Raw genomic sequence first — 53,010 nt, 5'->3', positions numbered from 1 at the left:
CCCTTGTTAAAGCCTTAAAGGAAGGAAAACTCAAGGGATTTGCTACTGACGTTTATGAAAAGGAGCCACTCCAGGAGAGTGAGCTCTTTGAAATGGAATGGGAGACCGTGCTTACTCCACACCACGCAGGACTGGCAAAGGAAGCTATGAGAGACATGGGTTTTCAAGCAGTAAATAACCTGCTATCGATTTTTAAGGGGGAGATTCCAGAAAACCTCGTAAATAAGGAAGTTCTTAAAGTAAGGCCAATAGAGGAGGTTAAGCTTCTCTAATCCTTACCTTTTAACTTTTAAGTTATAAGTTCTCATCAAAATGCAAAAAATAGATTAAAGGGCTACTCGCCCTTCAGAATATTAACGACTTTCTCAGCGACCTCTATGCCAGCTCTTTCTTGGGCTTCAACCGTAGATGCTCCTATGTGAGGAGTTAAAACTACATTGTCAAGCTTTGTCAAGGGGTGGTCCTTGGGAAGGGGCTCTTCCTCAAATACATCCAGTCCAGCTCCAGCGATCCATCCCTCTTGAAGCGCCTTTACTAAAGCGTTCGTATCCACAATTGGCCCTCTTGACGTGTTGATCAAGATTGCACTCGGCTTCATGAGCTTCAGTCTCTCCTCGTTAATGAGGTGGTAAGTGCTGTCCAAGAGGGGAACGTGAATGGTAACCACATCGCTGTTTTTCAACAGTTCCTCAAGCTCTACAAACTTTCCACCAACTTCTCTTGCTCTTTCCTCATTTTTGATAACGTCATATAGAAGGATTTCCATCCCAATGGCCTTTGCTATCTTTGCTACGGTATATCCTATCCTTCCAAATCCTATAACACCAAGGGTTTTTCCTTCAAGCTCAAAACCCATGCACTGCTTCTTAGCCCATACTCCTTCCCTCATCTTCCTGTCAGCGAAGGCTACTTTTCTGGCCACATTAAACATCAATGCGATAGCCAACTCGGCAACGCTTCTACTTGATGCAGCAGGAGCGTTAACGATCCTAATCCCTTTGCTCTTTGCGTATTCAACATCTATGTTGTCCAGACCAACGCCGGCTCTGGCTATGACCTTGAGATTAGGCGAAGCATCTATAATTTCTTTTGTTACCTTTGGCTTGCTTCTGACTATTATAGCACTGACATCTTTAACAAGTTCCTTGAGCTTTTCTTGATCAGGGTATTCCTCATAGACTACCTCTAACCCGGCGTTTTTCAAAATCTCAATTGCCTTTTCATGAAGAGGTGCGGCAACCAACACTTTCATTTTCAACCCCTCCTTTTTAGTGCCATAAGCAAAACCTGATCGGAGGCATCCTCCGCTCTATCGGCTATATCCCCAATCTTTGTTATAACCTTATCCCATATGATTTTTGCAAATGTTGTTATTTTTTCACTTTCAAAAACTTTTCTCAAAAGAGAATACTCGATTTTATCAGCCTCTTCCTCTGCTATTTCAGTCTTTTTTGCATATTCAATTGCCTCATCAACATCTGTGTTGAGCGCTTTAACGGCCTTTTCAAGGAGCTGATACGTTCTTAAAGAATAATCAAGAAGTTCCAAGATCTCTCCCTTTAGTTCTGAGGGGACTTTAGGTTTTGCCAGGATTAAAGAGTGGGCAGCACTTTCTGCTGCATCCGCAACACTATCCACGAGTTCAGATAACCGAGCGTAGTCACCCCTGTTAACGGGCAAAAAGGCACCTTGATAAAGCATCGTCTCTATTTCTCTCCTTAAATTGTCCGCTCCCCTCTCTAGCTCTTCAACTTCCTTCATTAGAACCTCTGCTCTCTCAACTTCTCCATTAAGATAAGCTTCCACGAGTTCTTTGAGCTTTACTATGGTGGAATTTACCGCTTCAAGATGCTTGTCAATCGTTGCAAAAACATTATTTTCCTTCCCTCCAAATATGGGCATAGTGTACCCCCCCACTATACTATCAATGGGACTCTTTATTTAGTTTGTGACTCCTTGGCCTTTACCAAACTCCAGAGTGCAAAGTTTAAGGGGGTTTTTAGTCCTATTTTCTCGCCGTATTCAATAATTTTACCGTTTATAAAGTCTATCTCCGTCATTTTGCCCCTTCTTATGTCCTGGAGCATGGAGTTGTAGTTTTCCCTTGTTCTTTTAAGAGTCTCGAGGAGAAGTTCCATTGGATGCATGTCAAACTCGATTCCCCATTGAATTGCCACCTGACAGCCTTCTTTCACGACTTCCATTGCCAAGGTTAAAAGATGATCATTCTCTAAAATATCTCCATTTTTGGCTTCCATAATTGCTCCTATAGGGTTTATCGCAGAGTTGACTATAGCCTTTGCCCATTTCCATCCCACTATGTTATCACTAATCTCCGCCTCTAACCCAGCTTTCTTAAAGAGGGCAACAAGCCTCTCTGCAAATTCTCCCCTCCCCTTGGGGTAATTTCCAATTATTGTTATCCCTCGCCCAGTCCACCTAACAACTCCCCACCTTTCAAGGGTCGCCCCATTGGTGGTTATTCCACCCAGAACATTTTTGGTATATCTTAACGCTTCATCCTCGTTTCCGAGCCCGTTTTGAATGCTTAATATCCACGTGCTTTTCCCTATGCTTTTATTGGCGCATTTTAAGGCATAAGCAGAGGAGTAGGATTTTGTCGCTAGGATTATCAAGTCCGGCGGCTCTGGAGGTACTTCGGTAACTGCCCTTGGATGCACTGTGAATTCCTCAATCCCAACCACCATAAGACCATTGTTGTTTATTGCCTCTACATGCTCTTTCCGACCTATCAGCGTTACATCTTCCCCTATTCTCGATAAGAGTGCACCAAAAAGGGAACCTATGGATCCTGCACCGAGAACATAAATTTTCATCCCCTCATCACCTTCCTCAAGGGAAATAATGAGTAAACGGGCAATGCGAGGGAAATCGCAAAGGATATCCACCAGTATTCTCGAATGAAGTAATTAAAGGTGTAAATCGTATAAGACAACGTGCCGTAAAACAAAGCCAAGAGAGGAATTCCAGCTATTGAAAGTTTTCTGTTTCTCGAAGAGAGCAACAAGATCCCAACAATTGCTAAAGAAAATATATAGAGCTTTATTTCATCTGGCCACACGATGTTTAAAACCTCCAGCAGAGTAATTAGGGAAACAAGCCCAATGCTGATGTTGATAGCTCTTTCAACCAGGCTAACCGGTTGGCCCGCTTTGGGGAGAGCAAGAACTGTGGCAATGAGTGAGAGCAAAAGACCTATGGCAAAGACTACCGGAATTTTCACGTCTGCCCAATAGAATATGGCGATCATAAAACCCGAGAACAGGGAAAGTCCTCCAAAAAATCTTGGTTTTTCGTTCAAATAGGTGAGTGAAAAAAGTGCCAGCAGAAGAGGGGAAAGATAAAACCATCCCGGTTTATCACTCAACTTATCCAGAAGTTCCGTCTTTATGCCATAAACAAAAACTGCAAGGGATAAGAGGTATACGCCTATTGGCAGAGCCTTTTTCACAATCTTCACCGTAACCATTTTAATACATTCCCTTAAATATCTTGCAGTCATGGAGCCCATGATAATACTTGTCGAGGTTGAATATCCCATAAATCTGGGGGCTATTGCAAGGGTGATGAAAAACTTTGGAGTAAAGAAGCTTATCCTAGTTAATCCCAGGGTTAGTCCTAACGACAAAACGGCCAGAAAATTTGCCGTCCATGCCGTAGATGTATTGGAAAATGCAAAAGTTGTTGAGACTCTTGAGGAAGCTCTTGAAATGGTAGATTTGGCTTTAGGGACTACTGGAGTGCCCGGAGGGGATTATATTCCAGAGAGAACTCCCATAACGCCGGAAGAATTCGCAAAAAGGATCTTTCTTTACGACGGAAGGATTGGACTTGTTTTTGGAAGAGAAAGTAGAGGATTGGACAATGATGAGCTCAAGAAGCTCGACTTTACGATTACAATTCCTACCAGCGAGGAATATCCCGTAATGAACCTAAGTCATGCAGTTGGTATTATTCTTTATGAGATTTACAAGCAGAAGACAAAGGCTGAAATTGTTGAAGTCAAAAAGAAACTTAGAAAATCGACAAAGGCAGAGAGAGCCAGATTGGTTGAGCTTTGGGAAAAGCTTTTGGATGTTCTGGAGTATCCGAAAGATTTAGAAAGGAGAAAGCTCTCCGTGTTGATGTTTCAACGTTTTCTGGGAAGGGGGTTTATATATGCAAAGGAAATACACTCCATGTATGGACCTTTGAGGAAAGCCATCGAAAGATTGGAGAGATGTAAAGATGATAGCCGTTGATTCCTTCAAAATAAACGGACAAGAAATACAAATAGCCGTGATTCATGAAGAGAAGATTCACGGCATAGTCTTTTCCCTTGATGGAGAAGAGTTTCTTCGAGAAAGAATTAGGGCTTTGGTAGGACATTTGCAAAAGCGAGGAGTGGAGATTGATCTAAAGGAAAAAGAAAGCAACTTCCCTCGATTGGTCTACAAGGTCCTCATGGGAGAAATTAAAAATGAGGAGATGTTGAAGCACCTCAGCTTTAAGGGAACTACTTCCTTTGAGAAGAAAGTTTACGAGACACTTACAAAAAAGGTTAAAAGAGGGGAAGTCATAACATACGGTGAGCTTGCTAAGATGCTCAAAAGCTCGCCAAGAGCCGTCGGTGGGGCAATGAGAAGAAACCCCTACCCCATAATAGTCCCCTGCCATAGAGTCGTTGCGTCAAATGGGTTAGGGAGATACACTCCAAAAATAGAGTACAAGAAGTTTTTACTCATGTTGGAGGGGGTGAAAAAATGGACAAGCTAAAACTCTATCTCATAGGATTCCTTGTGGCGATTATCGCGATAGCGGCAGGCATAATATACAAATGGGGCTTTTGGATGCTGGTCAGGATCGTGTTGAGCTTAGGATTTTTGGGATTAACCCTAATGCTTGGATTCTTCTTGGCATTGACGCTTTACGCAGAAAGCTGGAAGTACGCCGGACTTTTGATAATCCCAACGGCCCTAAGTGCTTACGCAACGTATCTAAGCATTACATGGCAGAAACTCAAGGTAGTTGGTGGAATAATACTTCTCTTTGTCCTAGGGCTTGCGTTTGGTATATGGTACATAAGTGAACCCGATTTGAGCTTAACTGACCGCTTTAGAAGTGCCGAGAGTCTTGAAAGGGCTGGTAAATATAAAGCCGCTGCAAGAAAATACGAAAAGAGGGGGAACTACTTAAAAGCCGCTGAAATGTATGAAAAGCTCGGCTGGATGGAAAGCGCAGCATGGGCGTATGAAAAGGCCGAAAAATACGAGAGAGCTGCAGAAATTTATGAACAACTTTACGAGAAAGAAAAAGATACCTACTACCTCAAAGAGGCCCATGAATACTGGAAAAAGGCCGGTAACATGGAGAGGGCTGCAAAGGCTTTGGAGAAGTATGCCGAGGAAGAGCCATGGTTCTGGGAGGATGTGGCAAAGCTTTATGAAGAGCTAGGCAATAAAGAAAAGGCCAAGGAAGCTTGGGAAAAGGCCTTAGAGTACTACAAAGGTGAGGCACAGGAGGAAGGGGTTTTCTGGGAGGATGTAGGCAATATAGCAAGGAAACTAGGAAATGAAGAGCTTGCAAAAGAGGCTTATCAAAAATTCCTTGAATACTGTCTAAAAGAGGCTGAAGAAGACCCTATGTGGTGGAAGCATGTTGCAGAGGCTTATGAATATTTGGGAGAAAAAGAGAAAGCTGAGGAGGCAAGGAAAAAATACGAAGAGTACAGGGAAAAGATAATGAAAAGTAATGAAGAGACTTCAAACTTCCCAGAAGAGGAGAAGAAATCTTGATGACATTTTCATTTTTTGGGAAACCGTTATATATTCTTTTCTTGATTCCTTTCTGGTGGTAAGTATGATGCCAATGAAGGGTATGAACCCCAAACAGATGCAGAAGCTCATGAAACAGCTCGGAATTAAAATGGAAGAGCTTGAGGGAGTTAAGGAAGTTATAATAAGGCTTGAAAACAAGGAAATTGTGATTAAAGACGCTGCAGTAACTGTGATAACAGCTATGGGAGAGAAGAGCTATCAAATAGTGGGCAAAGAGGAAGTCAGAGAAGTTCTCAATATTCCCGAAGAGGATATAAAACTTGTTATGGAGCAAGCAGGCGTTGACTACGAGACTGCCAAAAAGGCATTGGAAGAAACAAAAGGAGATTTAGCAGAGGCAATACTAAAACTCCAAGAATCTTAGTCCTATCCCTCATGTCCCTTTTCAAATGCCTCAATTGCTTTCATTAAGGGGATCAAATGCATTAAGGCCGGTCCTCCAGCCATTAAAACTGCTACCAGCCCTGCCTCTATAAGCTCTTCCTTTTTTGCTCCCGCTTCCAAAGCTTTTTGGGTATGCAAATAGATGCACCACTCACAACCGGCAGCTATCCCCAAGGCCAAAGCTATAAGCTCTTTTTCTCTTGTTGTTAGAGCTTTCGTCTCGGCAACTTCCCTTAAAAACCTTGAAAAGGCCGATATTTCCTTGGGGTGTTGTTTTCCAAGTGTTTGCAGAAGTTCCTCTATTTCCTTAAGTTTTGTCTGGACGTCTTCACACTCCATAATACCACCGTATAAGATTAGTTTCCTAGGTATAAATACCTATCCAAAAGAATATAAACCCCTTTGCTTAGCTCCAATCGATGAGAGCTATTGGAGTAATAAGACACTCACCGAATAGGAGAGTCAATAAAGAAGAATTCGAGGAGCTTTTGAGAAGTGCCGGTTATGAGATTCTCGCAATAGTTGAACAAACCAGAGAAGAACACCCAAAATATAATATAGGGCCAGGAAAGCTCCAAGAAGTGAAGGTACTCATAAAAGAGCTCAATCCCGATAGGGTAATATTCGCAAATCCGCTCACGCCCTCTCAGTCCTTTAACATAACTAAAGAGCTCAGGATTGATGTCATTGATAAGTGGCAACTTGTTCTTGAGATATTTGAGAAGAGGGCACACTCAAAGGAAGCCAAGCTTCAAGTTGAACTGGCAAACCTTCAATACGAGCTACCTCTTGTAAAAGAAGCCATCCGGAGAATTAAGCTTGGAGATAGAGCAGGTTTCAAGGGTATGGGTGAATATCAGACACAGCAGTACCTGAAGCACATCCGCTATAGAATGGGGAAAATAAGGAAAGAGCTTGAAAAGGTCAAGGCTGACAGAGAAGTAAAAAGAAAGAGAAGGGAAGAAGTAGGATTCATATTGGTCGCTTTAGCAGGCTATACAAACGCTGGAAAGTCAACTCTCTTAAATGCACTAGCCGATGAGAGCATAGAGGCAAAGACGCAGATGTTCACAACTCTCGACACAACCACTAGAAGGTTTACAATAAACGGAAAAAGGGCACTGATAACTGACACCGTTGGATTTATAGACGACCTTCCGCCGTTTATAGTTGAAGCCTTCCATTCAACCCTTGAGGAGATAGTGAGGGCAGATATTGTTCTCCTTGTTTTGGACTCAAGTGAACCTTGGAGAGAGATAAAGAGGAAGTTTTTGGCATCAATAGAAGTGCTGAAAGAACTTAAAGCATTGGATAAGCCCATCATAGTCGTTTTGAACAAGAAAGACCTTACAAGTGAGGAAGATCTTTCAGACAAAAAGAAGGCAATTGAGGAATTAATCAGCAGGAAAGGGATCACCATAAGTGAAATTGCCTCAATATCTGCAAAGGAGAAGGATTTGGAAGAACTCTACAATGCCCTTGAGGAGGTAATGTTTACCCTTCCAAAATACAGGCTCTTTGAGATTCTGGTCAAGGAAAAAGAGAAAGTACCTAAGGTGATAGCCTTAATAAACTCCATAGGGGAAATCCTCGACGTAAAATACGGCGAAACAACGAGGATTTCAGCATACATCCAAGTGGGCATGATAAAGAGCCTTACAAAAATGGGAGTAGAGCTAAAGCATCCAAGCTAACTATTCTATTGGCACTCCATCCTTTGTTCTAGGGGCTAACCACTTCATTAGCCTTTGCGGGTCTTTTGTCCTTATTATTATCGTTATTGGACCTAGGGGGGATTCCTCGTTAAAATTGACCTTGCCCACATATGCGACCTGCTTGTGCACCTTGATTATTATCTCCTCCCCAAAGTACCCTTCTTCTAACATTGCCCTCGCCGTATCTAGGATTTGCTGTCCCCTAAAAAGCTCATAAAGTCTCTGAAGTGCTTTTTTATCCCTTGTTCTTCCCACCAAAAGGATGTAATCTCCTTTGTCAAAGGCCTCAAACTCGAGGGGTGAAACCAAATTGAGCATAGCCCTTTTAACCTTTTCAAGATCCTCTGTAGGGTAAACATAAGCTTCAACTTCAACCTCTTCAAACATCTCGCTCACCAGAGATAATTAGGAAGACGGTTTTTGAACTTTTCCACAACATCTACCGAAAGCATTTTATTACGGCAAAACTCATCTAAATTGGTGAAAAGCATGGGAAGGATCGAGAGCATCAAAAAATATTTAGAGGAGAATGAAATCGAAGCTGCTTTAATAACAAGCGCTCCAAACCTTTTCTACTTCACAAACGCCGCCCCCCTAGTGGGTGGTTATCTGGTAGTAACCTTGGAGGAAGAAACCCTACTCGTCCCTGAACTCGAGTACGAGCAGGCAAAAGAGGAAGCCAATGTTGCTGTTGAGAATTTCAAGAAAATGGATGAGCTCTACGAGTATCTAAAGCGCTTTAAGTCACTTGCGGTCGAAGGCAACATGAGCATTTCCTTCCACAACACCTTAAAGGAGAAAGCGAGTATTAAGGAATTCAAGCTTCTAGATGACGTAATAAAAGACCTCAGAATGATAAAGAGCGAAGAGGAAATAAAGCTTATTGAAGATGCATGCAGATTGGCAGATATAGGTGTAATGACAGCCATAGAAGAGATAAGTGAAGGAAAGCGCGAGAAAGAGATTGCCGCTAGGGTTGAATACGTCATGAAAATTGAAGGGGCTGAAAAGCCTGCCTTTGATACAATAATTGCAAGTGGTTACCGCTCTGCCCTGCCTCATGGGGTTGCAAGCGATAAGAGGATTGAGAGAGGAGACCTCGTTGTCGTAGACCTTGGGGCGTTATACAAACACTACAACTCCGACATAACGAGGACAATAGTTGTGGGCACTCCAAATGAAAAGCAGAAGGAGATTTATGAGATAGTTCTTGAGGCTCAGAAAAAAGCTGTCAAAGAGGCAAGACCTGGAATGACTGCAAAGGAGCTTGATAGTGTTGCGAGAAAGGTAATAGAGGAGTATGGCTATGGCGATAAGTTTATTCACTCCCTCGGGCATGGGATAGGACTTCAGGTTCACGAATGGCCAAGGGTTTCTCAACAAGATGAGACCGTGCTAAAAGAGGGAATGGTAATCACGATAGAGCCAGGGATATACATTCCAAAGTTCGGCGGCGTTAGGATCGAAGATACCGTCGTTATAACAAAGAACGGTGCAAAAAGGCTAACAAAAACAGATAGAGAGCTTATTTAAGGTTTGCTAGAGCTTGAAAATTTTGATTTTCTTTTATTCCAATTCACCAGATCTCGACAAAAGCATCTCTCTTCTTGTGCCACTAGCAACTGGTTTTAGGCTTATTCTACAACTTCACCTAGAAGATACGTTGAAGTTGCCTTGGTGACTTTAGCTTTCACAAATTCTCCTGTCGGTGCCTCGGGAAGTATTATGTCTTTATAGTTCATGGTTCTTCCTTCTATTCCTCCCCTCTTGCCCTCGCTATGCGTCAAAACATCCACTTCTCTTCCCACATATCCCTTATTTATCTCGTAGCTTATTGAAAGTCTAAGCCTGTGTAGGTAGCGGGAGCGCTCCTTTACCTTCCACCCTACTATTTGCCCTTTCATCTTTGCCGCTAATGTCCCAGGTCTTGGCGAAAAGCGCGAAACATTTATCTTGTCGGGTTTTATCCTTTTAATTAGCTCCACCGTATTCTGGAAGGCTTCTTCGCTTTCCCCTGGAAAGCCAACTATTATATCGGTGTTCAGGTTAAGATCTTTAATATGTCTTCTAAATTCCCTGACTATTTCTTCGAACTCTTCAACTGTATAAGTTCTCCCCATTTTCCTCAAAATTTCATTGTCACCGCTCTGCACTGGCAAATGCAGGAACTTATAGACTTTTTCATCTTTGTAAACCTCTACAAGCTCGTCGAGTATTTTGATTGCATTGTTGGGGTTCATCATGCCGATCCTTATCCTAAACTCCCCCTCTATTGTTGTGATTTCATCCAAAAGCCTTGCTAAGTTCGTGCCTATATCAAACCCATAACAGCCCGTATCTTCGCTTGAGAGCTGAATCTCTTTGTATCCCTTAGCTACGGCTTCTTTTACCCATTTAACAATAAGCTCGGGTTTATAGCTCTTTAAAACTCCCCTAGCAAATCTTGTTGCACAGTATGTGCACGCATTCAAACATCCTTCGCTTATCGGGACTACAAAAACAACACCTTTTTTCCAAACTCTGGGGAGTTCAAGCTTATCTATGCTTCTCTCTTTCCATCCTTCAACGCTGATTAATTTTTCTCCCCTCTCGGCCAGGTGTAGCGCTTCAACAATTCTGTCTATGCTTTTAACCCCAAGAATTCCGGAGACCCTTTCATCTATTGCGTTTGGATTAACGTGAGGTAGGCAGCCTGTTACTATTACTTTTTTTCCACTGTCAAGGAGTTCTCTAATCCTTTTGCTCATATGCTTTTCTGTTGGATCCTTAACGGCACAAGTGTTTACAACAACATACTCCGCACTATCTAATTCCACTATTTCGCATCCTGCTTTGAGAAGTAAAGCTTCCATCATCTCTGCATCTGCTCTGTTCCTTGTACATCCATAAGTCTCTATGTGAACCCTCATCGCAATCCAATCCCTCAGAGCATTTAAAAAGATATGGTAGCAAAGATGGGTATTTAAACTTTCAAGAGAACAAAAAAATGATGGACGATGAAGGTGTGCATAGTCTATGACTCTAAGCACAAAACAACGGAAAAGGCTGCAAAGGCAATAAAAGAAGCCATTGAGAAGTACCTGACCTCCTCCCCGCCGTGAACGGCGAGGGTTCCAACCAAGAACCCCCTAACCCAAGTGCGGGAAGGTTTACGGGCCCATCACCTACTCCCGTCACCGGTTTCGGTTCAGCCCGAAGGCCGGGTCTTCGGCCCATTACCCCTACCGGCCAAAGCCGGATTGGGGTTATCGCTTACTCACGGTTTCCAACCGCTCAAGGGTGGTTTTGAAAGGACACTTAACAGCGTCAACCACTCTAAAGCAGAGTGGTAACGTGAGACCCCTCGTCTCATCGGGTTGTTTTGACTGGCCCCTCTGGGGCCTTATTACTCTCTAAAGTTTAAAAAGGTTTCGCTCGTCAAAAGTTAAACTTCCAATTATCGCATCTCACTCTAAAGGGCGAAGCTTTCAAAAGAAAAAAGTAAGTGTAGAGGTAAAAATGGTACAGGAAATCACAACCCTCGAAGACTGTGAGCTCGTTATTGTTGGGGCCCCAATTTACTACGAGCGACCTATGAAGAGTGTTCTTGAGTTTTTGGAAAAGCATTCCAATGAGCTCGAGAAGAAAAAGGTGGCAATTTTTATTGTGTGCTTTGCGGTTGCGTTTGGGAGTCTTGTTAGGTGGCATATTCAGAACCACTATATAAAACCCTTAAGGGAGAAAATTCGCGGAGAAATCGTGGATACCCTCGTGCTAAGAGGCGGCATTGGAAATATGCCGGAGAAAGAAATAGAAAAAGCAAGGAGATGGGCTTTCAGGCTTTTAGATCTTTGACCTCTTATCTAGAAGCCACAGGATGAGCCCTATTAGGCCTACAAAGACCACCATCCCAATCATTGTTATCAATATGTTGGTATATGTTGCGAGGACTCTCGTGAGGATTATTAGGAATGCCATTGCAATGGCAAGACCCACTATCAGAAAAAGAGTCCCAAACTCTTCCAGTATCTTCATGGCCATCACCCAATGTTAAAAGGTATCTCGACATCTTCTCCTTTCTCAATTTTGTGCAGCTCTTTCCTGTAGGCTTCCAGAGGGCTATCCTCTTTTTTTAAGAAGCGAGCAAATGTCAGGGGCTCTTTCTCGAGCTGAGCAAAAAATTCAGGGTACCTCTTATCTCTAATCAGGTGGTGATCTAAGATAATTTCTGCGTTCGTCTCTTTTATTATCTCGTTGAGGTTTTTAAGTCCAGTATTCCATGCTTCCTTAACCCTGTAGCCCTCCAAGTATGTTGGGGGGCCTCCGGTAATTAGGATATCGGGCATCTGCCTAATTATCCATTTCTTAGAAGCTTCATTTAAAAGCTGGATGTCGCTTGCATGAATTACTCTTCTCCTTCCATCATCTACCATAACCATTACAACAAATCCAAGCCTTGAACCTTCACTTCCATGGGGGACGGCTGGGGAGAACTCGATTATGAAATCCCCAAAGTCAAAGAACTTTCCATCAGCATACTCAATTTTTCTCGCTATCTTTTCAGCCTCCTTAAGGAAAGCCCATGCCCTTTTTCGCTGGCTGAAGTTTATGTTCTCCGTAGGGTGCTTTATGAGAAGGGTTTTTTCGCTGTAGAGTTCCTTTGCTTTTTCAGGAGAAGAGCTTTCGTAAATTCCCTCAAAGAAAGGAGTGTGGTGGTCATAATGGTAGTGAGAGATTGTTATTATCTGAGCTTTTTTTGAATAACGCTGTATTCTTTCTCTTGCCTTTTGCAGAGCTTCAAGCTCTGCTTTGGCTGGAGGGAGGGAATAACGCTTTGGGCCTAACGCCGCCCCAGGATCGATAAGAATGCCAACTTCTCCAATCACTAAGAACGTTGCGAGGCTTCTAACACCCAGGCTTTCAGAGGCAAGTGGGATAATCTTCATAGGGCCACCCTAAGTTTTAGGCTTCCGGATTTCTTAAACTTAACTTTGAAGTTATAACTTAAAAGTTTTAACTGAAAATGCGTCTTAGGATTGCAAGCTGACGTTTGTTCCAAGCATCTTCCTCAATAACTACAAGGAGCACTCCTTCGTTTATCAGTGCAAAGTCCTTTAATGCAGCTAAAAATTTCGCAATAGACTCAAAGCCATTGTACATGGACAGATACTCCAAGCAGTCTATTACCACTACTCCTTCGAGGCCTTTTTTCTTTGCCTCCCTAAAGTACTCACTTATCATTTGAGCCATGTAAGCAAGGTTTGTAGGGGAAAGCCTACCCTCTCGCTCCTCGGTGCTTAGATAGTAGGCATTCCATTTTTTCGGGATGTTTAAGCTTCTAACAAATGCCAGCACGGGGTAATCCCTAAGGTTCTCCTTTATTTGTTCGTACTCTTTTGGGCTTATCAGTTTGGCACCAGGTTCCAAAACAACCTTTAGCTCCACAGGCTCCTCAAAGAACAAAAATTCTCTGGAGGTTACAAGGTTTATCATAAGGAGTGCCATGCATACAGATAGTGCAGTGCCAAGAAATATCCATACAAAACTAAGGTGTGGGAAACTCAGCCTTACTGGATAGAGAAGAACAAAGACACTAAAAGCAATTGTCAGAATGCCTAGATGAAGACTGCTCTTTTTCTTTTTACCTATTGCCAAGAAGACAAAGCCAGAAAATAGGAAAAATATCCCTGAAAGAACAACAAATGGCACCTCAATAGAGAAAAAGTTATAAGAGAGCCCTAAATGAACTAAGAACATTCCATAGATGGCAAATACTGGCGGGATAATCCCTATTAACTCAGGTTTTATTGAGGTTTTAATATCTCCGTATTCCTTGAGATAGACTAGGGCTCCATATATCAGAGTCCCTGAGAAGAAAGAGTAAAAGAGTGCAACTCCTTCTTTATTCCCGGTATAAAACGCCACCTGCATCAGTATGAAAAACACCCATGCAGCTGACCAAAAAAGGAGGGCTTTTATCTTGTGCTTCAGATATGAGTAAATAAGCACTCCCAGGGTTCCAGTGGCTATGAATACACTTAAGACATAAACAAAGAGAGTTAGGTATCCCTCGTTCATATGACCACACCATATTTGAAGTAATTCACACTGAAGTGTGGAAAAGAGTTAAAAAGGTTTTGGTCAGAAGGGAAAAAGATTTTTAATTCAATTTTCTCTGGATATTATCGAGGGCCCGTAGCTTAGTCTGGATAGAGCGTCGCCCTCCGGAGGCGAAGGTCGCGGGTTCAAATCCCGCCGGGCCCGCCAATTTACAATTTCAAGAAGCTCTTGAAAGTCTTTCTCTTCTTCTATGTCCTTTTAGGTACTCCATCTCTCTGATCTTTACCTTTGCCACTCTTTCAATGTCCCTCAATTTTGGAGATTCCCAAGGAGCAACAAATGTTATGGCTTTCCCTTCTTTACCTTCCCTTCCAGTTCTGCCAATCCTGTGAACATAAGCTTCTGGATTTTGAGGGAGTGAATAATTTATCACATGCGTCAGATTTTTAACGTCTATCCCTCTTGCTGCAACGTCAGTTGCTACAAGAACTCTAGTTTTTCCATTTCTAAAGCGATTCAGAACTCTTTCTCTTCCCTTTTGAGGAATGTCCCCATTCAAAGCCTCTGCGCTATATCCCTTAGCCTTAAGCTTAGCTGCCAGTTCCCTTGTCTCTTTTTTCGTTTGACAGAACACTATTCCATAAAAGTTCTCATCATCAAGGATCCTGCACAGAAGCTTAAACTTATTACTTGGGCGCACTTCGAAGTAGCACTGCTCGACCTGCTCTGGAGCAAGACTTTTCTCCTGAATCCTTATGAGCTCATACTCTTTCAAATATCTCCTTGCTAAGCGAAGTATCTCCCTTGGGATAGTCGCAGAAAACATCAAAACTCTTTTCTCTTCATTTGTGTACCTTAAAATTTTCTCGATATCTTCTATAAAGCCCATATCCAGCATTCTGTCTGCCTCATCTAGTATAAAGTAGCTCACACCATTAAGTGAAAGGGTGCCTCTCTTTATGTGGTCTATTATCCTTCCAGGGGTGCCAATAACTATGTGGGTCCCTTTCCTTAGATTTTTGATTTGAGGTCCTATCGGCTGGCCTCCATAGAGTGGGAGAACGTAGACTCTCTTCTTTCCTCTAAGCGACCTTATTTCATCTGCAACTTGAAGTGCGAGCTCTCTTGTTGGGGTTATTACTATTGCCTGCACATCCTTTATCTCTTCATCTATAAGTTCTATCAATGGAAGGGCAAACGCGGCGGTTTTACCTGTTCCAGTTTGTGATTGTCCAATTAGGTCTTTATCACCATTTAGAAGTCTTGGAATAACTTCTCGCTGAATATCGGTTGGCTTTTTGAATCCTTTTCTCCGTATAGCATCTAAGCTGCTTTCTGATAGTCCTAACTTTTCAAAACTCATACTTACATCTCCTCAAATTTGCGTCCATTAGAGAACAGAACAGCGTATTATTGGATGATTTTAATGTTCCGCGCTCTAACTGGATTTTTCTTTGCATTCTTCTTAATCCCCACCTCCTTATAAACGTTTGCAAAAGACAAAGTTCTTAACTCTCAAAGTGTTGAACAATAAAGGTGCTGAATGTGAGTAAGGGGTGGAAAGTTTTCGTACTTCCATTTATATTTGGAGGGCTATTAATAGCTATAGGCATGAACTTTGGAGAAACTTATGGGTTATACAACCAGTGGGAGGATGAAATAGCGATAAAGCCCGGCCATGTGTTTATGGAAGAGTGGAAACTTGCAAAGGGCGTTCTTTTTGAAGTAAACGCTACTGTGGAATGTGGCAACGAGAGCGTTGTCCTTTACGCTGTAGAAAAAGATTCTGGGAAAGAGATTAATGGGGAAGGCTTATATCTGCACTTTAAGACCCCTAAAGAAGGAGTGTATCAAATATACTACGATAATTCCCAAAGCTATCTTTTGCCAGCTAAACTCCTCGTTGTTAGAAGGGTTTATTTAATCAAGCGTTCTCAATTTTCAGCCTTGTTGATCGGCACTGGCAGTGCGTTCTTAATTGTCATTGGTCCGTTTTTTGTTCTTAAGAATCTTCAAAAGAGATTTAAGAAAAAAGGTGGATTAGATGAATTATAGGTGGTGACCGAAATGAGAAAGATGTTGCCTATCTTATTCATAGGACTATTAGTCTTTGCAGTCGGATGTACTCAGACTCCCACCACAACTTCAACCACAGCTACTCAAGAAGGAATCGACTTCAGCTCCTACAACAGGGGAGAGATAATCCAAAAATGGGCGGAGATATTCAATACCGAAACAGTGTATGTAAGCGAAGGGTATGAAGAGCTTGCGAAGCATTACTTCCCAAATGCCCAGATAAAAGTTAAAGACGAGTTTGAAAGCGGTATAGCGATCTTATCCCCAGAAGATGCAAGGGAGCTCCTTAGAGGAAAACCCATCGTCACAACTCCAAGGGAGTATTTTGGATATGTGGTCTACAAGTCTGGAATTAAATTCGTTGGTGAGGAGATAGGAACGATAATAGCGTATAAAGAAAACGGTAAGGACAGACTTATTTTTACAGGAAATGGAAAGTCTGGAGTAGGAGCAGCTTTAAAATTTGCAAAAGAACTAAAAGAGGGGAGAAAATTAAATCCCTCCGTTGTTCTGAGGAGAGGAGACTTCGAAGGAGTAGTCGTCAAAGTAATAGGGGATAACGACTGGGACGGGATAAAAGATAAGGACGAATACTGGCTCCTAAAAGAGATATACGTGGAAGAGCCATTCATTTACAGCTGGAGAATCGTTAAAGGGGAAAACATAACTGTAAGCGGAGGCTTTATAAGACTTGTAAATGGTTCAAAAGTTCACATAAAAGCCCTTGGATTCAACGTAAGCGTTAAAGTCAAGGACCCAAAGGGTGTCCAGATAACCTACATAATTGAGAACATAAATCCTCAGTTTGTTGAGTATCCAAGCGGTGCTAAGATAGGGGAGACTTGGATAGAAGTTACTACTAGTAAAGACTTTTCTATAACTCCCAGAGAAGTAGAGAATTTCACGTTCTTGGCATTTGGAGACCACAGACCTGGAAGCGGGACAAAGCAACCGGAGGTATTCTTCAAGATAAGAGATCTCATGAACAAGGATAAAGGTGCGTTTATAATCGACAGCGGAGATTTGGTCTACTCGGGAAAAGTTGAAGAATGGGCAGAGCTGTTGAAAGAATGGAAGTTCAACAAGCCCGTGTTTGTCGCTCCAGGAAATCATGAATACCAAGGAGAAGGCAAGAACATCTACCACAAGTTCTTTGGACCAACGGATTACTCCTTTGTCTTAGGCAGTTACTACTTTATCTTTGCCAACAACGTTGAGAACAACTACAAGCTTACCTCCGCTCAATGGACGTGGCTTGAGAAAGAGCTTAAAAAAGCCAAAGCCTTAGGTAAAAGGCCCGTTATAGTTATGCATACTCCCCCAATAGACCCCAGACCTGAGGGAGACCATGCAATGAATCCAGCAGACGCAAAAAAACTCCTAGAGCTCATGAAGGAATACAACGCCTTTGGAGTATTTGGGCACATCCACATATACTGGTACGGTGAAAAAGATGGTGTGGAGATGGTAATAACAGGTGGCGGAGGAGCACCACCATACGCAAAGCCCGACGAGGGAGGTTTTTACCACTATGTAAGGATAAAGGCTGGAGACACCATAACTGTAGAGCCTGTGAAAGTTGAATAACCTTTTTCTTTTTTATATATAGTCTATATAGTTCAATGTATTCAGCTATATTCTATTGCGGCAAAGTATTTATATGGATCATATGTTAGCCTGCTCTGGTGATGAAAATGATCGAGCTGCTTAGTGATCCATGGCTGTTCATCACAATTGCTGTTGGACTTTTCATGGCTTGGGCGATAGGTGCAAACGATGCCGCAAACTCGATGAGTACTGCCGTTGGAGCTGGGGCAATAACTCCAAAGCAGGCTGTTGTAATAGCAGGTGTGCTTGAATTCACAGGTGCTTACCTCTTCGGAAAAAGCGTTACCGAAACTGTAAGGAAGGGGATAATAGATGCATCTCAAATAAGCGATCCCAATGTTATTGTTTATGGATCCATTGCCGCCCTTCTTGCTGCTTCATTGTGGTTGCTGTTTGCATCAAAGTTTGGATTGCCAGTATCAACGACCCACTCCATCATAGGCGGTATAGTCGGCTATGGGATGGTATATGCGGGCTCATCTATAGTGAATTGGGGCAAGATGGCACAAGTAATTGCCAGCTGGATACTCTCCCCAATATTCGGTGCAATAGTTGCATTCGTCGTCATAAAACTCGTCTCTAAAACCATACTTCAGCAAAAAGACCCAATAGAAAGCGCCAAAAAATGGGCACCTGTGTGGATAGGGCTTGCATTTGTCGTCATAGGTTCAATGTTTTATATCAAAGTTATGCATGGAAAGTCCCTCTTCATTGCGGTAAGTAGATACGGACTGGCAGCTGGGATTGGAGCGTTTTTAGTCAGCTTTGCACTTTTGAGAAGGAACTTCAAAGCAACCGATCCATATTGGGGGGCTGAGGCAATATTTAGAAGGGTTCAAGTGCTAACCTCTGCCTACGTTGCCCTCTCCCACGGTGCAAACGATGTTGCAAATGCAGTCGGGCCAGTTGCAGCAGTTTATGCAGTAGCAACAATGGGGCTAGCTGGAATGAAGGTTCCTGTGCCGAGATGGATTTTAGCGATGGGCGGTTTGGGAATAGCTATCGGAGTAGCAACTTACGGATACAAAGTTATGGAAACGGTTGGAAAGAAAATCACCGAGCTAACAAACACAAGAGGGTTTAGCATAGACTTCTCCGCTGCAACAGTAGTCCTGATAGCCTCTTGGTTGGGACTGCCAATCTCCACAACACACACCGTTGTTGGGGCTGTGATAGGTGTAGGACTGGCAAGAGGGGTAAAAGCAATAAACAAAGAAATCGTTAAGGATATAGTCATATCCTGGTTTGTTACAGTTCCTGTAGCAGCTATAATTGCGGGTGTTGTGTTTAAGATACTCATGATTGTGGGGTGAAAATGATGCAAGTCTGGACAAAATTATTCGCTAAAAGTCCGTTTAAGCCCTTAATAAAGCACGCTGAAGTTGTTTTAGAGACTGTGGAGACTCTTGAAAAGGCCCTTGAGGCATGGGAGAGAGGAGAATATGAGACAATGAGAGAATACGCTAGGAAAGTGGACGACCTCGAGGACTTCGCCGACAAAATCAAAGAGGAAATAAGGGATAGCCTAAGTTCAAAATTGTTTATGCCCGTTAACAGAGGAGATATCTTGAGATATCTTCAGATGCAGGATAAAATAGCGGATGCAGCTGAAAACACCGCAAAATGGCTTCTAGTTAGAGATCCAAACGATACTCCTGAAGACCTCAAAGACGAAGTGAGAAGCTTAATAATGAAGATGAGTCAGGAAAGCATTAAAGCGGCAAAACTTGTCTATGAAGCGATAGTCCAAATGGACAGGGTTATAGAAAGTGGATTCGGTGAGAGAGAAATCCAGAGGGAGTACGAAATAATCAAGGAAATAGAGAGCGTTGAGCACAAGATAGATGAACTAGATACCAAATTCATGGAGATAATTTTCAAGAACTCTGCCAGATTAGAATGGGGACTTGGAATGTACCTTCTCAACATTGCAAAAACACTAAGCAACATATCGGATAGGGCAAAAGACGCAGCAGAGAGAATAAGATTGATGATGAATAAATGAACTTCCCCATTTTCTGTTTTTTAAGTTTTTGTTCAGTTCTCAAGGAAAAGTAAGAAGAGAAAGACCTCAGATAGCTATCATGGTTGAGGTCATTTGTATTTCGGGCATCTTCCTTATTCTTTCTGTTATAAAGTGGTCAAGATCTTTGAGCGTATCGGTTTCAACCTTAACTATAAGGTCGTATTCTCCATAAACCACATACGCCTCTTTTACCTCTGGATAGGTAAGAAGTTTCTCCATAACTTCCCTTTCCTTTCCAGCGGCCGTCACCATCAAAATAAACGCCGTCACCATAGCTTACCACCAATAATATTTGGTTTTTTGAGTATTTAAGGTTATCGTCACCAATAAGGAAAAAATGACAAATTAGGGGGAGCTAATTATTCTAAAGATAAAGCCCTTAAAGCCTCTTTCGCCGACATGTATCTCTTTGGAATTCTAATTCTCACGGTCTTTTTTGGATCTACCAGCTGACTTATCTCAACATCCAAAATGAGACTTCCAAGCATATAAGCTTCCTCCCAGCTTAAACCTAAGGTCTTTTGGAGAACCTTAACCCCAAGATTCGTTGCTTCCTTTGCAGCTTCCCATAAGTCTTCACGAGAGACCAGAATATACAGTGAGTCTTCGGTTTCAAGCACTGGATATTGAGGGGCCATTCCTTTTACGAGGCTAACTCTTACCGTCACTTTTCCGGAGACTTCACAGGCAGAGACGCAAACTTCCCCATCTCCCATCACCGCATGTAGATCTCCAATAGCCAACAATCCTCCTTCGACGAAGACAGGCAGATAAAGAGTAGTGCCCTTTCTTATGAGCTTTGTGTCCATGTTCCCACCATGTTTGTCGGGCTCTCCACAAGGAATTTCTTCTGGAGATGCAACACCGATAACTCCTATCATTGGTTTTGCAGGTATTTTAAGATCTCCAAAATAAACATGGCCATCTTTGATTTTGCAGACCTTAGTTTTTGGCTCTTTGACCTCGTCCCCTAAAACTCCCGCTTTTGGTGCAATGACAACTACTCCCCTGTCTGCCACTTCTATATCCAAAATATCAACTTTCAATGCATCTCCGGGTTTAGCACCTTTTATGTAGAGCGGTCCCGTTGCAGGATTCACTTTTGAGAAGTCAATGCTTTCAAGAGTCTGCTCCTCCGAGGTTATCTGATTGGAGAGGGCATCCAAAGTTTCAAAAACAACTATTTCTCCATCTTCTGCTTCCGCAACTGGCCTGAGATTTGGTCCAAAGGCAAATATATGCTTGGACTTGTCTATGAAGAGCATGCACACCACCAGCTTTAAAATACCCCGACAGAGTTAATTAAACTATCGGGGAAGAAAAATGGAGCACCTTATAAGTCAGGAAGAACTCGAGAAGTTCAAAGAGTTTCTCAAGAAAAGAGGGATTAAGCTCGAAAAGTTCTACTCCAAAGGAACGACCAGCATAGTGTTTACTGGAAAGGCAGAGAAAAGGAAGGTCATTATAAAGCTTGAAAGACCCGATTCACCGAGAAAGAACTTTAAGAGAGAAGCGGAGATCTTGAGGTTTCTTGAAGGAGAAGGAATAACACCGCGCTTAATTGATTACGGGATTTTTGGGAAGAGGGAATTTCTCGTTAGAGAATTTGCTGAAGGTGAGCCGTTGCTATACTCAACTCCTCAAAAAAAGCACATACTTCAGATACTTGAAAAAACGCATCGGCTCGATATTCTAGGCATTGACCATGGACAAATACAGGGGGGAAAGCACATCATAATCAACGATACCGTCTGGATAATCGACTTTGAAAAAGCTGGCTTTAGAAAGCCAAAAAACGTAACTTCTGCTATGGCGATGATGTTTCTCAACGATAACGTTGTTGCAAAGAGGGTTCGAGAGAAATTTCACTTAGATCAACACTTCTTAAACTCTTTACGAGAAGCACTGAGAGAGTATAAGAAGACGAAAAACATTGAAAAGATCAAAGAGTTACTTTCTAGTCTTTAATTTGTCCCATCCCCATATTGAGAGGGGAATCAAAAACGCCGCGATGATGAGACCTATTCTTGGATCAATAAGATACTCAAAGAGAAGGATTATGAAAATCGTTATACCGATCATCACAAACAAATCTCGATCAAAAATTCTAGATCTTGCAAGAATGTTCATCTCTCTAGAGCTGTAAGCAAGATACAGTGGTATCCCCAAGGCAGCAATTGCCACACCAACATAGCTTTTTGTGATGATTGAAACAATGAGGCCGATTAGAAGTATCCCCAAGACAGCATATTCACTCCTCATGAAGTATAGGTCATCAAATAACTTTAAATAATTTAGGGGTTACTTATATTTAGGTGATAGCGTTATGAATAAGATCGAATGGAATGAAAACACATTTTCTAGGTTTGCTTATCTGAGCGACCCAAGGATATCAAGAGATGGAAAGAAAATTGCATATGTATTAACAAAGGCAAACTTAAAAGACAACAAGTATGAGAACACCATAGTTGTTGAAGAACTCGAAAAGGGCGGGAAAAGATTTATTGAAAACGCATCAATGCCCCGCTTTTCTCCGAGTGGAAAGAAAATAACCTTTGTAAGACCAAACGAAGAAAAGAAAACTGCAGAAGTGTGGCTTTATGATCTAAGCTCAATGAGTGGAAAGAAAGTTCTTGAGGCAAAGAATATCCTCGATGTAAGCTGGAATAAAGATGATAGGAGAATTTTGATAACTGGCTTCAAAAGAAGAGATGATGAGGATTTTGTCTTTGAAGACGATGTCCCTGTGTGGTTCGATGCTAGAGGCTTTTTTGACGGTGAAAAGACAACATTTTGGATAGTGGACACTGAGAGTGAAGAAGTTCTTGAAGAGTTTGAGGCAGAGAGGTTCTCTTCCGCAGTATGGCACGGAGATAAAGTAATCTACAACGTCCCCCACAGAATGGACGGGAAGCTTCAGTTCTTCAAGTTCTACGACATCTATATTTACAAGGATGGAGAGAGCGAAAAACTCTTTGAGGGGGTTTCATATGCTGCCGTTGACTCTAATGGAGCGTTAGTTTTACTCTATGGAAAGCCAAAGAAGGAGAAGAGAAGCGAACATGACTTCTTCTACCTCTGGGATGGAAAAGAAGTCAAACCTCTAACGGAGCGCTTTGTTTACAACAACGGACAGGGGAGACTCGATGAGGAAGGGAATCTCTACTTCACCATGGCCAGAGAAGGTAAAATAAGCCTTTACAAGCTCGAAGGAGGGGATTTAGCCCCAATAGTTGAGGACAACTCTTGGGTAATGGGATTTGATGTAAGTGCTGATGGAACGGTAGTCCTCCTCAAGGAGACTGACACAAGGCTTAGAGAGGTCTACCTGTGGGATGGGGAGTTAAAGCAGATAACAGATTACAACGGGCCGATATTTGCGAAGCTTAAGACAAGGCCAATAAAGCACTTCCGTTTCAAGAGCCTCGATTTAGAGCTTGACGGTTGGTATATTAAGCCTGACATCAAAGAAGGAGAAAAAGCTCCCGTTATAGTGTTCGTCCACGGCGGCCCTAAGGGGATGTACGGCTATTACTTTAAATACGAGATGCAGTTAATGGCTGATAAGGGCTATTACGTGGTCTTCGTTAACCCAAGAGGGAGCAACGGCTATGATGAGGACTTTGCTCTAAGGGTTCTTGAGAGGACAGGGTTAGAGGATTTCCAAGACATTCTCAATGGGGTGGAGGAGTTCTTTAAACTTGAGCCCCAAGCAGATAAGGATAGGGTTGGAATAACTGGCATAAGCTACGGTGGCTTCATGACAAACTGGGCTGTAACGCAGAGCGATCTCTTTAAAGCCGGGATAAGTGAGAACGGCATAAGCTATTGGCTCACAAGCTATGCTTTTTCTGATATAGGCTTATGGTTTGACAAGGAGGTTATAGGTGATAACCCCCTTGAAAACGAGAACTACAAAAAGTTGAGCCCATTATTCTACGCCGAAAACGTTAAAGCTCCGCTCTTACTGATTCACTCCCTTGAAGACTACAGATGCCCACTCGATCAGAGCGTGATGTTCTACCACGTGCTTAAGGATCTAGGTAAGGAGGCTTACATTGCAATCTTCAAACGCGGTGCCCACGGCCACAGTTTGAGAGGCTCTCCAAGACACAGAGCAAAGAGATACAAGCTCTTTATGGAGTTCTTTGAAAGAAAGCTAAAGAAGTACGAAGAGGGCTTTGATGTGGAGAAGATTCTGAAGGGATGTGGAGACAAAAAGAAAGAATGAGTTTTCTTTTCCTTATTTTTTGACAAGCATGTCCAGCCCTTGTTGAGTTAACGTTGATAAAACTTAAATCTTTTGAAGAGGTAACATTTTTAGACAATGATGAGGTTTTGACCATCTGATTCGTGATGAATACGGGAGTGGCCGAGCTTAAAGCTCTATTATCCTCGCTCTCCCATTCTTTTTGAGCCAATCCAGAAGCATTTGTGCTATTTCGAACTTTTTCTTTTTACTTTCCCACACCGGGCTGTGTTCCTCCAAATACGGCTTGCTCCATTTTCCGACGATTTCCCCAAAATCAAAACCAACGAGGGTTATCTCCTTTGCTCCAAGTTCTTCTGCTAAAAAAACAGCTCTGTCCCCATCGGTAAAGCCGCCAAAGTTATAAACAATATCCAGAGGCTCTGTTTGACAAGTCCCCAAGACATTCTTAAGTTGTGGTACATAGGCTTTAAGTTTGTCCATGTTGTCTCCATGAGCATGAACAACAACGTAAGCCCCAAGTGCGTTTGATCTCTTTATGTCTTCGAACCTCCCGTCCAAATCCGTGACAATGATATCTGGAGTAATACCATATTTCAGAAGAGCTGAAGTTGCACCATCGGAGGCTATTAACGTCCCGCTAAAGTTTCTATTCTCGAGAGCTTTCTCCAAGCTCGGTCCAGCTCCAAAAACGTGGACCTTTTCCTTAATTCTATCTTTAATGTCCTTAACCAAAATGTAGTTTTTGTTCTCTAACAAAAGTTTCCTCAATAGAAATGCAGCCTCTCTGTCTTTTTCCCTATCGTAGCCCATTTTACTGACGATTTGAGTGTAAAATGGTTCCCAATCTGTCCATTTCATATGCTTATCTATGGCATTCTACTTTATAGAAGTTTTGTCGTAAAAGAAAATTAAAGGGTGCAAAAAAGAATACTTTTAGAGTAATTTTTCGCCTGTATCTGTTTGAACATCAGACGACTTTTACAAAAAAGTAAAAATTTCTCCAATTTAGCGATTTTGCCATCTAAATGACTACAAAAATTTTAAATACATAGCTCCTCTTAAATACACTTTGGTGAATCTCTATGAAGAGTAAAGTACTATCTTTAGCATTGTTGGTTATTTTTGTTTTTAGTGTAGTGGCTAGTGGATGTATAGGAGGAGAAAAAACGACAACCCAAACGAGTGGAGCAGGATATGCAGAGCAGATAGTAATAGGAGTAACAGATAAAGTGACAGACTTAGATCCAGCAAATGCATACGATTTCTACACATGGGAAGTCCTTAACAACATAATGGAGGGGCTTGTTAAGTACAAACCTGGGACTCTAGAGATAGAACCCGCTCTTGCCGAAAGCTGGGAAGTAAATGAAGATTCTACCATTTGGACATTCCACCTTAGAAAAGACCTTAAATTTGCGGATGGAACACCTCTAAAAGCTCAAGACGTTGTAAGAAGCATAGAGAGAGTAATGACAATCCAAGGAGATCCCTCATGGCTTGTTACCGACTTTGTGAAAAAAGTTGAGGCAAAGGATGATTACACAGTTGTGTTTTACCTGAAACAGCCGACATCCTACTTCCTAGCACTTTTAACAACACCACCTTATTTCCCAGTTCATCCAAGCTATTCTCCAAATGAAATTCAGAGTGATCAGACTGCAGGTGGAGCTGGACCGTATAAAATAGTCAAGTGGGTTAGAGATGAAGAGCTTGTCCTCGAGGCCAATCCAAACTACTACGGAGAGCCTCCCAAGACCAAGAGAATAATAATCAAGTTCTATAGAGACGCTTCAACCATGAGGCTGGCACTACAAAACGGCGAAATAGACATTGCATGGAGAACTCTAAGGCCAACGGATATTGAGAGTTTGAAGAGTGAGGGCAAATACTCGGTTATTGAGGTACCTGGAGGATTTATACGATACGTATGTCTTAACACAAAGTCTGAGCCAACAAACAACGTGAAAGTAAGGCAAGCTCTGGCAGCAGCAATCGATAGACAGGAAATTTCAAATAAAGTCTTCAAAGGGACAGTTGAGCCACTATACAGTCTGATTCCAAATGGAATGTGGTCTCACATAGACGCATTCAAAGAGAAATACGGTGATGGCAACATTGATCTCGCTAAGAAGTTGCTCAAGGAGGTAGGTTATGACGAAAGTAATCCGCTAATGATACAGCTCTGGTACACTCCAACTCACTATGGTGACACCGAAGCAGACCTTGCTCAAGTGCTTAAGGAGCAGTGGGAGAGAACCGGGGTAATAAAAGTAGATATTAAGAGTGCCGAGTGGGGAACGTACGTAGATTATGCAAGAAAAGGACAGATGCAAGTATACCTCCTTGGATGGTACCCAGACTATTTGGATCCAGACGATTACACAACTCCATTCTTAAAGAGCACTGCAAACAGCTGGGCTGGAACAGGATATGCAAATCCAACCGTTGATGAGTTGTTGACAAAAGCCCAATCGCTCACAGACCAAAATGAAAGGACTAAGCTCTACGAACAGGTACAAAAGATACTTGCCGAGGAAGTTCCCTACATACCTTTGATACAAGGAAAGCTCTTTGTTGTGACCAGTCCAAATGTCAAGGGCGTAACAATAGGGCCAGACATGATATTCAAATACTCCACCATTTATAAGGAGAAGAGCTGACTTTCTTCTCTTCCCTTTTTTTTTGAATTTGAATTTTTGGATTGCAATAAATCAAGGTGGTGGTCAAATGACTCGTGGGATCGGTCAATACATAGTGATAAGGGGCCTCATGATAATCCCAACAATTTTGATCCTGTATACAATTGTTTTTATATTCCTTAGAATTTTACCTGGAAATCCTGTTTTAGCTGTTGTTGGAACCAAGAATATTTCTCCTGAACAGCTCCAGCATTTGATGGAAATGGCCGGGCTTGATAAACCCTTGTATGTTCAATACTTTGATTATCTCTGGAAGATGCTTCATGGGGATTTTGGAGTAACTTTAGCATTCCCTATGGGAAAGCCTGTTGTTGAATATCTAAAATTGAGATTCCCGGCCACGCTGGAATTGACTATTTTTGGATTCACTGTAAGCGTTCTCCTTGGACTTTTGACTGGAACTATAGCAGCGACAAAGAAAGGTACAAAAATTGACACTACAATGAGGCTCTACAGTATAATAGCTTATACTCTCTTCATCCCGTGGTTCGGAATGATGCTTCAGTACGTTTTTGGTATACACTTTCATGTACTTCCAACTTCTGGGAGAATAGATCCCGGGATAGAGTTGCAAAGAATAACCGGCCTTTATGTATTGGACAGCATATTAACTGGAAACTGGGAAGCATTTACTAGTGCAATAAGGCACCTTATACTTCCAGCAACAACATTAGGCATAGTACTTAGTGGGGCATACACAAGGCTTGTTAGAAACAACATGGTTGATGTCCTTAGCCAAGATTTTATCCGATCCTATTATGCTAGGGGAGTTAGGGATTGGAAGGTTACTTGGTACGCTTTGAAAAATGCGTTTATTCCAGTTGTGACCTTAATGGGACTTCAATTTGCAATTTTACTTGGCGGTGCAGTTTTGACTGAAACAACCTTTAACTGGCCAGGAATGGGGACTTTCATAGTAGATAGGATTGATTACAGAGATTACAACGCTATCCAAGGTGCAGTAGTATTCTTTGCGTTCTTTGTGGGACTTATCAGCTTGATAGTAGATATTGTATACGCACTCTTGGATCCAAGGGTTAAATACTGAGGTGATTTAAATGGAACTAATAACCAAAATTACAGGATTCATCTTTGATAAAAAGCCTGGGAGAGGACTCTTATTGTTTGGACTTATAATAGTGCTGATAGTTATCCTAATGGCGATTTTTGCACCGTTTATAGCTCCATATGATCCTACAAAGACAACGGAGGATAGCTTCGCGCCACCAAGCAAGGAGCACCCAATGGGAACAAACAGATTAGGGCAAGATGTCTTCTCAAGAATAGTCTGGGGGTCAAGAGTAGTTCTTTATGTTGTGTTTATAGCCACTATGCTTTCTATGAGTATAGGTGTTCCTCTGGGCCTCATCTCTGGATACCACGGAGGAAAGATAGACAGAGTACTGAGCGTAATCATGGATAGCATCTATGCATTTCCGGCACTTATACTTGCAATAGTTATTGCCGTAGTCCTAGGTCCAAGTCCTGTAAACACTGCTGTTGCAATATCATTTGTATATGTCCCAACGTATTTCAGAATGGTTAGGGGACAAACACTAAGCTTAAAGGGGCAACTGTTTGTCGAGGCTGCTAAGGCTTTGGGAGCAAAGAACAGGGAAATAATGTTTAAGTATATCCTCCCTAACTTGGCACCTACTGTATTAGTCGTCTTCACTTTAAGCGTTGCAGATGCTATTCTAACAGAGGCAGGATTAAGTTTCTTAGGATTATCTGTGACACCTCCGACTCCAGATTGGGGATATGATTTAAGAGTAGGACAACCGTTCCTCTTGGACGGCTACTGGTGGCTTGTGTTCTTCCCGGGAATCATGATAATGCTCTTGGCAATGGCATTTGCATTAATTGGAGAAGCCTTAAGTGAAAGAATTTCTCTTGGGACGAGGTGATCAAAATGTTGCTAGAGGTAAAAAACTTAAGCATTTATTATTACACCCTTGCCGGCACTGTAAGAGCAGTTGAAAATGTCTCTTTCACAATAGACAAAAAAGAATGGGTAAGCTTTGTTGGGGAAAGTGGAAGTGGAAAATCTACAGTAGCTTACGCCCTCTTGAACCTCGTCCCCTCTCCTGGTAAAATTGTTAATGGGGAAATTATCTTTGAAGGAAAAAACTTGCTTGGATTGACGAAAGATGAGCTGAGAGAAATAAGAGGAAAAGAAATTAGTATGGTGTTCCAAGATCCTATGACGAGTTTAGACCCTCTGAGAAAAATCGGCGACCAAATAGTGGAGGTTATGACAGAACATGGCATGGAAAAAGATGAAGCATATAATAAAGCCAAGGAACTGCTTAAGAAGGTAAACCTTCCGGAAGATAGAATGGGGTATTATCCCCATCAGCTCAGCGGAGGTCAAAGACAGAGAATTGCCATAGCTATTGCCATGGCTTTCAATCCAAAGCTCCTTATAGCAGATGAACCTACAACTGCTCTGGATGTTATAGTGCAGGATGCAATTATGGATCTTATTGAAAATCTCAAGAAAGAGGGGACAAGCATATTTTTTGTGACACACGATATATCCCTTGCGGCAGAGAGAAGCGATAAAATAGCTGTGATGTATGCAGGAAAACTAGTGGAGTTTGGGAAAGTGGAACAAATTCTTGAAAATCCCCTTCATCCCTACACCCAATCACTGCTTGCAAGTGTTCCTGATTTATGGAGTGAAAGAGAGATAAAAGCAATACCTGGCTATCCCCCCGATCTCAGAAATCCTCCAAGTGGATGTAGATTTCATCCAAGATGTCCGGTGTTTAGGGAAAAAGTTGACTTAAAGGGGGTTTGTGACTCTATGGAACCTGAAACTATTGAAATTGAAAAGGGACACTTCGTAAGTTGTCACTTGTACAGGTGATAAAAATGGAGAGCATACTCAAAGTTGAAAACCTCAAAAAATATTTCCCAGTCAAAAGGACTATTCTGGAGACCCTTAGAAAAGAGCCTCAAAAATACGTCAAGGCCGTTGATGGAATAAGTTTTGAGGTAAGAAAAGGTGAAACCCTTGCGTTAATTGGAGAAAGTGGGTGTGGGAAGACTACTACGGGCAGGGTTATTCTAAGACTTATTGAACCCACTGATGGAAAGATAATCTTTGATGGAGTGGACATTACCCACCTCGACTACGAGGCCTTGAGACCTTACAGGAGAAGAATGCAAATGGTTTTTCAGGACCCGTATGCAAGCCTGAGTCCGAGAATGAAAATTGGAGATGCAATTGCCCATCCCCTTTTGGTTCACAACCTCGCAACAAAAGAAGAAGCGAAAGAAATGGCTCTAAAAATGCTTCGCAGAGTGGGCTTAACCCCCGAAGAAGAGTTTTACGAAAGATATCCTCACCATTTGAGTGGTGGACAAAGGCAAAGGGTCGTCATAGCCAGAGCCATGATACTGAAACCAGAGTTTGTAGTGGCAGACGAAGCAGTCTCCATGATTGATGTCTCAATGAGAGCATCCATCCTAGAACTTCTTGAGAGCTTTAAGCAAGAATATCACTTAAGCATGCTTTTTATAACCCATGATATAGCTGTTGCAAAGCTCATAGCTGATAGAATAGCTGTTATGTATCTAGGGAAAATTGTAGAAGTGGGGCCAACAGAAGAAGTTCTCAAAAATCCAGCCCATCCATATACAATGGCACTAATTCAAGCTGTTCCTTCAATCGTTAGGAGGGAAAAGAAAAAGAAGATAGAAATAACAGGTGAAGTCCCTAATGCGGTTAATCCTCCAAGTGGGTGTAGATTTCACCCAAGGTGTCCACTTATGACAGAAGAGTGCAGAACAAAAGAGCCAGAACTTATAGAAATAAGCAGAGAACACTTTGTTGCCTGTTATCACCCTCTCATTTGACCTACTTTTTTTCCGTTAAGTTTCTCAGCTTTCTATCGATTTTTACCATCTCTTTCCATTGCCTTCCGGGCCAATAGATTTGACCACATTGGGTGCAGATGTAGAATTCATTATAATCCTCATAAACGCCCTCCGGCACTTTTCCCTTGATCTCTTCTTTTTTGGCCCTCCTTATTAACCCATTGCACTTTGGGCATCGCGCATTTTCTGGAAATAGCTCGTTAAACTCAAACCCCAATTCCATAAGCTGTTTTACCTGCTCTTCAAACTTATTGGATTTTATAAGAATGGAATTTTCAAACCTTTTTGCAAGATCTTCATCCCTCGTTAAAATTACTCTACCCTCCTCCTTGGCCACCTTCAGAATTTCCTCGTCATCTTCTATCCCATAGAGCGTGTCGTAACCGTATAACCTAAGCCATCTCGCCAGTCTTCCGAGCATCATGTCGGCAATAAACTTTGTGTTTTTCCCTTTCATCAACGCTACTTTAGAGTGAAACAATAAATTTCTTTTGGAAGAAACCTTATAACCTCTTCAGCACTTCTAAATCTGGTGACTCAAATGATAGTGTACTTCATCGGCACTGGAGGCAGCGAAGGAATTCCGGCACACCTCTGCACATGCCAAACATGCGAAGAAGCCCGTAAATTGGGCTTTGCCCAAAGAAAACCATCAACTCTGGCTATAATCACCAAAAACAAAAAAGCTGTTCTTATAGACGTCGGGACAGATATTAGAGATCTGCTCCATGTTCCTCTCGAAGCAATACTCTTAACTCACTGGCACCATGATCACATTTATGGCTTATACAAGCTCCGGTGGATAGCCAAGAGAACAACACTTTATGCCCCAAAAGGAGATGCGGACTGGCTCATGGTTAACGATCCCAAGAATATCGATGTAAAGTTTATCAAAGCCGGCGATGTCTTGAAAATTGATTCTCTTAGAATAACTGGCCTAAAACTCAACCACCAAGTGGAGACCCTCGGCTACCTAATAGAGGAGGACAACAAAAGTGTAGCTGTCCTTTATGATACCAAGGGACTTCCTAAAGAGACACTTGAATTATTAGAGAAGAAAAACCTTCGCTTAGCTATTGTGGATGCCACCTATTCACCGGGCATAGATGATCCTTATCACAACAACGTTGATGAAGGGGCTCAAATTGGTCTTAAACTGGCAGAAAGAACACTTTTAAGCCACATATCTCACAAGAACCTCCCGTTTCTAATGCTGGATGAGTATGTAAGAAATAAATACGGCGGAAGAGTCCTTGTTGCCTACGATGGGATGCTCTTTTATGTGTGAGGTGAGACGATGATACTTGAGCTTGCTAAAAGAAGGAAAACTGTAAGGAAATTCAGAAAAGAGAGGCCTCCTATAGAAAAGCTCCTAAGAGCTCTGGAAGCAGCAAAAGAGGCTCCCTCTGGGATGAATGCCCAGCCATGGTACTTCATCATTGTTGAGAGCAGTGAAATGAAGAAGAGGATTCGAGAGATCTGTGAGGGAGGAGAGAGAAAGTTCTACGAAAAGATGAGAGGAAAACTTGGAGACTGGCTACAAGAGAAAGGCTTTACATGGAAAAAGCCCTTTTTGAGTGAGGCTCCTTACCTTGTTCTCGTGTTTGCTGATGTTAGAGCGCCTTTTGCAGTTCAATCTACCTGGCTTGCTGTTGGATATCTTTTGCTTGCTCTTGAGGAAGAAGAACTCGGCACTGTAACTTATACTCCTCCCAACCCCAAGGAGATTGAAGAGTTCGTAAATTGTCCTAAACACTACAAACTCCAGACGATACTCCCAATAGGTTATCCCACCGACGAAAAGCCGAAATATGAAAGAAAGTCTCTCGAAGAGATTGTCAGCTTTGAAAAATTTGAAGAAAAGGATTAGCTTACCTGCTCTACTCCAAGGTCTTCGAGCTTTAGGTATGCATATATGTAGAATTCCTCACTGGTCTTTGGATCTTTATACCCATAAGTTCCTTCACCCTCTACCACGAGGGGCAGGTAAGGAGAGATCTTTCCTTTCCCACTTAATGAAACTCCTTCTGCTCCAGCATAGCTCCATTGTGCCTCTACAATCTTGAATGAAAGACCACCAAGGGTAATGATTCCATCGGGTTTTGTTTCCCAAGTCCATGTGTGCAGTCCATCGCTCCAGGTTCCGCTTTGGGGAACGAGTAAGTTGTAGTCCTCCCATGCATACCAGATTCCAAAGTGAATTGTCGCAAACCACCCCATGTAAAGGTAACTCAAATCATTGTCAACCTCAGACAGAATGTCGTTGTCACCCTCAAAGTAGGGGAACAAACCGCTCTGGAAGGGTGTTGGGTTATAGAATGCGAATGTTTTTCCATTGTATTCAATTTTCATTCCTACAAACTGGGCATCCCCTCCATAGGGAGATATGGCGGCAAACCATGCGATATCCCATGGATAAATAGCGGCAGTGCTCTGGCTGCTCTTGTACCATATTGTTATCGTTAGCTTTTTCTCCAGGCTTTCAGCCTTTATTGGGGTAACCACAGTCTGGTAAGCCCAAACCTCAAATTCACCTAAATCTTTTTTGTTCATTTGCATATCTTGTCCATACACATGAATAGTTTCCTTTCCAATCTTCTTTTCAATTTCATATTCATACGTAGGGGCTGTTTGATTTGGTTTAACCTTGTAGTAGTATTTGTAATAGGTTATGACGTACTTTTTTCCATTAAGCTCAAAGGGAGCATACTCCCATGGTCTCCAATAAGCCTCCTCTGTGGGAGTTTGAGTAGTTGTGGTTTGTGTAGGAGCCTCAGTTGTGGTGGTTGTAGTGTAAGTTGTGGTAGTTTGGGTTTGGGAAGAAGTCGTTGTAGTTTGAGTCGGAGAAGAAGTTGTAGTTTGGGTGGAGGTTTCGCTTTGCGTGGTGGTTTGTGTTTGTGTTGGGGTAGAAGTTTCTTGGGTTTTTGTTCCTCCTCCAATACAGCCAGCTGTAAAAACTAGACCAACCAAAAAGAAAGCCAACAAGACGTTGAATTTCCTCATCTTTCTTTACCTCCATTAAGGGCCCGAGTGAGCCGATTTTGGAGACTTACATTACTATTTTGGACGTTCATCCTTAAATATTTTTCCTTTGTTCAAAATAAAACGAAAATTTGGCGAAAATAGTTCTAAGATTGAACCTCAAATTTTGACATTGGTATAATATACTCAGCCTTTTAGATGCTCCTCAAGCTCTTTCAGCACTTCCATTTGTTCTTGAGTCTCCACGGCGGAAGGTTTAAGAGAGCGCACCTTTGCAAGGGCTTCTCTTAAAGAGAGCCCATAAGCATACATTAAATAAGCCACTGCAACAGTTCCACTCCTCCCACTTCCACCGAGGCAATGGATTAAAACTTTTTTTCCTTGTTTAACCCTTTCATGAATCCATCTAACTATCTCAAGGAGCTTTTCTAGCGTAGGTGCTGTAAAGTCCTCTATTGGTGTGTAAAGAACTTCAACACCTTCTCTGATAAGTTCTCCTAAGTCATAATACAGCTCGTATTCATAAGTAAGAACAACCACTGCGTCAAATTTTTCAGCAAGCTCTGGAATGTCTTCCGGATAAGGCATAGGTGAAAAAGCCACTTTATCGTCAATGAACTTTGGATATACCATTTTAACCCCGCTCTAAAATTCGCTGGATAGTATTATAAACTCTTACGCTGATCTCTAGTTAGGGTGAGGGAAATGAAAAAAGAAGAGCTCAGGCTCTTTCTGCCAGTTTTGATTTTTATAGGAATCTTTTGGTTCTTTAGGCCATGGTTCCATGGAATTATCATGGGCTTTTACAGAAATCCAACGATAATATACCTCTTTATCATGTTAGCGGGCATTTCGATATATGGCTCCAAGAAAAAGTTTGTTGGAGAGCCCACAAGAAGGAACGCCTCATTAGGAGGTATCTTTGCTGTAGTGATTTTTTTATTGATTGTTGTTTCAGTGTTCACCGGAGCTCTTTCAAACACTGCCCTTTACAAAGAATACCACCCCACACAAGTTTCAAACGAGCTCGAACTTTCGAGCAGCAAAATAAGGATTCTCCCCAAGTTAACCGCTTATCGTTATGCTGTAGACACCATAGAATACGCTAGATACACCTTGGGTTGGGCACATCTAACTATCAGAGACAGCACCCCAGTTTGGGGCTTTTTCATAGTTCCAGACGGAGCATGGAACGCAATACGGCTTAAGGACAAGGGAATTCTTTTCGTTGATATGAACACCACACAGGCCAAGATGGAAAGAGTGGAGAATGAACTTCAAGTAGGGCCAGGAATGCAAATATTTGACAACCTTGAGTGGAATCTCTACAAAAAGCACTATCTAATAGACCTTGACATCCCTAGGGCACTTTACTATAAAGGCAAAATCTACATTGTGGTCCCCTACATTTCATACAGCTTCCGTGTTTTTTACACAGTGCCTACATGGGGTGGGGTTTTAATAGTGGATGAAGAAGGTAACATTGAGGATTTAACCCCAGAAGAGGCCATTAAAGATGAACGCTTCAGAGATTTCCCAATTTTCCCAGAACTTTTGACAAGAAAAATCGTCAATGCACAAAACTACTGGAAAGAAAATGTATTTTCCAATATAAAAAACCTATGGCTCCACCACGAGAACCAAATAGAGCTTATAGATGTAAGCGGTCAAGGGAACAGGCAACCCTTCTTAGTGATTGCCAATGATGGAAAGGAATACTGGATGATTGCTGTGGAACCATATGGTAGGGCCCATGGATTAGCAGCTATATACCTAATTAATGCTCAAACTGGAGAAATGAGCCAAGTAAAGTTTGAAACTCCTCTTACCGGCCCTGTAAAGGCCATAGATTACGTGAAAAAAGCCCTTCCAACTTTTGACTGGAGCCAGTTTATGGCCGTAGAGCCGATCCCAATTTTCCTAAATGGAGAACTCTGGTGGAGAGTTGCAATAATTCCAGGAACTGGCTCTGGTGTGGCAAAAATAGCCTTTGTAAATGCAGAGACCAAAGAAGTGAAAATCTTTGAAAATGAAGACGAAGTTAGAGCATTTCTCCTGTATGGTCAAGTGGGGGCCAAAGTCGAGGAAATCAGTGGGATTATTGGAGGAATTTACTCATACATTAAGAACGGAAACACTCATTGGGTACTGATAATTGGAAACGAAACCCTCTATTTAAGTGCTGATCAGCTGAATGATGAACTTATCCTCAAAGTTCTCAACTTAAAAGAAGGGGATAACGTAACTGTAAAAATGAGCGAAGGACGGGTCGTAGAGATTGAGAAAAGTTAGAGATGAGAAACATGAGAAAGATCCTCTTCGTCTTTCCCCTCTTTTTGATTGTCATGCTTTCCCCATGCATAACTCAACCTTCAGCACAACACACTTCTTCGGCAAATCAAATTTCGGAGGTTGTTTCTTTTTTAAATGAAGCCAAAGAGAACCTCAATAAATGCAACACTACCTTAAAATCACCTTTAAGCCCTCAGAGTGACCCGGCATACTTTGACATGAAAATTCTAAATGAAACAATGCTTAGAATAAATGAAGAATTGTATGAATATGTAGTTTTAGGCGTGCCAGATATCAGCTTCTCAGGTAAAACATCATTTAAAGGATATGAAATAACGTGGAGCACCCCAAAGAATCTTACAACTACAGGAGGGCAGAGAATTGATTTTAGAATTCACAGAGGAGGCTCAGTCATTGGTTCATTTGTCTACTGGTACATACCATTTCAGCTTGATTCCTACTGTGTCTCAATTTACACCAAAACCATAGAAGTTTCCGATGGAGAGATTATATTCGTTTTCATTCACACAGAGGAGAAAGATCTGTGGATGATCCTACGCAAAGAATAAATACTGATGTCACCATAATAACTTTTAGGGAACCCGAGATGAAAGAGACCACCAAAGCTTTCCTCTTTCTTATTCTCGCAACTCCATTATGGACGCTAACAGCTTTCGGGATGGAAAAATTTGAAGGCTTTTATGGGAAAATTTCTCCTGAACTTCTTTTCTTTATTTTTCCAACCTTAATTGTAGCTTTTATAACAACACTTTTTCTATGGAGCTCAAGGATCCCTCTCCCAGAGTTTGTTATAATGGCAAGTATAGCTCCTCTTATAGTAACAATGGCAATTTCTATGGTGAGTATGCTTGAGGATCTCCGTCAAAATTCTTATCACAGTGATGACCCAGGATTTTTCATTTTCTTCCTCTTTTATCTCTTTCCTGTGGTTTCTTTCCTCCTAGGAACAATCATACACTATGGGATAACCAACTTAAGGAGGAAATCACGATGAAACGCCAAACTTTTGTTCTAATTTTGACTTTTCTAGGGCTTTTACTTCTCTTAATTCCTATACAACTAACCATAATGATTTTGCTGGATATAAGTGATGTTTCTAAGCTCTTTCCCCGTAGCATTTCCTCTTCGTTAGTACTTGGAATTGGTGTGGCCTCCTCTGCGCTTATTGTAGGATTTTTGACCGGAATTATTGCATCAAAGCTCTACAAAGATAACAAGATGGCCAGAATAGCATTCTTAGGAACCTTCGTTATTGCTCTCCTACTCTCCCTGTATACCACTCGCCTCTTCATTATTGGGCCTTCTCCACAGAAAGTTATCCACTACACTCTCTCTGCGAACGAAGTGTATGTAAATCCATATTTCGGAGAGATTTCTCTCCCCTTTAAAGAAAAAGAGTGGACAAAAGAATACCATCTAAGGCCCAGTGGATACTTAAAAAGGGAAGAAGGGATAGTAAATGGGACTAGTGGCTTTGTGTTCCAGAATATAACCAGCGTCCACATGGGGATTTTTGTCTATCCCAATCCAAACAAAAGCTCTAAGTGTGAAAACGCCCATAAAGAACTGGAGAAAAGGCTCGAAAGTGAGGGATGGCAGAGTATAGAAGTCCCTCTCGAAGCTATAGAAAAGAGGAGTTTTATTGGAAGGCTTATTACAGCCTCAATGCTTCAACATGACAACAAAGCTGTCTATCTAGAATGCTCAAGTGTATTGAACTATGGAAGGTTAATAGTTCTCTATGGGGAAAAAGAAGAAGTTATTGAACTCGCTTCAATCTTGAGTTAATTCTATTCCCTCATGAACAAAGCCGCTCCCATGCCGAAGTATGAGGGGCATGCATAAGCAGTAAGTTTAAGCTTCATAGGAACTCTCTTGAGCACACCATAAAGGACGAGCAACTGCCAGTAGCTGTCAGGTAAAGCTTTGTTTATTAAGCTCTCTGGGATCTCAAGGAGCTTTTCGAGTCTGTTCTCTTCAATTATCCTCATGATGAGCTCGTCGTATTCTTTAGCCTCTGGTGCATAGCCATACGGGCCGTTGCCATGTGCATGTGCATGATCTGCACTCGCTATGAAAGCTACTCTCTTTTCATAATTCTCGAGAACTTCGCCAATAACTTCCCCAAACTTAACAAGCGTCTCCCTTGGAACTTTTCTTGCGGGAGTCAAAAGCACTAGTGGTCTCTTTTTCAAGAAATGAAGTGGAATAAGCTCTCCCCAAGTTAGAGGAAAGCGGGAGTATTCTCCGCTCAGTGATGCAAAGTTTATATCGACCACTGGAAGCCCACTGGCTTTTGCATTCAGGTATATCTCTTTAGCGAGCTCTCTTTCGGTTTTGTATTCTCCTGGAAGCTGGATTCCATCAAAACCTAGCCATGAAATTAGATTTTCGGCCATTATAACTCCAAGAGCTTCGCTCATGCGGACGTTGTGAGGGCTTATGAGAACGTAAACCTCAGCTTTTGAGAGTTCTTTGCCAATCTCTCTAAGAGTCTCTGCAAGGTTTTTCGTTTCTTCATCCTCAGGCTTGAGAACAGGATTTCCATGGGGCATCATAGCACTACCAATTAACATCTTCTCACCTCTTAATTGAAACACTTTTCAAGGGAATCAAGAGCGCATTCATTAACCCTCGGAGCTTCAATCTGGCTTAAGACCTTCAATCCCGCCCCAGTAAGGATGCTAACAATCTTTGCACCTTCTTCAAGCATTTCATTTTCCCTGAGCTTTCTTATTGCAGCGATCCCTGTTGCAGAAGCTGGCTGGACGAAGAGCCCCTCTTCACCAAGAGCCCTTTGAGCTTTCAGAATCTCTTCATCGCTAACACTAACACACAATCCCTTAAGCTCTCTCAAAAGCTTCAATACTGCATTCCCACTTGGCGGATAGGGATTTTCTATGGCGTGAGCTATCGTATGCGGACTTTCAAACCGCTCTATTTTATCTTTTCCATCGTTAAACGCTTTGCATATTGGGGAACAGCCTTCAGCCTGAACTGCCACGAAATGAGGAAGGTTCTCGATTAAACCACTCTCCTTAAGCTCCAGAAAACCTTTCACAATTCCCCTGAAAAACCCTCCTGAAGATGTAGGTACAACAACGTAGTCCGGAGTTATTTCTTCAGCTATCTCGAAGCTTATGCTCTTGTACCCCTCAACTCGGAAGGGGTCATCCGAGTTTATGAAGTATATTCCCTTTCTCTGACCTATCTCGAGACTTTTATAATAGAGCTCTCCATAATCCCCATGAACCTTGATAATCTTTACTCCATAGGGAGCTAAGGCTTTAATTTTCTCCTCTGCTATTGTTGATGACACGAGAATGTAAGTTTTAAGTCCTGCATGAGCACCATAAGCGGCTACACTCGCAGCCATGTTGCCCGTTGAAACGGTGCCAATCTTTTCAAATCCCAGTTGAAGGGCCCTGTGTATGCCAAGGTAAGTCCCCCTATCCTTAAAACTCCATGTGGGGTTAAGGGTCTCGTTTTTAAGGTAAAGTTTAATCCCAAGTTCTCTTGAGAGCTTCTTTGCTTTGGTTAGTGGCGTATCCCCTTCACCAAGACTAAGTTCACTCCTGAGTTCAAAAGGAAAGAATCCGGAGAATCTCTCCCAAACTCTTCTCCCTATTCCGGGAACGCTTTTGAATAGTTCAAGCTCTAAAGGCTCCCCGCATTCACACCTTTGATATGGCTTTCTTAGGGAGTATTCCTTCCCACAGGCAGTACACTTTAACATGAGATTCCCTCCATTTGTGGATCTCTACTCTACAATTTGGATAGTTTTTGTGGAACTTCACTCCACAAATGCAGCCTTTCCCAACACTTCTCTTATTATCTTCGCAGCTGCAAAAGCAGTTATTCCCTTGTAATCATACCTTGGATTGAGCTCCACAATGTCAAAGGCAACTATCTCCAAGTTCAAGCTTTTTATCACCTCAACAAGCTCCCTAGTGCTCAGACCACCGGGTTCCGGATTTCCAACCCCTGGAGCAAAAGCCGGATCGAGAACGTCCATGTCAAATGAAAGATAGGCCTGTTCAAAGGGAATTTCCACCTTTGTGGAATGATACACTTCGGATGCCGAAATGATTTTTATCCCATGTTCATTTGCGAATTCTACTTGCTCCTTAGTTGGCGCCCTGATGCCAATTTGGACGACATTCTCCCCTTTTACAAGGCCCTCCTCTACTAATCGCCTCACAGTGCAGGCGTGGGAGTATTTATTGCCATCATACTCCGGATACATGTCCGGATGGGCATCAAAGTAAACCAGTCCAAAATCTTCCCCTGAAGCTTCTTTAATGGCTTTGAATGTGGCATATGTGATGGAATGATCTCCACCTAAAAAGAGAAAAAGCTCCCTGTTGTAATGCTCTTTAACAATTTTATCAACATTTTGAATGAGCTCCTCAAAACTCTTTGCTGATAAATCGCCCAAATCCTTATAGCGCCAATACTCGACAAGGTTTACAATGCTTTCATTGAAGCTGTTGTAGAGCTCTTCAGATGTGGCTTCTCTTACTGCCTTTGGCCCTTCATCACAGCCTTTTCTAAAGGATGAAGAACCATCCCATGGGATTCCTAAGATGTAGAGATTAGGTTTCTCCGACTGTGGAATACCAAAGAGCATTTTACCACACCTTTGTTCCTACTGGGACTTCATCTGGAACTGGGAGGAGGTAAACTTTGCCGTCCTCGCTCTCGGCAACTATTAGCATTCCCTGACTTTCAATTCCTGAGAGCTTTTTAGGCTTTAGGTTTAGAACAAAGACAAATTTCTTCCCCTTGAGGTCCTCTGGGGCGTATTGGTCTGCAAGACCTGTTATTATTGTCCTCTGCTCACTCCCAAAGTCCACTTCAAGTTTTATGAGCTTTTTAGTTCTCTTAATCCTCTCAGCCTCTTTCACTAATCCAACCCTAAGGTCAAACTTCCAGAACTCATTGACATCATAGAGCTCCATTGGATTTCACCAAATAATGATACCAAGGAAGAAGTATTTTAGGCTTTTGGAGTTGTGTTCGGATTAAACTTCATAACAACGAAGATACTGAGAAGTATCAACAGAGAGGCAAGAAGAAAATTCACGAAAAATCCACCTGACTTCACTATAAAGCCGCTTAAAGCACTTCCAATAATAGCACCCAAAGAACTTATTAGATTATAAAAGCCCATCATTGCTCCTTTTTCTTTCTCCTTTGCAAGTTTGGAGATTATCGAAGTCGTTGATATGCTTATGTATGCCCAAGAATAGCCTGCCAGTGTATAGGATATGAAGGCACAGATTTTGAAGAATATTCCCGTTTGAAATAAGCCGAGCAGAATCAGAGAAAATCCAAAGCTCCTTATACTTAATCCCCTAATAAGAGAAGCTTTTCCACCCCTTCTCTCAGTATGTGTTCCCGCCCTCATATACATATATGCGGCTATTGATGAGTTCAAAACACTCGCAAGGTATATTTCAGAAGTACTAACATTATGAACTTTTAACAGAACTGGGAATTGTGAAAAATATAACATCGCTCCAATCCAGAACAGGATTGTAGCCAGATAAAGCTCCTTAAACTCTAAAAATTTGAGGAAGGCACGCTTATTGTACTCGGGCAGGTGAATCATAATATTTGGCAGATATCTAAATTTTTCAACAACATAGTTTGCATAAACTCCAAGATTCTTTCTCTCAATCCTAAATGGTGCCTCTTGAATCCACTTAACTCCCAAAACGATTGAGGGGATATTAACAAGGGCAAAAATCACGAGAAGCTGTCTGATAGTCAAAAAATAAGCTAGAAAAAATCCCAGAATAAGTCCAACAACCCATGCCCAGCCGCCTATCTCGTTAAACTTCGCAATCCCATAGTCGAGTTGTTTTTTCTTTAGAACTCTTACAATAAGTATGACTGGAATTGGGATTGTGGCTGCAACAAAGAAGGAGTATAAAAAATTAAGAATCATTAACTGGGTAATGTTCCTTGAAAATGCCATTAAAAAGGAGAATAAAGACGTCCCAATAAAACCTAATATCAAAAAGGGTTTTCTCTTGAGCATCCTATCTGAGAGCTTTCCCCAGAATATGCCTCCTATCATCGAAGCAATGCTTCCTATAGCATTGATTAAACCTACTTCCCGGGGAGATCCGCCAACCTCTAATGTTAAGAGGGGTATCAGAGTAGAAGTGCCTCCATTTGAGATCTTAAACGGGATGAATGCATAAAACCATTTAGTCTTGGACTTTTTTGAGTGGGCAAACAAGACGGAATCTTCTACACTTCTTAGAAATGCACTTTCTCTCTTCCGAGAAGCCTTCATAACGTACCCCCGGAATTAATAAGAAGAAAAGAGGAAAATTCACCAGTCTTCATCTTCGTCCCAGTCTTCCTCCTCCCACTCCTCTTCATCCCAATCTTCTTCGAAGTCTTCATCAAATTCCTCATCAAACTCTTCTTCCTCTTCTACCAGTGGCTCCTCCTCATAGGCCTCTACCTTTTTCTTTTTCTTAGGGGGTTGCATATCTGGCACCTCCAACCCCATCAGGGGCGGTTATATGGAGAAAACAAGGATTTATAAACTTTTCGTTGTGACTTCTTGGCTCTCGTTCGAGATCTAAAAATATTAGGGTCATATAACAATGTTAAGTGGATATAAAAGCCATACCTAGGAGAAAGGTTTATATACCCATACCCAACTTTAGAATGTCCAATATCCATAATACAGGGTTTGAATAATTGTAGGACATAATAAATCTGATGTCAGCCTTTAAATCCAAAAATAAAGGGATCTGGTGTGAGAAATGGAAACAGAATTGAGCTCCGATGAATCCTTCCTATTAAGGGCAACAAGCCTAGAGAAGAAATTAGGGATCTCCAAAATATATCTAAAGCTCGAAACGATGAATCCTACAAAAACACACAAAGATAGAATTGCAAAAGCCCATGTCAAACATGCAAAGGAGCTCGGCTTTTCTGGAGTTACTGTAGGAACCTGTGGCAATTATGGAGTCTCTATAGCGTATTTCGCAGAAAAAGAGGGATTAAAAGCGGTGATCTTCGTCCCAAAGCACTATGAAAACTCAAGAGTATGGGAAATGAAAAAGTATGGGGCAGAGGTTGTATTTGTAGATGGACCATACGAGTCAGCCGTCTTTATGAGCAAAACTTTTGCAGCAATGATGAATTACTATGATGCAAATCCAGGTTCAAACCCACAAATAGACTACGAGGCCTATTCCTCAATCTCCAAAGAGATTCTCAGCGAAGTTGAACCGTATGCAGTGTTCATTCCTGTGGGCAATGGGACTACGTTAGCGGGACTCTATTATGGTTTCATGAAAAATGGTGTACTTCCAAAAATTATTGGGGTGACCACAAGTTATGGAAATCAGGTTTTGAATGCATTCTACACCAGAAGCATGGAAGAAGTTAAAGATTTTGTTGAAACAGAAATAAACGAACCTCTAGTTTCATCAATATCCTTTGATGTAGAAAAAGCTCTAGAGGCAATAAAGGCTTCTGGAGGTTACATCTTTGGTTTTGCCGATGACACCGCATTAAGATATGCAAAACTTTTGGAGGATAGCGAGGGCGTAAAAGCTCTACCTGCCTCCGCTTTAGTCTTGGCAGGGCTTGTTAAGTTTGTTAAAAAATTCGGGGTAAATAACGAGAATTTCGTGTTGCTCCTTACTGGAGGGGTTTGAAAATGGAGAAAGCCTTGATCCTTGCAGAAGGAAGATACAAAACAACTGATGGAAAGACTGCCCATGGGTTAGTTAGGTACTCCAAAAGGTTTAGAATTGTCGGAGTAATAGATTCAACTTTGGCTGGGAGGGATGCTGGAGAAGTTTTGGATGGCATTCCACGTGGCATACCAATATATGGAAGCTTTGAGGAAGCCCATGCAGAAAACCCCGACGCAAAATACCTCATAATCGGAGTCGCTACTCCCAGTGGCTATCTACCCCCTCATTATAGAGAAATAGTGAGAAAAGCCATAAAGGCAAGAATGAACATAGTTAACGGTCTTCACAACTTTCTCAGTGATGACCCAGAATTTTCTCGTTTAGCCAAGAGGTACAAGGTTCAGCTTATAGACGTGAGAAAAATATACCGTGATTTAAAAATCCCGTTTACGGGAAAAATTGAGGAGGTCAAGGCTCTCAAAGTAGCTGTACTTGGGACAGACGGCGCAATAGGAAAGAGAACAACTGCGATAATGCTCCATGAAGCTTTTAAACGCTTTGGGAGGAAGAGCGTTTTTGTTGCTATGGGACAAACGGGATGGATGCAAGGAGCTAAGTATTGCATAGTTATAGACTCCATTATCAATGACTTTGTTGCAGGGGCAATTGAAGACGTTATATGGAGAGCTTGGAAGGAGGAGCAGCCTGATGTAATTGTTACCCACGGTGAAGGATCACTGCTCCATCCAGCCTATCCAGGAGGATTTGAATTGATAGCGGCCGGTAAGCCAGATTACATCGTACTTCAACACGCACCGGCAAGAAAGTTCTTTGACGACTTTCCACAGTATGAGATTCCTCCCTTGGAAAAATATATCCAGCTCATTGAACTCTTATCGGGTAAAAAACCAATTGCGATTACAATAAATTCGGAAAAGCTCACAAAAGAGGAAGCCCTTCAGAAGGCCAAAGAAATTGAAGCAACCTATGGAATTCTAACAAGAGTGCCTCTATATGAGGGCGTCGATGACATAGCTAAGGCAATTTTGGAGGACGCAGAAAAAGCTATGGCTGCTCAAGAAAAGGTGAGCATAAATGTCCCTCAGGTGCTTTGACTATATTGTCATTGAAAAGCCAAAAATATCCTCCATGAGGATATCTTCCGTTTATACCATTTCCATTGATGGAGAAGAGGAAAAGTTTAAGCTGATCCACAGATACCAGGAGAGAATTCCAAAAAACGAAACCTTTGCCAAGCTTATGGTAATGACACCGGCGATAAACTATGCTCTCTTTACGCCAGAAATTCATCTCTACTTTTCTTTGGATCCAAGGGATTTGAAGTTCTTTAAGGATATGATGGAGTTGACGGCTAATGACATACTTGTGAACAGGGTATACAAGAGAACTGGGTTTGTTAGGGAGGAGTTTATCCCCAAAGAGGTTAAACCCCAGCCCCTAGCAGAAGTTATTCCAGAAAAAGTTGAAGAGGAGGGGGTAGCGCTTGAGCCCAATTACAACAGCTGTGCCGTGATGCTCAGCGGTGGAAAGGAAAGCCTCCTCACTTACGGGCTCATGAAGGAAATCGGGTGTGATGTTTATCCGTTCTTCTTTAACGAGTCAGGCGGCCACTGGAAGGTTGCTCTAACAGCTTATAAATGGTTCAAGGAGCATGAACCAAACACGAAGAAAGTATGGAGCAATGTGGACAGGCTTTACACTTTCATAGAGAAAAATATGAGAATACTTCAAAATGTTGGCAAGCGTAGAGTCGAAGTGTATCCAATAAGGCTGTTTTTCTTTGAGCACTATGTTTTCTCCTTCCTGCCATTAATTGAAAAGTACGGGATAGGAAATGTTCTACTAGGCAATGAGTACGACGATCCAAGAGGACTCAGCTATGAGTTCCATGGAATACCTCATTTTTATGCCGTTCTTGACCAGAGCCAGTTCTTTGACAAATATATGACAAAATGGTTCGAGGAGAGAGGGCTAAAGATAAGACAGTGGTCAGCTGTGAGACCGATCACCGGACTTATCGTTGAGAGAATCCTCTACCAACGCTATCCCAACCTCTTTAAACTTCAGAGGAGCTGTCATTCCGTACACAAGGAAGGTGAGGATTATGTCCCCTGCGGAGAGTGCTTCAAGTGCAACGGCATACAAACGTTCCTGCTGGCCAATGGAATAAATCCTCAGCTGATTAAATACAAGCTCCATCATGTAGAAACCCTGCCCAAGAGAATTGCAGAGGGAAAAATAAGATTAGATGAAGATGAGCTCTACCATTCACTTTATTTAATAAAGCAGAGAAACCCCCAGTTTCCCCTTGAGGGTAAGAGAGCCGAGCATGTGGAAATGCTTCACTTTGATGATAGGAATTCCCACTTCGACAACATTCCTCTCGAGTTCAGAGAAAAAATATACTCGATATTTGAGCAGTATGCAAAGGGTTATGTCTATTTGAAAAACAATGAATGGATTAAAATCACAAAGGAGGAAGCTCTTTATGGAATACATGATAGTTGACGGAGAGCCGTATTTAGAAAAGATAAAGATGCTTGACAGGGAAATAAGCTACTCATTTGTTCGTTTTCCGATTTCATACGAGGAGTTCGCAAAGAGGCATGAAGAACTTTTTAAAGACCTTCTCTCTCATGGGGAGCACAAGTTTTTTGCTGCCATTGATGAAAATAAAAATCTGCTTGGTCATGTATGGGTCTGCTTAACCCTTGACACCGTGGATTATGTTAGAATAGCCTACATATATGACATAGAGGTCACTAAAAAGGCGAGAGGCTTGGGCATTGGTTCGGCCCTCTTAAGAAAGGCAGAGACGTGGGCAAGAGAAAATGGGGCAAAAAAAGTCGTGCTTAGGGTAGAGATTAACAATCCCGCGGTAAAATGGTACAAAGAAAGGGGCTACAGTGAAAGAGCCGTGATACTAGAAAAGCCACTAGGGAACATCAAAGACTAATAGCTCACTACCAATAGCTTTGGCAAGAAGACTTCCAGCTTCATCAAAAATCCATGCACCACCCGGTGGGAAGCTGTTCACAATGAAAGTTTTAACCCCAAGGAGCTCTACACGCTCTGACATCGCTTTGATATCATTTTCGTTTGGTTTTCCATAGTCAGGTGAGTATTCCATTGGTACAAAGAGATACTCCGGCTTTTTTCTTTTGATCCACTTAGCTATTCTCTTATTGTAGAGGTCACCGCAGATGATAATAGCTACTTTGCCAAACTCAGTTTTTGCTGTTTTGAGGGTGTTACCAGTACAGAACTTGTATGGTTCTTGAAACTTGCGGTGCTTTAAAATAACTTTACCTTCTCGGTTGAAGAGCAGCGCGGAGTTGTAAACGCAGCGCTTGTATGGCTCGAGGAGGCCTAGGATTACATAGACAGAGTTCTCCTTTGCAAGTATGCTTACTCTGTCCACAATCTCATCATAAAGCTTTGCCCCGCTAAAGTCCCACTCCCTAAAGCCGGTGAGGCAATACTCTGGGAAGACAACGAAGTCAGGTTTATGGCTCATCGCTTCCTCGAACCCCCGCTTAAACTCGGCCCAGTTGGTGTTGAAATTCCCGGTTTTGACGCGCATGGGGATTAGTGCTATCTTCATTCTGACACCTCCTTCCCAACATCAACCCTTTCGGCAATCTTTAGGTATATGACGACCAAAACCATCTGGGTTACAGTGAACGTCCCTATCAGGTAAGCTATACCCTGAGGAGTTTTCGTTAGCCAGTCCACCTTTTCAATCGTCATTATCCTGTCCAGGAAGTCTCCGAGTCCATGCGCCAACACCAGCCCTTCGATCCTCCTGAACTTCCACCGATATACGCTGTAGAGGATTCCAAGAAGAAAGGGATTGTAGAACCTCCAGAAGCTCGGCCTGAGTGTTAGATGGCCCAGGGCAAAGAGGAAGGCCGTTATAAGCACTGCTTTCCAGCCCCTGCCCAGCTTCTCCTCAAGGGCGACCTGGAAGAGCCCCCTCCACATCAGCTCCTCGTATAAAGCCACGAAGATAAGGTATTTTACCAGCATCGCGATGTATATTAAAAGAGTTATTTTTGGTGGCCTTCCAAAGGTGTTTATGCCAATTCCCAGAGGGATAATCCAGAGAAAGCTCATAAGCATTGTAAACAATGGCAAAAGAATATGGAGTCTCAGGTCAAAGCCTCCGCCGAGGCCGAGCTCTTCTCTGGTGTAACCTGAAAGTCGAATGACCAGATAGAGGAGCACAAAGGACACAAGTCCAAGCGGCACCCATCCTATCTCGCGGTAAAGGGCATGGGACATCAGCAGGGTTATAAAGTCGAGGATTACAACACCAAGCACTCCCTTCCTCCATCGTTCCATTTTGAAGCCCTCTTAAATTGTTCTTTTGAGAATTTGATTCGTTTCAACCTGCATGATATCATCCATGACGAATATAAACGCTTCGGCCCTCTGTCTATGGGTCACCCCAATGGTGAGGTTTTCGATGGTTTTCATTCCCTTTTCACGGGCGAACTCTTCTAGGGTTCTCCTCAGGCCATCGATGTCGAAGTCAGCAACCACTATCCTTCCTCCAGGCTCTATGACCTCAAGAGCTCTCTCCAGGAATGGGAGTGCATCAAAATCGTGAAGGATGTAGCTGAACACCACCGTGTCGAAGCTTCCACGCCCAAGCTCCCGGTCGAGAAAGTCGCCGTTGATGAACCGCAGGTCTTCGGCAAGTTTTTCAAGCCTCTTCGAGAACTCAAAAGTGCCATACCGCTAATTCTCTTCGGTATCTCACAGAGAAGTTTGAGCCTTAGTCTGACCTCTTCACGGTAGGACCCAAACTAGGCCAGCCTAATCCCAACGAACCACTTAAACTCCTCGGGACTCATGAGGCTCAGCCCTGGTCGTGTTGTGGGCCATAACTCGCATCCGTTAATCGCCTCCGCTCCTCCAAAAACCTCTTCAGCTTCTCCGCCTTCTCAACCCTGTCGAGCTTGAGATAGGCTTGATACTCATACTCCAAATCAAGAACCGGGATTTTCATGCCTTCGACTCGCACAAAGCGCTTGTATTTATCTATGTCCACAGGCTCTTCCCACTCATCGTTGACCTTCTTCTGGATATCCCCCATTATCTCGACTTTGATCCCATCAATCATAAGCGCTCCAAAGTGCGAGCGGATTCTCTCGCTCTCCTTAAATCTAACAGGCTCAACCACGAACTCAGAAAAGAGGCGCTCGATTTCATAGGCTCCTTCTCTGTCCGTCTGAACATCAATGTCATGCGGCTCAACAGGGACACCTTGGAGGGCAAAGCCGAGGCTCCCGGTAATAACCCAATTCACATCTCTATTCTTTAACCGCTCATACAGCTTACGGAGAACTTTAAGATGTTTCTGAGGAATCATCTCAACACCTTAGAAGGTTTATACTATAGACCCAATAAAAACTTTGGGGATTTTTAGAGTTTATCTTAGGAACTTTCTGTTCCAAATTTCGCCTAAGTTGAAGACAAACTTTTCCAAGAAACCCTCAATGTTGCTCTCACCTGCTTTTTTGACTCATTGTCTCTATGGCATTGATTCAGGAGGTAGGTTCATGAAATTTGCCCATTTCTTCCTAAGCTACATGCAGGAGAAATTTACACATATAGAAGGCTTAGCTGTCAAAATAATCCCGCAGAATTTCCTTTTAAAACCCAATGAAACCATGAAATTTCAGGTTGAGGTGATGGCTCAAAAAGAGGGAACTTATTATTCCAGTTGCCCTCGAAGATAAAGGCTGGAAGAGCTGGAATGCCGTTAAGATCGAGGTAAGCTAAATCTTAAACCTTATGCATTGTCACATGTAAAAGTTACACGCAAATAGATAATACGTAGTACAAAGAAAATCTTTATATACAATAAGTGTAACTTTCAATTAAAAAGTCCCACAAGAAGGGGAGTATTAAGATAGCTGGAGCACAAAAGTACAAGATGGCTCTCCTCTTCTGGATGCTCCCTTTAGTGAACCGTGAAATTGTGAGAAAAATTTGGAGGTGTTTTGGATGCCAATGTATCTCGTAACTCACACCTGGCCAGCTGAGGAAAACCTGAAAGCCATAAAAGAAGCCGCCGACTTCTTTGAGCAGTTATCTGCACTTCCAGACGGAATAGAATTCCTTGCTAGCTACAACTTTGAAGGAGGATGTTATACTCTCTGGAAGGCACCAAACAAGGAGGTACTTGAAAAACTGATAGAAGGTTCTCCAACCTTCAAAAAGAATGCAGAAATAGTGGAAGTCGTGCAGAGCTATCCTCCTACAGTGGAGTACACTGTAAGGACATGGAGAATGGTGCTTTCAGCTGCCAAAAAGTGAGAACTTGACCATTCTTTTTTAATTTTTTTATTCCTAACTTTTTAGAGCACGAAGCTTAAAAATCTTAGTGGAGATATTAATGCGGTGAACTGGATGAACACCATCATCCGCGAAGCAAGAGCTGAGGATAAGCCCTTCATTGAAGAAATAGCAAAGTTAACCTGGGAAGGTGAAGACTACCTAGCGAGAGTTTTTGAGAGCTGGATAAGAGATGGAAACTTCTATGTTCTCGAGTTTGATGGAAGGGTTATTGGAACGGCAAAACTCACTCTTTTACCCGATAAGGTCGGCTGGCTTGAGGGCCTTAGAGTGCACCCAGACTATCGTGGCAGAGGATTTGGAAGGATGCTACATAACTTCATGCTACAAAAAGGTGAAGAGCTTGCAAAAGAGGGTATCATAAACGCTTTGGAATTCTCGACTTATTTTCTCAACAAGGAAAGCATTGCAATGGCAAAGAAAGATGGTTTTAGGATTGTGGAGCGATTTTACTATATTCAGAGAGAGCCTGAAAACGAAGAAAGCCCAAAACCTTCAAAAATTGACTCTTTAAATGAGCTTGAGTATGAAGGTTACATCCCCTACGGATGGAAGTTCCTCCATAAGTGCGAGGAAAGCCTGAGGTGGCTGAACAAAAAGGCAGAAATTAGAGAGTATAAGGGATTTAAGTTTCTTTATGTGCCGATACACGAGAACGAACCTGCGTTCACACCCTTCAAACTTTCGATTGAAAGCATAAAAACACTCTTACCTGCAATGAGCTTTGAGGCCAATAAAATAGGCTACAACAGCATCGACATAATGCTGCCAGAGGACAGAAAAGATTTGATCGACCCTCTGAAAGAGCTCGGCTTCAAGAACTGGGCTGATTTTAAGGAGCCTGATGTTCTGGTGTTTCGGATGGAGCTTTAGTCTCTAATGGCTTTAAAGTTTTTTCCATGGAGTCCCACATCATCAAAAAAGCTTAAATCCAACTCCTTAAGAATAAAAGTGAAAATAAACAAAGTCGGCTAAAACTATTCCTCCAAAAATATCTCTATCTTTCCAACCCGCTCTTCAATTGTTTTAACCGTCTTCTCAATTTCTTCAAACTTTGAACTGAGGGAGGATAGCTCTTTAGATAGCTTCAGCTCTTCTTGGTCATGCAGAGAATACCCTATGGAGAAAGATATGCCTGCCGCCATGAGAAACAGCAGTACTGCAATTCCTAAATTCAGATAGCTGGTTCCACCCTTTAGGATTATCGCCGCGGATATTACGGTGGCAGCCAACCAGCTTGCTAGAATCACAACATCTCTCGTTCTCATTCAACCACCTCCTTCAAGATTTCGGGTGAAAGGTGGATCTCAAAAGGCATGAGCTCATAAAATCTCAGAGCTTTCCCCTTCTCCTCATCAAGTATAACCTTGCTCTTGACGATTCCTGCTGCCTCAAGCTTTTTGAGGTGAACTTTAGCCAATGCCCTGCTTATCCCGAGACCGTTTGCTATCTCATTTAGGTACATTGCCCTATTTTCTCTTGCAAGCAGTGCAACTATCTTAACTCTGAGCGGATGCCCAAGCCCATCGAGCATTTTGGCAAGTTTTTCAGTATTCATGTTATCACTTAATAACATGTAATCAAATGATTACTTAAAAATTTTTCGTTCATCAGCGAGCACTAATTAGTTCTATTTTGACCAAATTGGAGGATTGTGAGTGTTTGAAGTTTTGGAAGAAAGTGAGCTAGGACGATCTGGGGATAGTAAATGTGTGGATAGTTAAAAATGCGATGGATTTTGATAATAGGATTCTCCGAGGATTTTCTAATTTTTAAAGGCTCATCCATGAAGTTTAATTTCAATAAACAAAAATAAAAGAAGAGACAGGAGATTATCTCTCCAGTGCTTGTGCAAATCCCCTGGCACCCAATAGCAAACTTATAAACGCAAGAGCCAATAGGTATACTAGAGATATCAGCAACGTTGAAGCTGAGAGGGGAGTTGAATAGATAAAAGACCTAATCAATCTTGCGGCATGGGTCATGGGATTAACTGCGACTATTAGTGAGAGCACTCTGCTACCACTGAAGACGCTTTCAGGATAAAACACTGTGGAAAGGAACATCATAGGCAACAGTAATATGCTGGAAATCGCAAGAGGGAGATTTGGATTTTGGCTCTTGGAAAGGAGATATATCATAAAGCTTGCCAAGGCTACAACAAGGCCCATATTAACCAAAAAGCTTTTCAGGATTTCTGATAATGTCAAAGAAAGCCCTTCTGCCATTAAAGCCGCTAAGAGCGATATTACCGACATTGCTATTAATGCTCTCAAACATGAGCCCAAGATTTTAGCCAAGAAAAGAGTTGAACGATGTACAGGGAGTGTAAAAAGTGTCTCCAAGCCACCTCTGAACTTATCTTGGATGAATGTTGCAGCGCCCCGGAATCCCTGGTTGATGCCTATTATCGTGAGTACTCCCGGAAACATGAAGGCAAGATAAGAGACATCCTTTCCTCCAAAATTCACAGTTCCGATAAGCTTTTCCATCAAAGGTCCAAAGAGCATGACGTATATCAAAGGCTCAAACAGAGTTCCTAAGAAAAACTCCAAATCCATGCCAATTTTTACTTCCCTTGAAATGGCGACCCTAAGCGAAGATACTATCGATTTCAAATTCATTTTATGCCACCTCCAGAACTCCCTATTATTTCAAGGTAGACCTCTTCAAAGTTTGCTCCGGTTGTGACAATGTCCTTAATTTTCAGCTGGTTAGCTGCAAGAACCTGAATAAGTCCATTAATTGAACGATCAAGAGAATCCAGCCTTATTTCAACTGTATTCTCACCCGCCTGAGAAATTTCTTTGACCCCACCAACACCCATAAGTTCCACTTCAAGGACATTAAAGTCTAGTGGATCCTCAAAAACAACTTTAACAGTCTTACCAAATCTTTTTCTCAAATCTCTTGGCCTGCCTTCAGCTATTAGCCGACCATTATTTATTATGATCACCCTCTCAGCGAGGTACTCTACCTCATAAAGATCATGGCTTGTAAGAAGAATAGTTGCTCCGCTATCTTCGATTTTGTCCTTGATTAGCTTCCACGTGTTTCTTTTGCTCCTTGGATCCAATCCTGTTGTCGGTTCGTCAAGGAAGATTATAGGGGCCTCCGCAGACAGAACAGATGCCAGTTGCACCCGTCTTTTCAGCCCGGTACTCAATTGAAAC

64 protein-coding genes and 1 tRNA gene (2 of these 65 running past the window's edge) are annotated in these 53,010 nt (G+C 42.1%); 33 read left to right on the top strand and 32 right to left on the bottom strand.

What is annotated here, in order from left to right; translation table 11 throughout:
• Positions 1-272 carry the 3' portion of a 2-hydroxyacid dehydrogenase gene (locus tag ACZ5NL_RS00625; protein ID WP_464842397.1) on the top strand. The gene continues 730 nt to the left of window position 1, outside the view, so 272 of the gene's 1,002 nt are visible here — the last part of the coding sequence; its start codon lies off the left edge, out of view; the stop codon is at positions 270-272.
• Positions 273-334: 62 nt separating this feature from the next.
• Here the strand turns inward: ACZ5NL_RS00625 and ACZ5NL_RS00620 are convergent, their stop codons facing one another.
• The 4 genes from ACZ5NL_RS00620 to ACZ5NL_RS00605 are packed head-to-tail and all read right to left on the bottom strand — an operon-like array spanning position 335 to position 3,481.
• A complete protein-coding gene (locus tag ACZ5NL_RS00620; RefSeq protein WP_464842396.1) occupies positions 335-1,252 on the bottom strand; it encodes a D-2-hydroxyacid dehydrogenase in 918 nt (305 codons plus the stop codon).
• A 2-nt stretch (positions 1,253-1,254) separates the two neighbouring features.
• Positions 1,255-1,902, bottom strand: coding sequence for a TIGR00153 family protein (locus ACZ5NL_RS00615; protein WP_464842394.1), 648 nt, complete (start codon positions 1,900-1,902; stop codon positions 1,255-1,257).
• Positions 1,903-1,937: 35 nt separating this feature from the next.
• Positions 1,938-2,837 carry a 2-dehydropantoate 2-reductase gene (locus ACZ5NL_RS00610; RefSeq protein WP_464842392.1) on the bottom strand — a complete coding sequence of 300 codons (900 nt, stop codon included), beginning with the start codon at positions 2,835-2,837 and terminating at the stop codon, positions 1,938-1,940.
• On the bottom strand, positions 2,834-3,481 hold the full coding sequence (locus tag ACZ5NL_RS00605) for a hypothetical protein (protein ID WP_464842390.1): 648 nt from the start codon (positions 3,479-3,481) through the stop codon (positions 2,834-2,836). The genes ACZ5NL_RS00610 and ACZ5NL_RS00605 overlap by 4 nt, the downstream gene beginning before the upstream one ends.
• Before the next feature lie 40 nt (positions 3,482-3,521).
• Here ACZ5NL_RS00605 and ACZ5NL_RS00600 point away from each other — a divergent pair, with 40 nt between their 5' ends.
• The 4 genes from ACZ5NL_RS00600 (at position 3,522) to ACZ5NL_RS00585 (ending at position 6,201) form a co-directional block, all read left to right on the top strand.
• Positions 3,522-4,262 (top strand): RNA methyltransferase, encoded by a 741-nt coding sequence (locus ACZ5NL_RS00600; RefSeq protein ID WP_464842389.1) that lies wholly within the window; start codon positions 3,522-3,524, stop codon positions 4,260-4,262.
• Positions 4,249-4,776, top strand: a complete 528-nt coding sequence (otg, locus tag ACZ5NL_RS00595) for a methylated-DNA--protein-cysteine methyltransferase (protein ID WP_464842388.1) — start codon at positions 4,249-4,251, stop codon at positions 4,774-4,776. Before ACZ5NL_RS00600 ends, otg begins: the two co-directional genes overlap by 14 nt.
• The gene (locus ACZ5NL_RS00590) at positions 4,764-5,795 is read left to right on the top strand and encodes a tetratricopeptide repeat protein (protein ID WP_464842387.1); all 1,032 of its coding nucleotides are present in this window, start codon (positions 4,764-4,766) and stop codon (positions 5,793-5,795) included. The genes otg and ACZ5NL_RS00590 overlap by 13 nt, the downstream gene beginning before the upstream one ends.
• A 64-nt stretch (positions 5,796-5,859) precedes the next feature.
• On the top strand, positions 5,860-6,201 hold the full coding sequence (locus ACZ5NL_RS00585) for a nascent polypeptide-associated complex protein (protein ID WP_004066781.1): 342 nt from the start codon (positions 5,860-5,862) through the stop codon (positions 6,199-6,201).
• A gap of 2 nt (positions 6,202-6,203) precedes the next feature.
• On the opposite strand, the gene ACZ5NL_RS00580 is transcribed toward ACZ5NL_RS00585, so the two are convergent.
• A complete protein-coding gene (locus ACZ5NL_RS00580) occupies positions 6,204-6,560 on the bottom strand; it encodes a carboxymuconolactone decarboxylase family protein (RefSeq protein WP_464842386.1) in 357 nt (118 codons plus the stop codon).
• 80 nt (positions 6,561-6,640) lie between these two features.
• Here ACZ5NL_RS00580 and hflX point away from each other — a divergent pair, with 80 nt between their 5' ends.
• Positions 6,641-7,915 carry a GTPase HflX gene (gene hflX, locus ACZ5NL_RS00575; RefSeq protein WP_464842384.1) on the top strand — a complete coding sequence of 425 codons (1,275 nt, stop codon included), beginning with the start codon at positions 6,641-6,643 and terminating at the stop codon, positions 7,913-7,915.
• Here the strand turns inward: hflX and ACZ5NL_RS00570 are convergent, their stop codons facing one another.
• On the bottom strand, positions 7,916-8,323 hold the full coding sequence (locus ACZ5NL_RS00570) for an RNA-binding domain-containing protein (protein WP_464843501.1): 408 nt from the start codon (positions 8,321-8,323) through the stop codon (positions 7,916-7,918).
• A gap of 102 nt (positions 8,324-8,425) precedes the next feature.
• Here ACZ5NL_RS00570 and pepQ point away from each other — a divergent pair, with 102 nt between their 5' ends.
• Complete coding sequence (gene pepQ / locus ACZ5NL_RS00565; RefSeq protein WP_464843500.1) at positions 8,426-9,469, top strand: Xaa-Pro dipeptidase PepQ; 1,044 nt, start codon at positions 8,426-8,428, stop codon at positions 9,467-9,469.
• Between the two features lie 101 nt (positions 9,470-9,570).
• Here pepQ and ACZ5NL_RS00560 read toward each other — a convergent pair whose 3' ends face one another.
• The gene (locus ACZ5NL_RS00560; protein WP_464842382.1) at positions 9,571-10,845 is read right to left on the bottom strand and encodes a tRNA (N(6)-L-threonylcarbamoyladenosine(37)-C(2))-methylthiotransferase; all 1,275 of its coding nucleotides are present in this window, start codon (positions 10,843-10,845) and stop codon (positions 9,571-9,573) included.
• A 589-nt stretch (positions 10,846-11,434) separates the two neighbouring features.
• Between ACZ5NL_RS00560 and ACZ5NL_RS00555 the strand changes: the two genes are divergently transcribed.
• Positions 11,435-11,770 carry a flavodoxin domain-containing protein gene (locus tag ACZ5NL_RS00555; protein WP_464842380.1) on the top strand — a complete coding sequence of 112 codons (336 nt, stop codon included), beginning with the start codon at positions 11,435-11,437 and terminating at the stop codon, positions 11,768-11,770.
• On the opposite strand, the gene ACZ5NL_RS00550 is transcribed toward ACZ5NL_RS00555, so the two are convergent.
• The 3 genes from ACZ5NL_RS00550 to ACZ5NL_RS00540 all read right to left on the bottom strand — a co-directional run bounded on the left by ACZ5NL_RS00550 (position 11,759) and on the right by ACZ5NL_RS00540 (position 13,993).
• Positions 11,759-11,950, bottom strand: a complete 192-nt coding sequence (locus ACZ5NL_RS00550) for a hypothetical protein (protein WP_464842379.1) — start codon at positions 11,948-11,950, stop codon at positions 11,759-11,761. The genes ACZ5NL_RS00555 and ACZ5NL_RS00550 overlap by 12 nt on opposite strands.
• A gap of 5 nt (positions 11,951-11,955) precedes the next feature.
• Positions 11,956-12,861, bottom strand: a complete 906-nt coding sequence (locus ACZ5NL_RS00545; protein ID WP_464842377.1) for an MBL fold metallo-hydrolase — start codon at positions 12,859-12,861, stop codon at positions 11,956-11,958.
• Positions 12,862-12,928: 67 nt separating this feature from the next.
• Positions 12,929-13,993 carry a DUF835 domain-containing protein gene (locus ACZ5NL_RS00540; protein WP_464842376.1) on the bottom strand — a complete coding sequence of 355 codons (1,065 nt, stop codon included), beginning with the start codon at positions 13,991-13,993 and terminating at the stop codon, positions 12,929-12,931.
• A gap of 111 nt (positions 13,994-14,104) precedes the next feature.
• On the opposite strand from ACZ5NL_RS00540, the gene ACZ5NL_RS00535 reads away from it, so the two are divergent.
• Positions 14,105-14,182: transfer RNA gene (locus ACZ5NL_RS00535), tRNA-Arg, on the top strand.
• Between the two features lie 10 nt (positions 14,183-14,192).
• On the opposite strand, the gene ACZ5NL_RS00530 is transcribed toward ACZ5NL_RS00535, so the two are convergent.
• Complete coding sequence (locus ACZ5NL_RS00530; RefSeq protein WP_464842375.1) at positions 14,193-15,338, bottom strand: DEAD/DEAH box helicase; 1,146 nt, start codon at positions 15,336-15,338, stop codon at positions 14,193-14,195.
• Positions 15,339-15,520: 182 nt separating this feature from the next.
• Between ACZ5NL_RS00530 and ACZ5NL_RS00525 the strand changes: the two genes are divergently transcribed.
• The 4 genes from ACZ5NL_RS00525 to ACZ5NL_RS00510 all read left to right on the top strand — a co-directional run bounded on the left by ACZ5NL_RS00525 (position 15,521) and on the right by ACZ5NL_RS00510 (position 19,664).
• Positions 15,521-16,030, top strand: coding sequence for a hypothetical protein (locus ACZ5NL_RS00525; RefSeq protein WP_464842374.1), 510 nt, complete (start codon positions 15,521-15,523; stop codon positions 16,028-16,030).
• Positions 16,031-16,042: 12 nt separating this feature from the next.
• A complete protein-coding gene (locus ACZ5NL_RS00520) occupies positions 16,043-17,638 on the top strand; it encodes a metallophosphoesterase family protein (protein WP_464842373.1) in 1,596 nt (531 codons plus the stop codon).
• A gap of 107 nt (positions 17,639-17,745) precedes the next feature.
• Positions 17,746-18,972 carry an inorganic phosphate transporter gene (locus tag ACZ5NL_RS00515; protein ID WP_464843498.1) on the top strand — a complete coding sequence of 409 codons (1,227 nt, stop codon included), beginning with the start codon at positions 17,746-17,748 and terminating at the stop codon, positions 18,970-18,972.
• A 5-nt stretch (positions 18,973-18,977) separates the two neighbouring features.
• Positions 18,978-19,664, top strand: coding sequence for a TIGR00153 family protein (locus tag ACZ5NL_RS00510; protein WP_464842372.1), 687 nt, complete (start codon positions 18,978-18,980; stop codon positions 19,662-19,664).
• A 66-nt stretch (positions 19,665-19,730) separates the two neighbouring features.
• Here ACZ5NL_RS00510 and ACZ5NL_RS00505 read toward each other — a convergent pair whose 3' ends face one another.
• Complete coding sequence (locus ACZ5NL_RS00505; protein ID WP_004066764.1) at positions 19,731-19,958, bottom strand: Lrp/AsnC family transcriptional regulator; 228 nt, start codon at positions 19,956-19,958, stop codon at positions 19,731-19,733.
• Positions 19,959-20,044: 86 nt separating this feature from the next.
• The gene (locus ACZ5NL_RS00500) at positions 20,045-20,950 is read right to left on the bottom strand and encodes an acetamidase/formamidase family protein (RefSeq protein WP_464842371.1); all 906 of its coding nucleotides are present in this window, start codon (positions 20,948-20,950) and stop codon (positions 20,045-20,047) included.
• Between the two features lie 58 nt (positions 20,951-21,008).
• Between ACZ5NL_RS00500 and ACZ5NL_RS00495 the strand changes: the two genes are divergently transcribed.
• Positions 21,009-21,653, top strand: a complete 645-nt coding sequence (locus ACZ5NL_RS00495; RefSeq protein WP_464842370.1) for a serine/threonine protein kinase — start codon at positions 21,009-21,011, stop codon at positions 21,651-21,653.
• Here the strand turns inward: ACZ5NL_RS00495 and ACZ5NL_RS00490 are convergent.
• The gene (locus tag ACZ5NL_RS00490) at positions 21,636-21,947 is read right to left on the bottom strand and encodes a hypothetical protein (protein ID WP_464842369.1); all 312 of its coding nucleotides are present in this window, start codon (positions 21,945-21,947) and stop codon (positions 21,636-21,638) included. The genes ACZ5NL_RS00495 and ACZ5NL_RS00490 overlap by 18 nt on opposite strands.
• Positions 21,948-22,011: 64 nt before the next feature.
• On the opposite strand from ACZ5NL_RS00490, the gene ACZ5NL_RS00485 reads away from it, so the two are divergent.
• Complete coding sequence (locus ACZ5NL_RS00485; RefSeq protein WP_464842368.1) at positions 22,012-23,916, top strand: S9 family peptidase; 1,905 nt, start codon at positions 22,012-22,014, stop codon at positions 23,914-23,916.
• Positions 23,917-24,063: 147 nt separating this feature from the next.
• Here ACZ5NL_RS00485 and ACZ5NL_RS00480 read toward each other — a convergent pair whose 3' ends face one another.
• A complete protein-coding gene (locus ACZ5NL_RS00480; RefSeq protein WP_464842367.1) occupies positions 24,064-24,756 on the bottom strand; it encodes a 6-hydroxymethylpterin diphosphokinase MptE-like protein in 693 nt (230 codons plus the stop codon).
• A gap of 224 nt (positions 24,757-24,980) precedes the next feature.
• Between ACZ5NL_RS00480 and ACZ5NL_RS00475 the strand changes: the two genes are divergently transcribed.
• From ACZ5NL_RS00475 to ACZ5NL_RS00455, 5 genes are all read left to right on the top strand, one after another.
• The gene (locus ACZ5NL_RS00475) at positions 24,981-26,558 is read left to right on the top strand and encodes an ABC transporter substrate-binding protein (protein WP_464842366.1); all 1,578 of its coding nucleotides are present in this window, start codon (positions 24,981-24,983) and stop codon (positions 26,556-26,558) included.
• A 67-nt stretch (positions 26,559-26,625) separates the two neighbouring features.
• Positions 26,626-27,645 (top strand): ABC transporter permease, encoded by a 1,020-nt coding sequence (locus ACZ5NL_RS00470; protein WP_464842365.1) that lies wholly within the window; start codon positions 26,626-26,628, stop codon positions 27,643-27,645.
• Between the two features lie 10 nt (positions 27,646-27,655).
• Positions 27,656-28,504: an ABC transporter permease gene (locus tag ACZ5NL_RS00465; RefSeq protein ID WP_464842364.1), complete on the top strand. Its 849-nt coding sequence runs from the start codon at positions 27,656-27,658 to the stop codon at positions 28,502-28,504.
• Positions 28,505-28,509: 5 nt separating this feature from the next.
• Entirely contained in the window at positions 28,510-29,469 is a 960-nt protein-coding gene (locus ACZ5NL_RS00460; protein ID WP_464842363.1) for an ABC transporter ATP-binding protein, read from the top strand.
• Positions 29,470-29,474: 5 nt separating this feature from the next.
• Positions 29,475-30,461: an ABC transporter ATP-binding protein gene (locus ACZ5NL_RS00455; RefSeq protein ID WP_464842361.1), complete on the top strand. Its 987-nt coding sequence runs from the start codon at positions 29,475-29,477 to the stop codon at positions 30,459-30,461.
• Position 30,462: 1 nt separating this feature from the next.
• Here the strand turns inward: ACZ5NL_RS00455 and ACZ5NL_RS00450 are convergent, their stop codons facing one another.
• Complete coding sequence (locus ACZ5NL_RS00450) at positions 30,463-30,939, bottom strand: DUF5615 family PIN-like protein (protein WP_464842359.1); 477 nt, start codon at positions 30,937-30,939, stop codon at positions 30,463-30,465.
• An 84-nt stretch (positions 30,940-31,023) separates the two neighbouring features.
• On the opposite strand from ACZ5NL_RS00450, the gene ACZ5NL_RS00445 reads away from it, so the two are divergent.
• Together ACZ5NL_RS00445 and ACZ5NL_RS00440 are read left to right on the top strand one after the other, a co-directional pair.
• On the top strand, positions 31,024-31,770 hold the full coding sequence (locus ACZ5NL_RS00445; protein ID WP_464843496.1) for an MBL fold metallo-hydrolase: 747 nt from the start codon (positions 31,024-31,026) through the stop codon (positions 31,768-31,770).
• Positions 31,771-31,779: 9 nt separating this feature from the next.
• Positions 31,780-32,352, top strand: coding sequence for a nitroreductase family protein (locus ACZ5NL_RS00440; RefSeq protein ID WP_464842358.1), 573 nt, complete (start codon positions 31,780-31,782; stop codon positions 32,350-32,352).
• On the opposite strand, the gene ACZ5NL_RS00435 is transcribed toward ACZ5NL_RS00440, so the two are convergent.
• Together ACZ5NL_RS00435 and ACZ5NL_RS00430 are read right to left on the bottom strand one after the other, a co-directional pair.
• A complete protein-coding gene (locus tag ACZ5NL_RS00435; protein ID WP_464842356.1) occupies positions 32,349-33,485 on the bottom strand; it encodes a hypothetical protein in 1,137 nt (378 codons plus the stop codon). The two genes, ACZ5NL_RS00440 and ACZ5NL_RS00435, sit on opposite strands and share 4 nt — an antisense overlap.
• 165 nt (positions 33,486-33,650) lie before the next feature.
• Positions 33,651-34,097: a protein-tyrosine phosphatase family protein gene (locus ACZ5NL_RS00430; RefSeq protein WP_464842355.1), complete on the bottom strand. Its 447-nt coding sequence runs from the start codon at positions 34,095-34,097 to the stop codon at positions 33,651-33,653.
• Positions 34,098-34,169: 72 nt separating this feature from the next.
• Between ACZ5NL_RS00430 and ACZ5NL_RS00425 the strand changes: the two genes are divergently transcribed.
• The 4 genes from ACZ5NL_RS00425 to ACZ5NL_RS00410 are packed head-to-tail and all read left to right on the top strand — an operon-like array spanning position 34,170 to position 37,565.
• Complete coding sequence (locus ACZ5NL_RS00425; protein WP_464842353.1) at positions 34,170-35,756, top strand: hypothetical protein; 1,587 nt, start codon at positions 34,170-34,172, stop codon at positions 35,754-35,756.
• 11 nt (positions 35,757-35,767) lie between these two features.
• A complete protein-coding gene (locus ACZ5NL_RS00420) occupies positions 35,768-36,325 on the top strand; it encodes a hypothetical protein (RefSeq protein WP_464842352.1) in 558 nt (185 codons plus the stop codon).
• A 38-nt stretch (positions 36,326-36,363) separates the two neighbouring features.
• Positions 36,364-36,771, top strand: a complete 408-nt coding sequence (locus ACZ5NL_RS00415) for a hypothetical protein (protein ID WP_464842351.1) — start codon at positions 36,364-36,366, stop codon at positions 36,769-36,771.
• Positions 36,768-37,565 carry a hypothetical protein gene (locus ACZ5NL_RS00410; RefSeq protein ID WP_464842350.1) on the top strand — a complete coding sequence of 266 codons (798 nt, stop codon included), beginning with the start codon at positions 36,768-36,770 and terminating at the stop codon, positions 37,563-37,565. The genes ACZ5NL_RS00415 and ACZ5NL_RS00410 overlap by 4 nt, the downstream gene beginning before the upstream one ends.
• A gap of 2 nt (positions 37,566-37,567) precedes the next feature.
• Here the strand turns inward: ACZ5NL_RS00410 and ACZ5NL_RS00405 are convergent, their stop codons facing one another.
• Genes ACZ5NL_RS00405 through ACZ5NL_RS00380 form a run of 6 tightly spaced genes read right to left on the bottom strand, consistent with a single transcriptional unit; the run spans position 37,568 to position 42,285 of the window.
• A complete protein-coding gene (locus ACZ5NL_RS00405) occupies positions 37,568-38,353 on the bottom strand; it encodes a DODA-type extradiol aromatic ring-opening family dioxygenase (protein WP_464842348.1) in 786 nt (261 codons plus the stop codon).
• 11 nt (positions 38,354-38,364) lie between these two features.
• Complete coding sequence (gene thrC / locus ACZ5NL_RS00400) at positions 38,365-39,513, bottom strand: threonine synthase (protein WP_464842347.1); 1,149 nt, start codon at positions 39,511-39,513, stop codon at positions 38,365-38,367.
• Between the two features lie 57 nt (positions 39,514-39,570).
• Entirely contained in the window at positions 39,571-40,407 is an 837-nt protein-coding gene (gene speB, locus ACZ5NL_RS00395) for an agmatinase (protein WP_464842345.1), read from the bottom strand.
• A 1-nt stretch (position 40,408) separates the two neighbouring features.
• Entirely contained in the window at positions 40,409-40,738 is a 330-nt protein-coding gene (gene metG / locus ACZ5NL_RS00390) for a methionine--tRNA ligase subunit beta (RefSeq protein WP_464842343.1), read from the bottom strand.
• Between the two features lie 38 nt (positions 40,739-40,776).
• The gene (locus ACZ5NL_RS00385; RefSeq protein WP_464842342.1) at positions 40,777-42,084 is read right to left on the bottom strand and encodes an MFS transporter; all 1,308 of its coding nucleotides are present in this window, start codon (positions 42,082-42,084) and stop codon (positions 40,777-40,779) included.
• 39 nt (positions 42,085-42,123) lie between these two features.
• On the bottom strand, positions 42,124-42,285 hold the full coding sequence (locus ACZ5NL_RS00380) for a hypothetical protein (RefSeq protein WP_464842341.1): 162 nt from the start codon (positions 42,283-42,285) through the stop codon (positions 42,124-42,126).
• Positions 42,286-42,565: 280 nt separating this feature from the next.
• On the opposite strand from ACZ5NL_RS00380, the gene ACZ5NL_RS00375 reads away from it, so the two are divergent.
• The 4 genes from ACZ5NL_RS00375 to ACZ5NL_RS00360 are packed head-to-tail and all read left to right on the top strand — an operon-like array spanning position 42,566 to position 46,427.
• On the top strand, positions 42,566-43,468 hold the full coding sequence (locus tag ACZ5NL_RS00375) for a pyridoxal-phosphate dependent enzyme (RefSeq protein ID WP_464842339.1): 903 nt from the start codon (positions 42,566-42,568) through the stop codon (positions 43,466-43,468).
• A 2-nt stretch (positions 43,469-43,470) separates the two neighbouring features.
• Positions 43,471-44,565, top strand: a complete 1,095-nt coding sequence (locus ACZ5NL_RS00370) for a DUF1611 domain-containing protein (protein ID WP_464842338.1) — start codon at positions 43,471-43,473, stop codon at positions 44,563-44,565.
• On the top strand, positions 44,546-45,979 hold the full coding sequence (locus ACZ5NL_RS00365; protein WP_464842337.1) for a hypothetical protein: 1,434 nt from the start codon (positions 44,546-44,548) through the stop codon (positions 45,977-45,979). The genes ACZ5NL_RS00370 and ACZ5NL_RS00365 overlap by 20 nt, the downstream gene beginning before the upstream one ends.
• Complete coding sequence (locus ACZ5NL_RS00360; protein ID WP_464842336.1) at positions 45,960-46,427, top strand: GNAT family N-acetyltransferase; 468 nt, start codon at positions 45,960-45,962, stop codon at positions 46,425-46,427. The genes ACZ5NL_RS00365 and ACZ5NL_RS00360 overlap by 20 nt, the downstream gene beginning before the upstream one ends.
• Here ACZ5NL_RS00360 and ACZ5NL_RS00355 read toward each other — a convergent pair.
• The 4 genes from ACZ5NL_RS00355 to ACZ5NL_RS00340 form a co-directional block, all read right to left on the bottom strand.
• Positions 46,407-47,075 carry a carbon-nitrogen hydrolase family protein gene (locus ACZ5NL_RS00355; RefSeq protein WP_464842335.1) on the bottom strand — a complete coding sequence of 223 codons (669 nt, stop codon included), beginning with the start codon at positions 47,073-47,075 and terminating at the stop codon, positions 46,407-46,409. The two genes, ACZ5NL_RS00360 and ACZ5NL_RS00355, sit on opposite strands and share 21 nt — an antisense overlap.
• A complete protein-coding gene (locus ACZ5NL_RS00350) occupies positions 47,072-47,815 on the bottom strand; it encodes a lysostaphin resistance A-like protein (protein ID WP_464842334.1) in 744 nt (247 codons plus the stop codon). The genes ACZ5NL_RS00355 and ACZ5NL_RS00350 overlap by 4 nt, the downstream gene beginning before the upstream one ends.
• Positions 47,816-47,827: 12 nt before the next feature.
• Positions 47,828-48,154 carry a methyltransferase domain-containing protein gene (locus ACZ5NL_RS00345; protein WP_464843495.1) on the bottom strand — a complete coding sequence of 109 codons (327 nt, stop codon included), beginning with the start codon at positions 48,152-48,154 and terminating at the stop codon, positions 47,828-47,830.
• Between the two features lie 181 nt (positions 48,155-48,335).
• Complete coding sequence (locus tag ACZ5NL_RS00340) at positions 48,336-48,848, bottom strand: nucleotidyltransferase domain-containing protein (protein ID WP_464842333.1); 513 nt, start codon at positions 48,846-48,848, stop codon at positions 48,336-48,338.
• A gap of 190 nt (positions 48,849-49,038) precedes the next feature.
• Between ACZ5NL_RS00340 and ACZ5NL_RS00335 the strand changes: the two genes are divergently transcribed.
• The 3 genes from ACZ5NL_RS00335 to ACZ5NL_RS00325 all read left to right on the top strand — a co-directional run bounded on the left by ACZ5NL_RS00335 (position 49,039) and on the right by ACZ5NL_RS00325 (position 50,710).
• Positions 49,039-49,218 (top strand): hypothetical protein, encoded by a 180-nt coding sequence (locus ACZ5NL_RS00335; protein WP_464842332.1) that lies wholly within the window; start codon positions 49,039-49,041, stop codon positions 49,216-49,218.
• A 268-nt stretch (positions 49,219-49,486) separates the two neighbouring features.
• The gene (locus ACZ5NL_RS00330) at positions 49,487-49,798 is read left to right on the top strand and encodes a hypothetical protein (protein WP_464842331.1); all 312 of its coding nucleotides are present in this window, start codon (positions 49,487-49,489) and stop codon (positions 49,796-49,798) included.
• 93 nt (positions 49,799-49,891) lie between these two features.
• The gene (locus ACZ5NL_RS00325; protein WP_464842330.1) at positions 49,892-50,710 is read left to right on the top strand and encodes a GNAT family N-acetyltransferase; all 819 of its coding nucleotides are present in this window, start codon (positions 49,892-49,894) and stop codon (positions 50,708-50,710) included.
• Positions 50,711-50,814: 104 nt separating this feature from the next.
• Here ACZ5NL_RS00325 and ACZ5NL_RS00320 read toward each other — a convergent pair whose 3' ends face one another.
• From ACZ5NL_RS00320 to ACZ5NL_RS00305, 4 genes are all read right to left on the bottom strand, one after another.
• Positions 50,815-51,105 (bottom strand): hypothetical protein, encoded by a 291-nt coding sequence (locus ACZ5NL_RS00320; protein WP_464842329.1) that lies wholly within the window; start codon positions 51,103-51,105, stop codon positions 50,815-50,817.
• A complete protein-coding gene (locus tag ACZ5NL_RS00315; RefSeq protein WP_464842328.1) occupies positions 51,102-51,395 on the bottom strand; it encodes an ArsR/SmtB family transcription factor in 294 nt (97 codons plus the stop codon). The genes ACZ5NL_RS00320 and ACZ5NL_RS00315 overlap by 4 nt, the downstream gene beginning before the upstream one ends.
• Positions 51,396-51,669: 274 nt before the next feature.
• Entirely contained in the window at positions 51,670-52,461 is a 792-nt protein-coding gene (locus ACZ5NL_RS00310; RefSeq protein ID WP_464842327.1) for an ABC transporter permease, read from the bottom strand.
• Positions 52,458-53,010 carry the 3' portion of an ABC transporter ATP-binding protein gene (locus tag ACZ5NL_RS00305; protein WP_464842326.1) on the bottom strand. 407 nt of this gene lie beyond the right edge of the window, so 553 of the gene's 960 nt are visible here — the last part of the coding sequence; its start codon lies beyond the right edge, outside the window — the gene reads right to left on this strand; it ends in the stop codon at positions 52,458-52,460. The genes ACZ5NL_RS00310 and ACZ5NL_RS00305 overlap by 4 nt, the downstream gene beginning before the upstream one ends.

It is taken from the genome of Thermococcus aegaeus (assembly GCF_055393685.1).
The sequence above is the reverse complement of the archived record's forward strand: the minus strand, read 5'-3'. Positions and strand labels throughout refer to the sequence as shown.

What these genes read in the sequence shown, in the direction of transcription:
- ACZ5NL_RS00555 (WP_464842380.1), top strand. Translation starts at nt 11,435, where the DNA reads ATGGTACAGGAAATCACAACCCTCGAAGACTGTGAGCTCGTTATTGTT.
- ACZ5NL_RS00475 (WP_464842366.1), top strand. Translation starts at nt 24,981, where the DNA reads ATGAAGAGTAAAGTACTATCTTTAGCATTGTTGGTTATTTTTGTTTTT.
- thrC (WP_464842347.1), bottom strand. Translation starts at nt 39,513, where the DNA reads ATGTTAAAGTGTACTGCCTGTGGGAAGGAATACTCCCTAAGAAAGCCA.
- ACZ5NL_RS00420 (WP_464842352.1), top strand. Translation starts at nt 35,768, where the DNA reads ATGAGAAAGATCCTCTTCGTCTTTCCCCTCTTTTTGATTGTCATGCTT.
- ACZ5NL_RS00415 (WP_464842351.1), top strand. Translation starts at nt 36,364, where the DNA reads ATGAAAGAGACCACCAAAGCTTTCCTCTTTCTTATTCTCGCAACTCCA.
- ACZ5NL_RS00505 (WP_004066764.1), bottom strand. Translation starts at nt 19,958, where the DNA reads ATGGTGACGGCGTTTATTTTGATGGTGACGGCCGCTGGAAAGGAAAGG.
- otg (WP_464842388.1), top strand. Translation starts at nt 4,249, where the DNA reads ATGATAGCCGTTGATTCCTTCAAAATAAACGGACAAGAAATACAAATA.
- ACZ5NL_RS00620 (WP_464842396.1), bottom strand. Translation starts at nt 1,252, where the DNA reads ATGAAAGTGTTGGTTGCCGCACCTCTTCATGAAAAGGCAATTGAGATT.
- ACZ5NL_RS00330 (WP_464842331.1), top strand. Translation starts at nt 49,487, where the DNA reads ATGCCAATGTATCTCGTAACTCACACCTGGCCAGCTGAGGAAAACCTG.
- ACZ5NL_RS00560 (WP_464842382.1), bottom strand. Translation starts at nt 10,845, where the DNA reads ATGAGGGTTCACATAGAGACTTATGGATGTACAAGGAACAGAGCAGAT.
- ACZ5NL_RS00540 (WP_464842376.1), bottom strand. Translation starts at nt 13,993, where the DNA reads ATGAACGAGGGATACCTAACTCTCTTTGTTTATGTCTTAAGTGTATTC.
- ACZ5NL_RS00335 (WP_464842332.1), top strand. Translation starts at nt 49,039, where the DNA reads ATGAAATTTGCCCATTTCTTCCTAAGCTACATGCAGGAGAAATTTACA.
- ACZ5NL_RS00340 (WP_464842333.1), bottom strand. Translation starts at nt 48,848, where the DNA reads ATGATTCCTCAGAAACATCTTAAAGTTCTCCGTAAGCTGTATGAGCGG.
- ACZ5NL_RS00385 (WP_464842342.1), bottom strand. Translation starts at nt 42,084, where the DNA reads ATGAAGGCTTCTCGGAAGAGAGAAAGTGCATTTCTAAGAAGTGTAGAA.
- ACZ5NL_RS00550 (WP_464842379.1), bottom strand. Translation starts at nt 11,950, where the DNA reads ATGAAGATACTGGAAGAGTTTGGGACTCTTTTTCTGATAGTGGGTCTT.
- ACZ5NL_RS00370 (WP_464842338.1), top strand. Translation starts at nt 43,471, where the DNA reads ATGGAGAAAGCCTTGATCCTTGCAGAAGGAAGATACAAAACAACTGAT.
- ACZ5NL_RS00600 (WP_464842389.1), top strand. Translation starts at nt 3,522, where the DNA reads ATGGAGCCCATGATAATACTTGTCGAGGTTGAATATCCCATAAATCTG.
- ACZ5NL_RS00615 (WP_464842394.1), bottom strand. Translation starts at nt 1,902, where the DNA reads ATGCCCATATTTGGAGGGAAGGAAAATAATGTTTTTGCAACGATTGAC.
- ACZ5NL_RS00405 (WP_464842348.1), bottom strand. Translation starts at nt 38,353, where the DNA reads ATGTTAATTGGTAGTGCTATGATGCCCCATGGAAATCCTGTTCTCAAG.
- ACZ5NL_RS00480 (WP_464842367.1), bottom strand. Translation starts at nt 24,756, where the DNA reads ATGAAATGGACAGATTGGGAACCATTTTACACTCAAATCGTCAGTAAA.
- ACZ5NL_RS00500 (WP_464842371.1), bottom strand. Translation starts at nt 20,950, where the DNA reads ATGCTCTTCATAGACAAGTCCAAGCATATATTTGCCTTTGGACCAAAT.
- ACZ5NL_RS00570 (WP_464843501.1), bottom strand. Translation starts at nt 8,323, where the DNA reads ATGTTTGAAGAGGTTGAAGTTGAAGCTTATGTTTACCCTACAGAGGAT.
- ACZ5NL_RS00445 (WP_464843496.1), top strand. Translation starts at nt 31,024, where the DNA reads ATGATAGTGTACTTCATCGGCACTGGAGGCAGCGAAGGAATTCCGGCA.
- ACZ5NL_RS00320 (WP_464842329.1), bottom strand. Translation starts at nt 51,105, where the DNA reads ATGAGAACGAGAGATGTTGTGATTCTAGCAAGCTGGTTGGCTGCCACC.
- speB (WP_464842345.1), bottom strand. Translation starts at nt 40,407, where the DNA reads ATGCTCTTTGGTATTCCACAGTCGGAGAAACCTAATCTCTACATCTTA.
- ACZ5NL_RS00450 (WP_464842359.1), bottom strand. Translation starts at nt 30,939, where the DNA reads ATGAAAGGGAAAAACACAAAGTTTATTGCCGACATGATGCTCGGAAGA.
- ACZ5NL_RS00485 (WP_464842368.1), top strand. Translation starts at nt 22,012, where the DNA reads ATGAATAAGATCGAATGGAATGAAAACACATTTTCTAGGTTTGCTTAT.
- ACZ5NL_RS00610 (WP_464842392.1), bottom strand. Translation starts at nt 2,837, where the DNA reads ATGAAAATTTATGTTCTCGGTGCAGGATCCATAGGTTCCCTTTTTGGT.
- metG (WP_464842343.1), bottom strand. Translation starts at nt 40,738, where the DNA reads ATGGAGCTCTATGATGTCAATGAGTTCTGGAAGTTTGACCTTAGGGTT.
- ACZ5NL_RS00425 (WP_464842353.1), top strand. Translation starts at nt 34,170, where the DNA reads ATGAAAAAAGAAGAGCTCAGGCTCTTTCTGCCAGTTTTGATTTTTATA.
- ACZ5NL_RS00310 (WP_464842327.1), bottom strand. Translation starts at nt 52,461, where the DNA reads ATGAATTTGAAATCGATAGTATCTTCGCTTAGGGTCGCCATTTCAAGG.
- ACZ5NL_RS00520 (WP_464842373.1), top strand. Translation starts at nt 16,043, where the DNA reads ATGAGAAAGATGTTGCCTATCTTATTCATAGGACTATTAGTCTTTGCA.
- ACZ5NL_RS00435 (WP_464842356.1), bottom strand. Translation starts at nt 33,485, where the DNA reads ATGAGGAAATTCAACGTCTTGTTGGCTTTCTTTTTGGTTGGTCTAGTT.
- ACZ5NL_RS00490 (WP_464842369.1), bottom strand. Translation starts at nt 21,947, where the DNA reads ATGAGGAGTGAATATGCTGTCTTGGGGATACTTCTAATCGGCCTCATT.
- ACZ5NL_RS00495 (WP_464842370.1), top strand. Translation starts at nt 21,009, where the DNA reads ATGGAGCACCTTATAAGTCAGGAAGAACTCGAGAAGTTCAAAGAGTTT.
- pepQ (WP_464843500.1), top strand. Translation starts at nt 8,426, where the DNA reads ATGGGAAGGATCGAGAGCATCAAAAAATATTTAGAGGAGAATGAAATC.
- ACZ5NL_RS00380 (WP_464842341.1), bottom strand. Translation starts at nt 42,285, where the DNA reads ATGCAACCCCCTAAGAAAAAGAAAAAGGTAGAGGCCTATGAGGAGGAG.
- ACZ5NL_RS00530 (WP_464842375.1), bottom strand. Translation starts at nt 15,338, where the DNA reads ATGAGTTTTGAAAAGTTAGGACTATCAGAAAGCAGCTTAGATGCTATA.
- ACZ5NL_RS00455 (WP_464842361.1), top strand. Translation starts at nt 29,475, where the DNA reads ATGGAGAGCATACTCAAAGTTGAAAACCTCAAAAAATATTTCCCAGTC.
- ACZ5NL_RS00590 (WP_464842387.1), top strand. Translation starts at nt 4,764, where the DNA reads ATGGACAAGCTAAAACTCTATCTCATAGGATTCCTTGTGGCGATTATC.
- ACZ5NL_RS00315 (WP_464842328.1), bottom strand. Translation starts at nt 51,395, where the DNA reads ATGAATACTGAAAAACTTGCCAAAATGCTCGATGGGCTTGGGCATCCG.
- ACZ5NL_RS00515 (WP_464843498.1), top strand. Translation starts at nt 17,746, where the DNA reads ATGATCGAGCTGCTTAGTGATCCATGGCTGTTCATCACAATTGCTGTT.
- ACZ5NL_RS00355 (WP_464842335.1), bottom strand. Translation starts at nt 47,075, where the DNA reads ATGAAGATAGCACTAATCCCCATGCGCGTCAAAACCGGGAATTTCAAC.
- ACZ5NL_RS00430 (WP_464842355.1), bottom strand. Translation starts at nt 34,097, where the DNA reads ATGGTATATCCAAAGTTCATTGACGATAAAGTGGCTTTTTCACCTATG.
- ACZ5NL_RS00465 (WP_464842364.1), top strand. Translation starts at nt 27,656, where the DNA reads ATGGAACTAATAACCAAAATTACAGGATTCATCTTTGATAAAAAGCCT.
- ACZ5NL_RS00580 (WP_464842386.1), bottom strand. Translation starts at nt 6,560, where the DNA reads ATGGAGTGTGAAGACGTCCAGACAAAACTTAAGGAAATAGAGGAACTT.
- hflX (WP_464842384.1), top strand. Translation starts at nt 6,641, where the DNA reads ATGAGAGCTATTGGAGTAATAAGACACTCACCGAATAGGAGAGTCAAT.
- ACZ5NL_RS00325 (WP_464842330.1), top strand. Translation starts at nt 49,892, where the DNA reads ATGAACACCATCATCCGCGAAGCAAGAGCTGAGGATAAGCCCTTCATT.
- ACZ5NL_RS00440 (WP_464842358.1), top strand. Translation starts at nt 31,780, where the DNA reads ATGATACTTGAGCTTGCTAAAAGAAGGAAAACTGTAAGGAAATTCAGA.
- ACZ5NL_RS00410 (WP_464842350.1), top strand. Translation starts at nt 36,768, where the DNA reads ATGAAACGCCAAACTTTTGTTCTAATTTTGACTTTTCTAGGGCTTTTA.
- ACZ5NL_RS00470 (WP_464842365.1), top strand. Translation starts at nt 26,626, where the DNA reads ATGACTCGTGGGATCGGTCAATACATAGTGATAAGGGGCCTCATGATA.
- ACZ5NL_RS00365 (WP_464842337.1), top strand. Translation starts at nt 44,546, where the DNA reads ATGTCCCTCAGGTGCTTTGACTATATTGTCATTGAAAAGCCAAAAATA.
- ACZ5NL_RS00350 (WP_464842334.1), bottom strand. Translation starts at nt 47,815, where the DNA reads ATGGAACGATGGAGGAAGGGAGTGCTTGGTGTTGTAATCCTCGACTTT.
- ACZ5NL_RS00460 (WP_464842363.1), top strand. Translation starts at nt 28,510, where the DNA reads ATGTTGCTAGAGGTAAAAAACTTAAGCATTTATTATTACACCCTTGCC.
- ACZ5NL_RS00375 (WP_464842339.1), top strand. Translation starts at nt 42,566, where the DNA reads ATGGAAACAGAATTGAGCTCCGATGAATCCTTCCTATTAAGGGCAACA.
- ACZ5NL_RS00545 (WP_464842377.1), bottom strand. Translation starts at nt 12,861, where the DNA reads ATGAAGATTATCCCACTTGCCTCTGAAAGCCTGGGTGTTAGAAGCCTC.
- ACZ5NL_RS00510 (WP_464842372.1), top strand. Translation starts at nt 18,978, where the DNA reads ATGCAAGTCTGGACAAAATTATTCGCTAAAAGTCCGTTTAAGCCCTTA.
- ACZ5NL_RS00585 (WP_004066781.1), top strand. Translation starts at nt 5,860, where the DNA reads ATGATGCCAATGAAGGGTATGAACCCCAAACAGATGCAGAAGCTCATG.
- ACZ5NL_RS00360 (WP_464842336.1), top strand. Translation starts at nt 45,960, where the DNA reads ATGGAATACATGATAGTTGACGGAGAGCCGTATTTAGAAAAGATAAAG.